The organism is Bacillus sp. AFS037270 (genome assembly GCF_002585305.1).
Map to the genome: position 1 here is coordinate 1 of NZ_NUNF01000065.1, position 57,671 is coordinate 57,671.

The 57,671-nt window shown below is 39.6% G+C and carries 53 protein-coding genes, 5 tRNA genes, 1 pseudogene, 1 riboswitch and 1 other annotated feature (1 of these 61 running past the window's edge); of the genes and pseudogenes, 40 read left to right on the forward strand and 19 right to left on the reverse strand.

The window, feature by feature from the left end:
* The first annotated feature begins 1 nt into the window (after nucleotide 1).
* The 10 genes from COD92_RS26025 to COD92_RS26070 all read left to right on the forward strand — a co-directional run bounded on the left by COD92_RS26025 (nucleotide 2) and on the right by COD92_RS26070 (nucleotide 8,899).
* A tRNA-Gly gene (locus tag COD92_RS26025) sits at nucleotides 2-75 on the forward strand.
* A gap of 6 nt (nucleotides 76-81) precedes the next feature.
* Nucleotides 82-158: transfer RNA gene (locus COD92_RS26030), tRNA-Ile, on the forward strand.
* Nucleotides 159-193: 35 nt separating this feature from the next.
* A tRNA-Asn gene (locus tag COD92_RS26035) sits at nucleotides 194-268 on the forward strand.
* Nucleotides 269-279: 11 nt separating this feature from the next.
* A tRNA-Ser gene (locus tag COD92_RS26040) sits at nucleotides 280-370 on the forward strand.
* 10 nt (nucleotides 371-380) lie between these two features.
* A tRNA-Glu gene (locus tag COD92_RS26045) sits at nucleotides 381-452 on the forward strand.
* A gap of 496 nt (nucleotides 453-948) precedes the next feature.
* Entirely contained in the window at nucleotides 949-2,898 is a 1,950-nt protein-coding gene (gene glgB, locus COD92_RS26050; protein ID WP_098532233.1) for a 1,4-alpha-glucan branching protein GlgB, read from the forward strand.
* A complete protein-coding gene (locus tag COD92_RS26055; RefSeq protein WP_098532232.1) occupies nucleotides 2,840-3,985 on the forward strand; it encodes a glucose-1-phosphate adenylyltransferase in 1,146 nt (381 codons plus the stop codon). Before glgB ends, COD92_RS26055 begins: the two co-directional genes overlap by 59 nt.
* A 48-nt stretch (nucleotides 3,986-4,033) precedes the next feature.
* Entirely contained in the window at nucleotides 4,034-5,065 is a 1,032-nt protein-coding gene (locus tag COD92_RS26060; protein WP_098532231.1) for a GlgC family sugar phosphate nucleotidyltransferase, read from the forward strand.
* Nucleotides 5,062-6,513 (forward strand): glycogen synthase GlgA, encoded by a 1,452-nt coding sequence (glgA, locus tag COD92_RS26065; RefSeq protein WP_098532230.1) that lies wholly within the window; start codon nucleotides 5,062-5,064, stop codon nucleotides 6,511-6,513. The genes COD92_RS26060 and glgA overlap by 4 nt, the downstream gene beginning before the upstream one ends.
* Complete coding sequence (locus COD92_RS26070) at nucleotides 6,503-8,899, forward strand: glycogen/starch/alpha-glucan phosphorylase (RefSeq protein ID WP_098532229.1); 2,397 nt, start codon at nucleotides 6,503-6,505, stop codon at nucleotides 8,897-8,899. Before glgA ends, COD92_RS26070 begins: the two co-directional genes overlap by 11 nt.
* A 121-nt stretch (nucleotides 8,900-9,020) precedes the next feature.
* Here the strand turns inward: COD92_RS26070 and COD92_RS26075 are convergent, their stop codons facing one another.
* Nucleotides 9,021-9,959, reverse strand: coding sequence for a 1,4-dihydroxy-2-naphthoate polyprenyltransferase (locus COD92_RS26075; protein ID WP_098532228.1), 939 nt, complete (start codon nucleotides 9,957-9,959; stop codon nucleotides 9,021-9,023).
* A 344-nt stretch (nucleotides 9,960-10,303) separates the two neighbouring features.
* Here COD92_RS26075 and COD92_RS26080 point away from each other — a divergent pair, with 344 nt between their 5' ends.
* The 6 genes from COD92_RS26080 (at nucleotide 10,304) to menC (ending at nucleotide 17,763) form a co-directional block, all read left to right on the forward strand.
* Nucleotides 10,304-11,704, forward strand: a complete 1,401-nt coding sequence (locus COD92_RS26080; RefSeq protein WP_098532227.1) for an isochorismate synthase — start codon at nucleotides 10,304-10,306, stop codon at nucleotides 11,702-11,704.
* A gap of 2 nt (nucleotides 11,705-11,706) precedes the next feature.
* Nucleotides 11,707-13,455, forward strand: a complete 1,749-nt coding sequence (gene menD, locus COD92_RS26085) for a 2-succinyl-5-enolpyruvyl-6-hydroxy-3-cyclohexene-1-carboxylic-acid synthase (RefSeq protein ID WP_098532226.1) — start codon at nucleotides 11,707-11,709, stop codon at nucleotides 13,453-13,455.
* A complete protein-coding gene (gene menH, locus COD92_RS26090; RefSeq protein ID WP_098532225.1) occupies nucleotides 13,452-14,261 on the forward strand; it encodes a 2-succinyl-6-hydroxy-2,4-cyclohexadiene-1-carboxylate synthase in 810 nt (269 codons plus the stop codon). Before menD ends, menH begins: the two co-directional genes overlap by 4 nt.
* A gap of 18 nt (nucleotides 14,262-14,279) precedes the next feature.
* Nucleotides 14,280-15,098, forward strand: coding sequence for a 1,4-dihydroxy-2-naphthoyl-CoA synthase (gene menB, locus COD92_RS26095; RefSeq protein ID WP_098532224.1), 819 nt, complete (start codon nucleotides 14,280-14,282; stop codon nucleotides 15,096-15,098).
* Nucleotides 15,099-15,173: 75 nt separating this feature from the next.
* On the forward strand, nucleotides 15,174-16,652 hold the full coding sequence (locus COD92_RS26100) for an o-succinylbenzoate--CoA ligase (protein WP_098532223.1): 1,479 nt from the start codon (nucleotides 15,174-15,176) through the stop codon (nucleotides 16,650-16,652).
* A gap of 4 nt (nucleotides 16,653-16,656) precedes the next feature.
* A complete protein-coding gene (gene menC, locus COD92_RS26105; RefSeq protein ID WP_098532222.1) occupies nucleotides 16,657-17,763 on the forward strand; it encodes an o-succinylbenzoate synthase in 1,107 nt (368 codons plus the stop codon).
* 295 nt (nucleotides 17,764-18,058) lie between these two features.
* On the opposite strand, the gene COD92_RS26110 is transcribed toward menC, so the two are convergent.
* The 4 genes from COD92_RS26110 to COD92_RS26125 form a co-directional block, all read right to left on the reverse strand.
* Entirely contained in the window at nucleotides 18,059-18,220 is a 162-nt protein-coding gene (locus COD92_RS26110) for a DUF1540 domain-containing protein (RefSeq protein WP_098531957.1), read from the reverse strand.
* Nucleotides 18,221-18,300: 80 nt separating this feature from the next.
* Nucleotides 18,301-19,344, reverse strand: a complete 1,044-nt coding sequence (locus COD92_RS26115) for a cytochrome d ubiquinol oxidase subunit II (RefSeq protein ID WP_098531958.1) — start codon at nucleotides 19,342-19,344, stop codon at nucleotides 18,301-18,303.
* 15 nt (nucleotides 19,345-19,359) lie between these two features.
* Nucleotides 19,360-20,721, reverse strand: a complete 1,362-nt coding sequence (locus COD92_RS26120; RefSeq protein ID WP_098531959.1) for a cytochrome ubiquinol oxidase subunit I — start codon at nucleotides 20,719-20,721, stop codon at nucleotides 19,360-19,362.
* Between the two features lie 134 nt (nucleotides 20,722-20,855).
* The gene (locus COD92_RS26125) at nucleotides 20,856-21,788 is read right to left on the reverse strand and encodes a metal ABC transporter solute-binding protein, Zn/Mn family (protein ID WP_098531960.1); all 933 of its coding nucleotides are present in this window, start codon (nucleotides 21,786-21,788) and stop codon (nucleotides 20,856-20,858) included.
* A gap of 206 nt (nucleotides 21,789-21,994) precedes the next feature.
* Between COD92_RS26125 and COD92_RS26130 the strand changes: the two genes are divergently transcribed.
* Nucleotides 21,995-22,567 carry a beta-class carbonic anhydrase gene (locus tag COD92_RS26130; protein WP_098531961.1) on the forward strand — a complete coding sequence of 191 codons (573 nt, stop codon included), beginning with the start codon at nucleotides 21,995-21,997 and terminating at the stop codon, nucleotides 22,565-22,567.
* A gap of 117 nt (nucleotides 22,568-22,684) precedes the next feature.
* Here COD92_RS26130 and yidD read toward each other — a convergent pair whose 3' ends face one another.
* Complete coding sequence (gene yidD / locus COD92_RS26135) at nucleotides 22,685-22,912, reverse strand: membrane protein insertion efficiency factor YidD (RefSeq protein ID WP_098531962.1); 228 nt, start codon at nucleotides 22,910-22,912, stop codon at nucleotides 22,685-22,687.
* A gap of 149 nt (nucleotides 22,913-23,061) precedes the next feature.
* Here yidD and COD92_RS26140 point away from each other — a divergent pair, with 149 nt between their 5' ends.
* The gene (locus COD92_RS26140) at nucleotides 23,062-23,535 is read left to right on the forward strand and encodes an S-ribosylhomocysteine lyase (RefSeq protein ID WP_098531963.1); all 474 of its coding nucleotides are present in this window, start codon (nucleotides 23,062-23,064) and stop codon (nucleotides 23,533-23,535) included.
* A 40-nt stretch (nucleotides 23,536-23,575) separates the two neighbouring features.
* Here the strand turns inward: COD92_RS26140 and ytzI are convergent, their stop codons facing one another.
* Both ytzI and COD92_RS26150 read right to left on the reverse strand, forming a co-directional pair.
* Nucleotides 23,576-23,746, reverse strand: a complete 171-nt coding sequence (gene ytzI / locus COD92_RS26145; protein ID WP_098531964.1) for a YtzI protein — start codon at nucleotides 23,744-23,746, stop codon at nucleotides 23,576-23,578.
* A 110-nt stretch (nucleotides 23,747-23,856) separates the two neighbouring features.
* Nucleotides 23,857-24,114, reverse strand: coding sequence for a DUF6154 family protein (locus COD92_RS26150; protein WP_098531965.1), 258 nt, complete (start codon nucleotides 24,112-24,114; stop codon nucleotides 23,857-23,859).
* A 230-nt stretch (nucleotides 24,115-24,344) separates the two neighbouring features.
* Between COD92_RS26150 and COD92_RS26155 the strand changes: the two genes are divergently transcribed.
* Nucleotides 24,345-24,668, forward strand: coding sequence for a hydrolase (locus COD92_RS26155; RefSeq protein ID WP_098531966.1), 324 nt, complete (start codon nucleotides 24,345-24,347; stop codon nucleotides 24,666-24,668).
* Nucleotides 24,669-24,752: 84 nt separating this feature from the next.
* The gene (gene ytkD, locus COD92_RS26160) at nucleotides 24,753-25,232 is read left to right on the forward strand and encodes an RNA deprotection pyrophosphohydrolase (protein ID WP_098531967.1); all 480 of its coding nucleotides are present in this window, start codon (nucleotides 24,753-24,755) and stop codon (nucleotides 25,230-25,232) included.
* 20 nt (nucleotides 25,233-25,252) lie between these two features.
* Here the strand turns inward: ytkD and COD92_RS26165 are convergent, their stop codons facing one another.
* From COD92_RS26165 to COD92_RS26175, 3 genes are read right to left on the reverse strand one after another with little or no spacing between them, the layout of a single operon-like run.
* Nucleotides 25,253-26,059 (reverse strand): ABC transporter permease, encoded by an 807-nt coding sequence (locus COD92_RS26165; protein ID WP_255286751.1) that lies wholly within the window; start codon nucleotides 26,057-26,059, stop codon nucleotides 25,253-25,255.
* Nucleotides 26,040-26,816 (reverse strand): ABC transporter ATP-binding protein, encoded by a 777-nt coding sequence (locus COD92_RS26170; RefSeq protein WP_098531969.1) that lies wholly within the window; start codon nucleotides 26,814-26,816, stop codon nucleotides 26,040-26,042. The genes COD92_RS26165 and COD92_RS26170 overlap by 20 nt, the downstream gene beginning before the upstream one ends.
* 22 nt (nucleotides 26,817-26,838) lie before the next feature.
* A complete protein-coding gene (locus tag COD92_RS26175; protein WP_098531970.1) occupies nucleotides 26,839-27,855 on the reverse strand; it encodes an ABC transporter substrate-binding protein in 1,017 nt (338 codons plus the stop codon).
* A gap of 131 nt (nucleotides 27,856-27,986) precedes the next feature.
* Here COD92_RS26175 and COD92_RS26180 point away from each other — a divergent pair, with 131 nt between their 5' ends.
* The gene (locus COD92_RS26180; RefSeq protein ID WP_098996633.1) at nucleotides 27,987-28,778 is read left to right on the forward strand and encodes an alpha/beta hydrolase family protein; all 792 of its coding nucleotides are present in this window, start codon (nucleotides 27,987-27,989) and stop codon (nucleotides 28,776-28,778) included.
* 37 nt (nucleotides 28,779-28,815) lie between these two features.
* Entirely contained in the window at nucleotides 28,816-29,058 is a 243-nt protein-coding gene (locus COD92_RS26185) for a DUF2584 domain-containing protein (protein ID WP_098531972.1), read from the forward strand.
* Between the two features lie 81 nt (nucleotides 29,059-29,139).
* Here the strand turns inward: COD92_RS26185 and pckA are convergent, their stop codons facing one another.
* Nucleotides 29,140-30,726, reverse strand: a complete 1,587-nt coding sequence (pckA, locus tag COD92_RS26190; protein ID WP_098531973.1) for a phosphoenolpyruvate carboxykinase (ATP) — start codon at nucleotides 30,724-30,726, stop codon at nucleotides 29,140-29,142.
* A gap of 264 nt (nucleotides 30,727-30,990) precedes the next feature.
* Nucleotides 30,991-31,128: riboswitch (SAM riboswitch) on the forward strand.
* A gap of 307 nt (nucleotides 31,129-31,435) precedes the next feature.
* On the opposite strand from pckA, the gene metK reads away from it, so the two are divergent.
* Complete coding sequence (metK, locus tag COD92_RS26195; protein WP_098531974.1) at nucleotides 31,436-32,635, forward strand: methionine adenosyltransferase; 1,200 nt, start codon at nucleotides 31,436-31,438, stop codon at nucleotides 32,633-32,635.
* Between the two features lie 327 nt (nucleotides 32,636-32,962).
* Complete coding sequence (gene asnB, locus COD92_RS26200; RefSeq protein WP_098996634.1) at nucleotides 32,963-34,867, forward strand: asparagine synthase (glutamine-hydrolyzing); 1,905 nt, start codon at nucleotides 32,963-32,965, stop codon at nucleotides 34,865-34,867.
* A 41-nt stretch (nucleotides 34,868-34,908) separates the two neighbouring features.
* Here asnB and COD92_RS26205 read toward each other — a convergent pair whose 3' ends face one another.
* On the reverse strand, nucleotides 34,909-35,421 hold the full coding sequence (locus COD92_RS26205) for a gamma carbonic anhydrase (protein ID WP_098996635.1): 513 nt from the start codon (nucleotides 35,419-35,421) through the stop codon (nucleotides 34,909-34,911).
* 142 nt (nucleotides 35,422-35,563) lie between these two features.
* Between COD92_RS26205 and COD92_RS26210 the strand changes: the two genes are divergently transcribed.
* Both COD92_RS26210 and COD92_RS26215 read left to right on the forward strand, forming a co-directional pair.
* Nucleotides 35,564-36,367, forward strand: coding sequence for an alpha/beta hydrolase (locus COD92_RS26210; RefSeq protein WP_098531977.1), 804 nt, complete (start codon nucleotides 35,564-35,566; stop codon nucleotides 36,365-36,367).
* A 17-nt stretch (nucleotides 36,368-36,384) separates the two neighbouring features.
* Nucleotides 36,385-37,467 (forward strand): tetraprenyl-beta-curcumene synthase family protein, encoded by a 1,083-nt coding sequence (locus COD92_RS26215; RefSeq protein WP_176541316.1) that lies wholly within the window; start codon nucleotides 36,385-36,387, stop codon nucleotides 37,465-37,467.
* A 21-nt stretch (nucleotides 37,468-37,488) separates the two neighbouring features.
* Here COD92_RS26215 and mnmM read toward each other — a convergent pair whose 3' ends face one another.
* Nucleotides 37,489-38,061 carry a tRNA 5-(aminomethyl)-2-thiouridylate-methyltransferase MnmM gene (mnmM, locus tag COD92_RS26220; RefSeq protein WP_098996636.1) on the reverse strand — a complete coding sequence of 191 codons (573 nt, stop codon included), beginning with the start codon at nucleotides 38,059-38,061 and terminating at the stop codon, nucleotides 37,489-37,491.
* On the reverse strand, nucleotides 38,058-39,023 hold the full coding sequence (gene mnmL / locus COD92_RS26225) for a tRNA modification radical SAM protein MnmL/YtqA (RefSeq protein ID WP_098996637.1): 966 nt from the start codon (nucleotides 39,021-39,023) through the stop codon (nucleotides 38,058-38,060). The genes mnmM and mnmL overlap by 4 nt, the downstream gene beginning before the upstream one ends.
* A 185-nt stretch (nucleotides 39,024-39,208) precedes the next feature.
* Between mnmL and COD92_RS26230 the strand changes: the two genes are divergently transcribed.
* From COD92_RS26230 to COD92_RS26265, 8 genes are all read left to right on the forward strand, one after another.
* On the forward strand, nucleotides 39,209-39,472 hold the full coding sequence (locus COD92_RS26230) for a YtzC family protein (RefSeq protein ID WP_098531981.1): 264 nt from the start codon (nucleotides 39,209-39,211) through the stop codon (nucleotides 39,470-39,472).
* A 15-nt stretch (nucleotides 39,473-39,487) separates the two neighbouring features.
* Entirely contained in the window at nucleotides 39,488-39,667 is a 180-nt protein-coding gene (locus tag COD92_RS26235; protein ID WP_098996638.1) for a glycogen biosynthesis protein GlgD, read from the forward strand.
* Nucleotides 39,668-39,891: 224 nt separating this feature from the next.
* The gene (locus COD92_RS26240) at nucleotides 39,892-41,076 is read left to right on the forward strand and encodes an MDR family MFS transporter (RefSeq protein ID WP_098996639.1); all 1,185 of its coding nucleotides are present in this window, start codon (nucleotides 39,892-39,894) and stop codon (nucleotides 41,074-41,076) included.
* A gap of 145 nt (nucleotides 41,077-41,221) precedes the next feature.
* A complete protein-coding gene (locus tag COD92_RS26245) occupies nucleotides 41,222-43,000 on the forward strand; it encodes a sensor histidine kinase (protein ID WP_098996640.1) in 1,779 nt (592 codons plus the stop codon).
* Entirely contained in the window at nucleotides 42,975-43,721 is a 747-nt protein-coding gene (locus COD92_RS26250) for a LytR/AlgR family response regulator transcription factor (RefSeq protein ID WP_098996641.1), read from the forward strand. The genes COD92_RS26245 and COD92_RS26250 overlap by 26 nt, the downstream gene beginning before the upstream one ends.
* Before the next feature lie 140 nt (nucleotides 43,722-43,861).
* The gene (gene cstA / locus COD92_RS26255; protein ID WP_098996642.1) at nucleotides 43,862-45,655 is read left to right on the forward strand and encodes a carbon starvation protein CstA; all 1,794 of its coding nucleotides are present in this window, start codon (nucleotides 43,862-43,864) and stop codon (nucleotides 45,653-45,655) included.
* Between the two features lie 138 nt (nucleotides 45,656-45,793).
* Nucleotides 45,794-46,016, forward strand: a binding site (T-box leader).
* A 231-nt stretch (nucleotides 46,017-46,247) separates the two neighbouring features.
* Nucleotides 46,248-48,665, forward strand: a complete 2,418-nt coding sequence (gene leuS, locus COD92_RS26260; protein WP_098531987.1) for a leucine--tRNA ligase — start codon at nucleotides 46,248-46,250, stop codon at nucleotides 48,663-48,665.
* 65 nt (nucleotides 48,666-48,730) lie between these two features.
* Nucleotides 48,731-49,045, forward strand: a complete 315-nt coding sequence (locus COD92_RS26265) for a rhodanese-like domain-containing protein (protein ID WP_098532040.1) — start codon at nucleotides 48,731-48,733, stop codon at nucleotides 49,043-49,045.
* 66 nt (nucleotides 49,046-49,111) lie between these two features.
* Here COD92_RS26265 and COD92_RS26270 read toward each other — a convergent pair whose 3' ends face one another.
* The 3 genes and pseudogenes from COD92_RS26270 to COD92_RS26280 all read right to left on the reverse strand — a co-directional run bounded on the left by COD92_RS26270 (nucleotide 49,112) and on the right by COD92_RS26280 (nucleotide 51,440).
* Nucleotides 49,112-49,528, reverse strand: a complete 417-nt coding sequence (locus COD92_RS26270; protein WP_141561144.1) for a hypothetical protein — start codon at nucleotides 49,526-49,528, stop codon at nucleotides 49,112-49,114.
* A gap of 166 nt (nucleotides 49,529-49,694) precedes the next feature.
* Nucleotides 49,695-50,840 (reverse strand): RNA-guided endonuclease InsQ/TnpB family protein, encoded by a 1,146-nt coding sequence (locus COD92_RS26275; protein WP_098996644.1) that lies wholly within the window; start codon nucleotides 50,838-50,840, stop codon nucleotides 49,695-49,697.
* Nucleotides 50,837-51,440: pseudogene (locus COD92_RS26280) on the reverse strand (IS607 family transposase). The gene COD92_RS26275 and the pseudogene COD92_RS26280 overlap by 4 nt, the downstream one beginning before the upstream one ends.
* 190 nt (nucleotides 51,441-51,630) lie before the next feature.
* Here COD92_RS26280 and COD92_RS26285 point away from each other — a divergent pair.
* Complete coding sequence (locus COD92_RS26285; protein ID WP_098531989.1) at nucleotides 51,631-51,816, forward strand: sporulation protein Cse60; 186 nt, start codon at nucleotides 51,631-51,633, stop codon at nucleotides 51,814-51,816.
* 9 nt (nucleotides 51,817-51,825) lie between these two features.
* On the opposite strand, the gene COD92_RS26290 is transcribed toward COD92_RS26285, so the two are convergent.
* Nucleotides 51,826-53,100, reverse strand: a complete 1,275-nt coding sequence (locus COD92_RS26290; RefSeq protein ID WP_098996645.1) for a BaiN/RdsA family NAD(P)/FAD-dependent oxidoreductase — start codon at nucleotides 53,098-53,100, stop codon at nucleotides 51,826-51,828.
* Between the two features lie 204 nt (nucleotides 53,101-53,304).
* On the opposite strand from COD92_RS26290, the gene COD92_RS26295 reads away from it, so the two are divergent.
* From COD92_RS26295 to COD92_RS26315, 5 genes are all read left to right on the forward strand, one after another.
* A complete protein-coding gene (locus COD92_RS26295) occupies nucleotides 53,305-54,936 on the forward strand; it encodes a putative polysaccharide biosynthesis protein (RefSeq protein ID WP_098531991.1) in 1,632 nt (543 codons plus the stop codon).
* A complete protein-coding gene (locus tag COD92_RS26300; RefSeq protein ID WP_098531992.1) occupies nucleotides 54,926-55,645 on the forward strand; it encodes a pseudouridine synthase in 720 nt (239 codons plus the stop codon). The genes COD92_RS26295 and COD92_RS26300 overlap by 11 nt, the downstream gene beginning before the upstream one ends.
* 151 nt (nucleotides 55,646-55,796) lie before the next feature.
* Complete coding sequence (speD, locus tag COD92_RS26305; RefSeq protein ID WP_098531993.1) at nucleotides 55,797-56,606, forward strand: adenosylmethionine decarboxylase; 810 nt, start codon at nucleotides 55,797-55,799, stop codon at nucleotides 56,604-56,606.
* Nucleotides 56,607-56,707: 101 nt separating this feature from the next.
* On the forward strand, nucleotides 56,708-57,142 hold the full coding sequence (locus tag COD92_RS26310) for a DUF2935 domain-containing protein (protein WP_098531994.1): 435 nt from the start codon (nucleotides 56,708-56,710) through the stop codon (nucleotides 57,140-57,142).
* 156 nt (nucleotides 57,143-57,298) lie between these two features.
* Nucleotides 57,299-57,671, forward strand: partial view of an SRPBCC family protein gene (locus COD92_RS26315; protein WP_098996646.1) — the 5' portion only. It continues 53 nt past the right edge of the window; only the first 373 of its 426 coding nucleotides appear in the window; its start codon is at nucleotides 57,299-57,301; the stop codon falls past the right edge of the window.

The window sequence follows — 57,671 nt, forward strand, 5'->3', positions numbered from 1 at the left end:
TGCGGGTGTAGTTTACTGGTAAAACCTCAGCCTTCCAAGCTGATGTAGTGGGTTCGATTCCCATCACCCGCTCCAACATATGGGCCTATAGCTCAGCTGGTTAGAGCGCACGCCTGATAAGCGTGAGGTCGATGGTTCGAGTCCATTTAGGCCCACCATTGTTTTTTACAAAAACAAAATAACTTATAATTATTCCGCAGTAGCTCAGTGGTAGAGCTATCGGCTGTTAACCGATCGGTCGTAGGTTCGAGTCCTACCTGCGGAGCCATACTATTTTATGGGGAAGTACTCAAGTGGCTGAAGAGGCGCCCCTGCTAAGGGTGTAGGTCGGGTAACCGGCGCGAGGGTTCAAATCCCTCCTTCTCCGCCATAAAATAAATGGCCCCTTGGTCAAGCGGTTAAGACACCGCCCTTTCACGGCGGTAACACGGGTTCGAATCCCGTAGGGGTCATAAAAAAACTGATAACTTTTGTTATCAGTTTTTTTTTGCACTTTTTTCTCCCTTATAAAATAGACCTCCAGTACCCTGAGGGGGAAAAAGGACTGTCTAAAACTCATCTTGCTTGTGTTCCAAGCTGTATTTAAAGTACATTATATCTTCGAATTCATTATATCGATATAATTTAATTTAGATTCAAATTTTATAAATAATATTGATACCGTTTACATTTACTTCTTTTTACTCAATTTTTTAAATCCAATTTTATTATTAAAAAAATAACTTTTTAACTATCAATCCATAAAAAATTTAAAAAAAGATACTAGATTATTGTCGAACAACGAAGGATAATCTGTTGTTTACTGTCGTATTATGTCGGGTATTGATATTATATGACAAGATTAATCGGTTATTGTCAGAAAAGATAAAAAAGTTTTACGAGGCATCTGGGCCATTTGCAATTATAATTGGTCAAGAAATACATATTTTCAATGAGATGAGGAGAGCCATGACGGTGAATACACTTTTTCCGACAGATTATCAGCTGCATTTGTTTCATGAAGGCAGCTACTTCCAGAGTCATCAGCTTTTTGGCGCTCATATCTTTAAAGATTCCGATAAAGTCTATACACGATTTTGCGTCTGGGCTCCTAATGCCTTAAGGGTAAGGCTCACGGGAAATTTTAATAACTGGAATGGTGAAGGATATGAACTGCAAAAGGTAAACAATGAAGGAGTCTGGATCATTATTATTAATCAAAATCTAGACGGCTGCATTTATAAGTACGAGATTATTACATCTTCAGGTGAAAAGCTCCTTAAAGCTGACCCGTTTGCATTTTATTCAGAATTAAGGCCCCACACCGCTTCTATTGTATATTCATTAAATGATTATGATTGGCAAGATAGTCACTGGCAGAATCGTAAAGAAAAGAAGAATGTTTTATCGGAGCCAGCGATTATTTACGAAATCCATACAGGATCGTGGAAGAAAAAAGAGGATGGGAGTTACTTAACCTATAAGGAACTTGCAGCAGAACTTATCCCTTATGTAATAGAGCATGGATTTACCCATATAGAACTATTGCCTATCATCGAGCACCCGCTTGACGCCTCATGGGGCTATCAGGGGACAGGGTATTACTCTGTAACATCCAGGTATGGCACACCTGATGATTTTAAGTACTTTGTGGATCAGTGCCATCAGCAAGGGATCGGTGTCATACTTGACTGGGTACCAGGCCATTTTTGCAAGGATGCTCACGGACTCTACCGATTTGACGGCACCCACATTTATTCATACAGCACTGAATATGACAGAGAAAATGTAGTATGGGGTACGGCCAACTTCGATTTAGGAAAAGGAGAGGTCCAAAGTTTCTTAATTTCAAATGCGTTATTTTGGATCGATTACTTCCACATAGACGGCTTCCGGATGGATGCGGTAGCAAATATCATTTATTGGCCGGATACCACTAACGGAAAGCGCGAAAATCCCTTTGGAATTAATTTCTTGAAAAAATTAAATAAAGAAGTACATGATTTCGATCCCCATTTTCTCATGATTGGGGAGGACTCTACGGAATATCCTCATGTAACAGCGCCAGTACACTACGGCGGTTTAGGATTTGACTACAAATGGAACATGGGCTGGATGAATGACATGCTTGAGTATATGGAAACACCGCCTTACTTCCGGTCAAAAGTCCATTCAAAGGTAACGTTTTCACTTTTCTATGCCTTTTTTGAAAACTTTATGCTCCCATTTTCACATGATGAAGTGGTTCATGGGAAAAAGTCACTATTAGATAAAATGCCTGGAGAGTATGAGGAAAAGTTTGCCCAATTAAGGCTGCTGCTAGGATATATGTTTGCCCACCCTGGAAAAAAATTATTATTTATGGGGTTTGAAATAGGCCAATTTGCGGAATGGAAAGATAAAGAACAACTTGATTGGAACTTGTTGGATTATGACATGCACCGCAATTTAAACACCTATGTAAAAGTATTAACTAAATTATATAAACGCTCAAAGGCACTTTATGAATTGGATCATTTGCAGGATGGTTTTGAGTGGATTGATGCAAACAACAGTACCCAATCAATTTTTTCCTTTATTAGAAAAGGAAAAAAGGAAGAAGATACCTTAATTATTGTCTGCAACTTTACAGGAGTAGAGTATCCAGTTTATAAGATTGGTGCACCAAAAGCAGGTGAATATCGGGAAATTTTTAATAGTGATTACCAAGAGTTCGGTGGGTCAGGATTAATGAATAAGAAGACCATTTTAGCATCTGAAGAGCCTTATCATGGTCAGCCAAGTTCATTTGAGATTGTAATTCCACCGTTCGGTTTCCAAATCATAAGGCCAGTTAAAAAGCGGAAGGAGAGAAAAGGTAATGGTAAAGAAAAAGTGCGTAGCCATGCTATTAGCAGGAGGGAAAGGAAGCAGACTTAATTCGCTTACGAAAGAATTAGCGAAGCCTGCAGTACCTTTTGGGGGGAAATACCGAATTATCGACTTTACATTAAGCAATTGTACCAACTCTGGTATTGATACTGTTGGGGTGTTAACCCAATACCAGCCGCTTTTATTAAATTCCTATATTGGTATAGGCAGTGCTTGGGACCTTGACCGCAAAGACGGTGGTGTAACAGTTCTGCCTCCATATGCCGAGTCTTCAGAGGTTAAATGGTATACCGGAACCGCCAGTGCCATTTTTCAAAATTTAAATTATTTAAAGCAATACCAGCCGGAATACGTTTTAATCCTTTCAGGTGACCATATATATAAAATGAACTATGAGAGCATGCTTGACTATCATATTGAGAAAAGAGCCGATGCTACGATTTCTTTAATAGAAGTTCCATGGGTTGAAGCAAGCCGTTTTGGCATTATGAATACAAACGAGGATTTGAGAATTACGGAATTTGAGGAAAAGCCAAGCAATCCAAAAAATAATCTTGCCTCTATGGGCATTTATATTTTCAACTGGAACATATTGAAGGAATATTTAGAGATGGATGAACGTGACCCTAATTCCAGTCATGACTTTGGGAAAGACATCATCCCATTGCTATTAGACGAAAATAAAAAATTGTATGCCTATCCCTTTAAAGGGTACTGGAAGGATGTTGGAACAGTCCAAAGTCTTTGGGAAGCCAATATGGATTTATTGGGAGAAGATTGTGATTTAGATTTATTTGATAATGATTGGAGAATCTATTCCGTTAACCCAAATCAACCTCCGCAATATATCTCTTCAGATGCCATTGTCAGAGAGTCTCTGATAAATGAGGGCTGTACGATTGAAGGGAAGATAGATAAATCCGTGTTATTTCAAGGTGTGACAATCGGTAAAAACTCGATTATTAAAGAGTCCGTTATCATGCCAGATGCTGAGATTGGTGAAAATTGTTTAATTGAAAAAGCAATCGTACCTGGTGAGGTTAAAATACCAGACGGGACTGTTATTCGCTCCTTTGATGATGAGATCATCCTCGTAACGGAAGAGATGTTAAGCGGTCTTTATCCAGCCATATAGTATAAAAAAGGTTGGTTATTTAATAGAAAATTCAGGAGGGAATTTGGAGTGAAAAGAAAGCTATTAGGCGTAATTGATGCAACAACCTACCACGAAGATTTGGAGGATTTAGTAATCCACCGCTCACTCGCAGCATTGCCATTTGGGGGGCGCTACCGTATTATCGACTTTATTCTTTCAAGTATGGTCAATTCAGGTATACGCAGTGTGGCAATCTTTCCAAAGATGCAATACCGTTCCCTCATGGATCATTTAGGGTCGGGAAAAAATTGGGATTTAAATCGTAAGCGTGATGGACTTTTCTTTTTCCCATCCCCGATTGTAGAAAGTGATAGTAATAAAATTGGTTCGTTTGAACATTTTGCGGCTAATATGGATTATTTTTACCGAAGCGGCCAAGAATATGCTATTATCTCTAACTGTAACACTATTGTTAATATGAACATTAGGCCAATCTTAGAGTGGCATAATGAGGCAAAATGCGATATCACTGAAATCCGTCACCAAGATGGACGTTCGATGGAAATGTATCTAATTAAAACTTCACTGCTGATCAAATTAATTGAAACAAGACATGAGACAGGTTACACCTGTATGAAGGATGTTGTAACAGATCTAAATGCAGCGTATACGATTTGTCACTATGAATATAACGGCTATGCCGTCACAATAGATTCGATTGACAACTATTTCTCTACCAGTATGAAATTGCTCGAACCAAAGGTATGGAAGCAATTATTTTTAAAAGACCAGCCTATTATTACAAAAGTTAAGGATGAACCGCCTACTAAGTATGTGCAAGAGTCCGTGGTGAAAAATGCGATGATTGCAAACGGATGCCACATTAGCGGGACGGTCGAAAACAGTATTATCGCCCGTGGGGTGAAGATTGGCAAAGGGGCAGTTATTAAGAACTGCATTATTATGCAAAAGTGCCAAATCGAGGAGAACTGTTATTTAGATTCCGTTATTTTAGACAAGGACGTTAAGGTGGAGGCAGGTACTTATTTGGCAGGCACTGCACATGCCCCTTACGTTATTCGTAAAGGAACGAAACAAGGAGCGCTGATGAACTCGTGAAAATCTTATTTGCTGTATCGGAATGTGGCCCATTCGCCAAGTCTGGGGGACTTGCTGATGTTGCAGGATCACTTCCAAAAGAACTTAAGAGCCTTGGTACTGATGTCAGAGTAATTCTTCCGAAATATGGAACTATCTCAGAAGAATATAAACAGAAAATGAAGAAGGTTAAGGAATTTACTGTATCTGTAGGCTGGAGAAATCAATATTGTGGTATTGAAGAGCTTACACACCAAGGGATTACCTATTATTTTGTTGATAATGAATACTATTTTAAACGAGAAGGTTTGTATGGCTATTTTGATGACGGGGAGAGATTTGCCTATTTAAATCGGGCTATTCTTGAGGCGATTGCCGAATTAGATTTTTATCCCGATGTCCTGCATTGTCATGATTGGCATACAGCGATGATTCCTTACCTTTTAAGAACGGAGTACTACAAGCGAAAAGGGTATGGTTTGATTAAGACTGTGTTTACAATTCACAATCTACAGTTTCAAGGAATTTTTCCAAAAGAAGTATTGGAGGATTTATTGGGATTGGATTATCAATCCTTCCAATCAGGCCATCTAGAGTTCTTTGGAAATATCAATTTTATGAAAGGCGGCCTTGTAGCTGCTGACAAAATCACGACCGTTAGCCCAACCTATAAAGAGGAAATTCAAACCCAGACTTTTGGTGAGAAACTAGATGGACTCTTACGAGCAAGAAAAGAGGACCTTATCGGGATCTTAAATGGAATTGATGAGGATTTTTACAATCCGGCAATTGACCCATTAATCTATCAAAATTATAAGGTGGATACCTATTCTAAAAAGTCAGTTAACAAAAAAGAGATTCAAAAGAAATTTGGCTTGCCGCAGAGTGCTGCAACACCATTACTTGTCATGATTACAAGGCTGACGAAACAAAAGGGGCTTGATCTGGTAAGGTGTGTTCTCAGGGAAATTTTGCAAGAGGATGTTCAGGTCGTTATACTGGGAACGGGAGATTTTGAATATGAAGAATATCTCCGCCAAGCAGCACGGGTTTATCCTGATAAATTAAAAGTTTATACCGGATTTAGCGAGGAACTTGCCCATAAGCTCTACTCAGCAGCCGACTTGTTTTTAATGCCGTCTCAATTTGAACCATGCGGCCTTGGACAGATGATTGCCATGAGGTATGGTGCTATACCTATCGTTCGCGAAACAGGGGGCTTAAATGATACTGTAAAGGCATATAATGAATTTACAGGCAGAGGAAATGGGTTCTCTTTCCAAAACTTTAATGCCCATGACATGCTATATACTGTTCAGCGAGCACTAAGCTTTTATCTTGATCAACCAGTTTGGAAATCAATTGTTAAGCAAGCTATGGAAAAGGACTACAGCTGGGCGCAATCAGCATTTAGTTATAGCCAGCTTTATGCAGAGCTCGTCTCAAGGAGTGAAACTCATGTTTTCTAATAAAGCTAGTTTTAAGAAGACCTTCCTGAAAAGACTTGAGATGCTATGTGGGAAGAGCTTTTCTGAAAGTTCAGCACGGGATCAGTATCAAACCCTTGGCAGCATGATTCGGGAATTTGTGAGCAATGACTGGATTGCGACAAATGAACAATATCTTGCAGCTCAAGGAAAGCAGGTTTACTATCTCTCAATTGAATATTTATTAGGTAAGTTGTTACGACAGAATTTAATAAATTTAGGCGTTGAGGAAACCGTACAGATAGGACTTAAGGAATTAGGGATTGACCTCGATGAGCTTGAGGAGTTAGAAAGTGATGCAGGGTTAGGAAACGGCGGCTTAGGAAGATTAGCCGCTTGTTTTCTGGATTCACTTGCATCGCTTAATTTGCCGGGACATGGTCATGGCATTCGCTATAAGCATGGATTGTTTGAGCAGAAAATAGTCGATGGTTATCAAGTGGAACTTCCTGAGCAATGGCTGAGAAGCGGAAATGTTTGGGAAATTCGTAAACTTGACAGTGCAGTAAAAGTTCCGTTTTGGGGAAAGGTTGAAGCGAGGATAGAGAAAGAACGTCTCGTCTTTCACCATTTGAATGCTGAAACGGTTACAGCGGTCCCGCATGACATGCCTGTTATCGGTTATAACACACAAACTGTCAATACATTAAGGTTGTGGAATGCCGAGCCATCACAATTTCCAATTGATGCGGATATATTAAAATATAAGCGCGAGACAGAATCCATTTCCGAATTTCTATACCCTGATGATACCCATGATGAGGGGAAAATCTTAAGGCTAAAACAGCAGTACTTTTTAGTGTCAGCCAGTATACAATCTATCTTAAGAACTTACCGAAAACAACATTCCAGCTTAAATGAACTACATAAACATGTTTGTATTCACATCAATGATACACACCCAGTTTTGGCTATCCCAGAGCTTATGAGGATCCTAATTGATGAAGAAGGATATGAGTGGGACCAAGCATGGCACATTACGAAAAATACCATCTCCTATACCAACCATACCACTTTATCTGAGGCGCTTGAGAAATGGCCGATTCATATTTTTCAGCCATTACTGCCAAGAATTTATATGATTGTCGAAGAGATCAATGAGCGCTTTTGCCGTGAACTATGGGAACAAACCCCTGGTAATTGGAAGAGGATTAGTGATCTTGCCATCATAGCCGATAATTTTGTGAAGATGGCACATCTAGCTATTGTAGGAAGTTTTAGTGTAAATGGTGTCGCCAAGCTACATACTGAGATACTTAAGAAGCGGGAAATGAATCAATTTTATCAACTATACCCGGAAAAATTTAATAACAAAACGAACGGTATTGCTTACCGACGTTGGCTGTTAAAGGCAAATCCGAAATTATCCTCGCTTATCACTGACGCAATTGGGCCCTCTTGGATGAATTCAGCTGAGGAACTTAATCATTTACAAAACTATCAGAATGATTCGTCGTTCTTAGACCGGCTTTTAAAGATAAAAAATGAAAATAAACAACGGCTTGCGGATATCATTTTAGATAAAACAGGAGTGGCAGTAGATACTGAAGCTATTTTTGATGTACAGGTAAAACGACTTCATGCCTACAAGCGCCAGCTTTTAAATGTTTTACACATCATGCACCTATATAACAGGATAAAGGAAGATGCTACTTATCCGATTGTCCCAAGGGTGTTTATTTTTGGTGCAAAAGCTTCTCCTGGTTATTATTATGCAAAAAAGATTATCAAATTAATTAACACTGTGGCTGAACAAGTCAATAATGACCCAAGGGTCGGAAATAAACTAAAGGTGATTTTCCTTGAAAATTATCGGGTTTCCCTAGCTGAAAAAATCTTTCCGGCCTCAGATGTTAGTGAACAGATTTCAACTGCTAGTAAAGAAGCCTCTGGTACAGGGAATATGAAGTTTATGATTAACGGTGCCTTAACCGTGGGGACTTTGGATGGAGCCAATATAGAAATTAAAGAATTAGTTGGCCCATCAAATATCTTTACATTTGGATTAACTTCAGACGAAGTCCTACATTATTATCAGCATGGCGGCTATAATTCCCGCGAGTATTATCATCATGATTATCGAATCAGGCAGGCGGTTGATCAACTCGTCAATGGATTCTTTCCTGGTGTTAATAATGAATTCGAACCGATATTTGATTCACTGCTAGAAGAAAATGATCAATATTTTGTCTTAAAGGATTTCGCTTCTTATGCAAACGTGCAGGAACAAATAGGTCAACAATTTGCCGACAAGAGCGGGTGGCAGAAAATGAGTTTAGCTAATATTGCTCATGCGGGCCATTTTTCGAGTGATCGCACCATTCGGGAATATGCGGATGAAATTTGGGGGATTAAGTCTCTTAAGTAAGAGAAAAGCTTCTGCCATTGGGCAGAAGCTTTTTTTCTTATGAGTATGATAATGATTCGTACTCCAGCCCCTAGGAAAAAATGAACTACTTTTTTCCCTGAACAAGGCGCTTCCGCTTTTCTTATGAAAAGAAATGACCGATAAAAATGCCTATTGCAAGTAAGAATCCAAAAATGGTATTGGTTTGAGCAGTTGCAATCATGGCAGGTGCCATTTTAAGTGGCACATTATTCTCAATAAACCCTTTTATTGCTTTAACTGGTTTTGGAACACTCAATATGACTATTGCTGTCCAGAATGGAGCAATACCACTGATGATAAGTCCCAAAATCCAAAGATAAGAAAAGGTAAACATACCAGCTAATAGATAAATCGCCTTCTTCTTACCTAATAAAATCGCTACTGTTTTACGGCCATTCTCTTTATCACCATCAAGGTCGCGGATGTTATTAGAAAGCATAATCATACCTACTAAAACCATACTAGGTACGGAGAGAAGAATACTTGAATGATCAACAGTTCCAGTTTGTATAAAGAAAGAAATTAAAATAATCAGCATGCCCATAAAGAACCCTGAAAGAAGCTCACCAAATGGTGTGTAGGCAATTGGAACAGGGCCACCTGTGTAGAAATAGCCGACGGCCATACAAACGAGCCCCACAATGGCTAACCACCAGCTGCTATTGGCACAAATATATACTCCAAGCAATAAAGAAATGAGATAAAATCCAAAAGCAAGATTAATGACGGTTTTTGGTTTGATTCCATCCCGAACAATGGTTCCGCCAATTCCTACGGATTCTGCTGTATCCAAGCCTCTCTTAAAATCGAAGTATTCATTAAACATGTTTGTAGCCGCTTGTATTAACATACTAGCTACCAGCATGGCAAGAAAAAGTCCGATATGAATTTTACCGTTCTTAAGAGCTAATGCCGTTCCAAGCAGAACTGGAACAAACGATGCTGTAAGTGTATGAGGACGGGTCATTTTCCACCAAACTTGAAAACCGCGGTTAGCATCAATGTCCTGCTTTGAGTTTTGTTGTAAATTTGACTGCATACATTCTCCCCCTTGTAAATTTTCTCTCTATATTATGAAGTTTTACTAGCGTTTAGGGTTGTTTCCCACACCTAAGTGTATTGGAATCCCCTATTTAGTGTCAATTAATTTTTGTTTTCAAAACTAGAAGATAATCCCTGTTCGATTATTATCTGCTTTTCGTGGAAAACTGTAGGTATAAAAACCGATTTTCACTCTCTTTTATAATTTTGATATATAATAAGGTATAAAGCTGTCCAGGTAGTGATTAGAATTATTGACTTATTTACAATGGGAGTAGTATCTTAGAATAGGCTTTAAGATGAATGGATAACAGTCATTTCGGCTGTTTTGGAGGGATTTGTTTGATTACCATTCAAGAAACAGAAATAAAAGAAAGGGGTCTTTTAGGGGTAAATCGGGCGCGAGAATTAGGCAGGCCCATTTTAATGAGTGTAGTTCATAAAATGGACACGACTAATCCTTTATCCTTTTTTAATGCTGGAAAAGACCGTTATTGCGGGGAACGTTTTTTTTGGAAAGACCCGACAAACGATATGGTTCTAGTTGGACTAGGAATTTCAAAGCAAATTCAATCGGATCAGGCTGCTGACCGCTTTTTTCATGTTGAAAAAGAGTGGAAAAGCTTTTTAAAAGACGGTTTTATTTTTAATCAATATAAAGTCGACGGTGTTGGCCCTCTTATGTTTGGAGGCTTCTCATTTGATCCTTTTAAAGAAAAAACAGAACTTTGGTCCAAATTTGCAGATTCTTTATTTCACATACCCAAATTCTTATTGAGTATCGTCCGTGGTGAAACCTTTTTAACCACAAATATTATTTTTACACCAAATGATGATTTATCACTTTATAGCAAGAGTTTGGAAGAAAGAAATCAACTGCTTGATTCATTAAGAACAAGGATTAGCACAAAATCTCCCTCATTAATGAGGAAAAATGAAATCTTTCCTGAAAGCTGGAAGCAAACGGTTGATGGTGTTGTGAAAGAATTAACAAATGGACCTTTGAAGAAAGTAGTCCTTGCTCGTGAGCTAAGATTAGAATTTAGTTCGGAGGTTGAAGCAGAAACAGTCCTTGAAAGTTTATATAAACAGCAGCCGGCAAGCTATATCTTTGCTTTTGAATCGAATGGAGATTGCTTTATAGGAGCATCACCAGAACGGCTTATAAAAAAACAAGGCGATGAAGTCTATTCGACCTGTTTGGCAGGTTCGATTTCTCGTGGTAATACAGAACAAGAAGATCAAATATTAGGACAGACTCTTTTAGCTGATCAAAAAAATCTGATTGAACACGGGTATGTAGTCGAAATGATTAAAGAAGCACTCGAGCAATCGTGTAAAGAGGTTATTTTACCTGATAAACCGCAATTAATGAAAATGAGGGATATTCAGCACCTTTATACTCCGGTAATTGGAAAGTGCGGTCCAAACACATCCCTTTTGTTACTTGTAGAGAAGCTTCATCCAACACCTGCTCTTGGCGGGCTTCCCAAAACTTTAGCGGTAGAAAAGATAAGAGAAGTAGAAGAGCTAGACCGAGGATTATTTGGCGGTCCCCTCGGATGGGTCGATTATCAGCAAAATGGTGAATTTGCTGTAGCTATCCGCTCTGGGCTTATCCAGGAGCAAGAAGTCTCCTTGTTTGCCGGATGTGGTGTGGTATCCGATTCAAAATCTGAAGATGAGTATCTGGAAACTGCTTTAAAGTTTAGACCAATGCTTCGCGCTCTTGGAGGAAAATAATTATGAATCATCAAGAATCATTAACTGCTTATATTGCAGCCTTTGTTTCAGAACTTGTCTTAACTGGTATCACTGATGTAGTCGTTAGCCCTGGTTCGAGGTCAACTCCGATGGCAATGGTCATGGCTGAACACCCTGATTTAAAAGTTCATATCCATGTTGATGAACGTTCAGCTGCTTTTTTCGGACTAGGGATGGCTAAAGCAAAAAACATGCCTGTCGCCATTTTGTGCACATCTGGTACGGCAGCAGCTAATTATTTTCCCGCGATAGTGGAGGCAAAATATTCCCGTGTTCCTTTGCTTGTCCTAACAGCTGACAGACCACATGAATTAAGAGAAGTGGGAGCTCCTCAGGCCATTGATCAACTGCATTTATATGGCCAGCATGTAAAATGGTTTGCTGATATGGCACTGCCGGAGAACAGCAATGAGATGCTCCGCTATGCGAGAACCATTTGTGCAAGGGCCGCAGCTATTGCTACCCAAGCACCTGCAGGACCCGTACATTTGAATTTTCCGTTCCGTGAACCACTGATCCCGAAGATAGACGAAAGTCTCTTTGCGCTTTCAGAGCGGCCAAAGGGGTATGTCAAGGTTCATAATGGCGATATTACGATAAGCGACGAAGAGGTTAAGGATATTGCGAAAGATTTGACAGGCAAAGAAAAGGGAATGATTGTTTGTGGTAATATAACGGATGAAAAATTTGCAAAAGCAGTCACAGACCTAGGAGCAAAGTTAAACTTTCCTATATTAGCCGACCCCTTATCACAATTACGAAGTGGACGACATAAGCTTGAGAATATTATCGATGCTTATGATACCTTTTTAAGGAATGAAGATGCGAAGTCCCTTCTTAAGCCGGACGTTGTGTTACGATTTGGAGCAATGCCAGTTTCGAAAGCGTTAACGATATTCCTAAAAGAACAAGGTGCAGATCACTTTGTAATTGACGGCGGGGGCGGCTGGCGTGACCCTTCCACATTATCATCGAGTATGATTTTTTGTAATGAAACGATGTTTTGTGAAAAATTAGTTACGTATTTGGACGCGAACTCTTCTTCCTCGTTTTTAGATGATTGGAAAAAGGTGAACCAGCTGACAAAAGAACATATGGCGGTTATCCGTGATGTACGAGAATTGAGTGAAGGAAAGCTGTTCTATCAATTAGTCGACCAGCTTCCAGAAGAAGCTACCCTTTTTGTGGGTAACAGTATGCCTATCCGTGATTTAGATAGCTTTTTCTTATGTAATCATAAATCGATTAAAGTAATGGCCAATCGAGGGGCCAATGGGATTGACGGGACCGTTTCAACTGCAATTGGTGCTGCTGTTTATACAAAATCCTTATACTTAGTTTTGGGGGATTTAACCTTTTTCCATGATTTAAATGGTTTGATTGCGGCCAAGCTTTACGATATTGATATTCATATTATTCTCATTAACAATAATGGCGGGGGAATCTTTTCTTTTCTTCCACAATCCGAGCATCCTCAGCATTTTGAACTATTGTTTGGTACCCCATTGAATATAAACTTTGAGCATGCTGTTAAAATGTTTAATGGGAATTACAACAAAATAGCAACTTGGGATCAACTTGGGACCTTATTAAAACAAAGCCATCACCAAAAAGGGATCCATGTTTATGAGATTGAAACAAATAGAAACAGAAATCGTGATGAACATCGTGAACTTTGGCGTTCTGTTTCCCAGGAAATATCAAATCTTGTCGATGGAGCGCAGGAATGATTGTGGTTATTGAGGGGATTCGCTATCATCTAGAGGTTCGTGGTGAAGGATTTCCGCTTATCTTACTGCATGGCTTTACGGGCGATTGGTCTACCTGGGCATCCTTTTTTGACAAATGGGGCAGCCACTCGAGGCTGATCGTTCCTGATATCATTGGACATGGCGAAACAGAATCCCCTGAAGGGCTAGGACCTTATCAAATCGAATCCATGGCAAATAGCTTAAATACCATTTTGGAGAAAACAGGTGTTGATCAAGTAGACTTGCTCGGGTACTCCATGGGCGGCCGGCTTGCCTTAACTTTTGCGCTTCTTTTCCCGAACCGAGTCCGAAAGCTGATTTTGGAAAGTGCATCCCCTGGTCTTAAAACCGAGAGCGAGAGAGAAGTTCGCCGTATGAATGATGCAAAACTTGCAAACTTTATAGTAGACAAGGGATTGAAGTCTTTTGTTGATTATTGGGAAGATATCTCCTTATTTCAAACGATGAAGAGACTTCCTGTTTCAGTAAAAAACATAATAAGAGAACAGCGCTTAATGAATTCTCCCTTGGGGCTTAAAAATAGTTTGCTTGGAATGGGGACCGGCTCACAGCCATCTTGGTGGAAGCAGCTAGACCAATTAAGCTGTGATGTTTTGCTGCTTACAGGCAGTGAGGACCAGAAGTTTTGTCGAATTGCAGAAGAGATGGAAGTTAGGATAAAAAAAGCCACCTGGATTGTCGTTGAAAATAGCGGACATGCAATTCATGTGGAAGAACCTGAAAAGTTTGGTACAATAGTAAGTGACTTTTTGTCAAATCAATAATAAAAGGAGGACATCATTTTGGCAGTAGAATGGGTTCCAGGAAAAAAGTATGAAGAAATTCTATATGAAACTTACAATGGGATTGCAAAAATCACCATTAACCGTCCACATGTACATAATGCTTTTACACCGAAGACTGTTATGGAATTAATCGATGCTTTCGCATATGCACGTGATGATTCAAGGATTGGCGTTATTGTATTAACTGGTGCTGGAGATAAAGCATTTTGTTCCGGTGGAGACCAGAAGGTAAGAGGTCATGGAGGATACGTTGGAGAAGACCAAATTCCTCGCTTAAATGTTTTAGACCTGCAGCGCTTAATTCGTGTAATTCCAAAACCGGTAGTAGCAATGGTTAAAGGCTATGCGATTGGCGGCGGTCATGTTTTACATATCGTATGTGACTTAACGATTGCAGCGGATAATGCTATTTTTGGTCAAACAGGTCCTAAAGTAGGTAGCTTTGATGCTGGGTATGGTTCTGGTTATTTAGCAAGAATTGTTGGCCACAAAAAGGCTCGTGAAATTTGGTATCTCTGCCGTCAATACAATGCACAGGAAGCATTGGATATGGGCTTAGTCAATACGGTTGTTCCGCTTGAGCAAGTGGAAGAAGAAACAATTAAGTGGTGTGAAGAAATGCTTGAGAAAAGTCCAACTGCTCTTCGTTTCTTAAAAGCTGCATTTAATGCTGATACAGATGGTTTAGCTGGTATCCAACAATTTGCCGGTGATGCTACATTGCTTTATTATACAACTGATGAAGCAAAAGAAGGCCGCGATGCCTTTAAAGAAAAACGGAAGCCTGACTTTGGTCAATTCCCGCGTTTCCCTTGATTTGAAGATTCCCTTCTGCAGCTTGATGGTATCCATCAGGCTGTTGTTTTTATATAGAGAAAAGAGGGTGCAAAAATGCAAAATGAATCGATGCCTAATTTATTAATCAAACGTGCTCTTTTAACTCCAAATCGGATTGCTATTTATTTTCAAGACCAAACGTTAACATTTCATGACTTATATGAGTGTTCCTTAAAAGTGAGCGGGAGACTTCAAGCGTTGGGCATTCGGAAAGGGCAGTTCGTGGGCGTATTATTGAAAAATCATTTGGATACGGTTACGATTTTATTTGCTCTTCAGTTACTTGGAGCTCGAGCAGTTATTTTAAATAATCGATTGACGGCAGCTGAGCTTGTTTTTCAATTAAAGGATTCAAGATCTGCCTTTCTGATTTTAGAGGAGTCCTTTACTCAAACCGAAGCGGTGATTACTGAACAAATCGACCAATTGACAACCATTACTAAGACTAAATTAACTCAAATAAAGTCAGAAGAACCTTATATACAAGAAGAAATCAGTCTCACTGATATCTGTACCATTATGTATACATCAGGTACAACGGGGAATCCAAAAGGAGTAATTCAGACATACGGAAATCATTGGTGGAGTTCAACAGGCTCAGCCCTTAATCTCGGAACAATAGATAGTGATTGCTGGCTCTGTGCGGTTCCTCTTTTCCATATTAGTGGTTATTCAATCTTAATGCGCAGTGTTATTTATGGGATGCCGATCGTTCTCCATGAACATTTTGATGTGGAGCAAACGATAAAAGATATTCAACTAAAAAAGGTAACGATTATGTCAGTAGTGGGTACCATGTTAACCCAAATCGTTGAAGCGCTGGAGGACAGACGATTACCCGCCTCTTTCCGTTGTATGTTGTTAGGGGGCGGGCCAGCACCATTACCATTATTAGAAGCATGTGTGAAAAAGGATATTCCTGTTTTTCAATCGTACGGAATGACGGAAACCTCTTCACAAATCGTCACACTATCCCCAGAAGACAGTTTGCAAAAACTTGGTTCTGCAGGAAAACCCTTATTCCCTTCCCAGCTACGAATTGAGCATGAAAATGGTGAGACAGCCAAAGCGGGTATGCCTGGTGAAATTGTGGTTAAAGGTCCAAATGTTACTCCTGGGTATTTAAACCGTTCGGAAGCTACCGAAGAAAAGATTCGTGACGGCTGGTTATATACAGGCGATATTGGTTATCTTGATGAGCAAGGATTTTTGTATGTAAAAGATCGGCGAAGTGACTTGATTATCTCCGGTGGAGAAAATATCTATCCTGCTGAACTTGAAGCAATCCTACTGGCACACCCGGATGTAATGGATGCTGGCGTTACCGGCGTTGAGGATAAAAAATGGGGACAGGTTCCTGTCGCCTTCATTGTAAAAAAGAAAGACACAAATCTATCAGGTGAGGAGCTGCAGCGATTCTGTATGGAACGTCTCGCGAAGTACAAATTGCCTACGGCTTTTTATTTTACGGAACTGCTGCCCAGAAATGCAGCTAAGAAATTATTGCGAAGAAAACTGAGAGAGTGGGTGTAAGGGGATGAAAATTGCTCAGGTTGAGCTTTATATTATTCAAATGCCCCTAAAATCCCCATTTTTAACGCACTTAGGTGCAGTAACCCACCGTGAGGGGATCATTGTAAAGATAATGGATCAGGATGGCTGCTTTGGACTGGGAGAGGGAGTGGCCTTCTCAACACCATGGTATACAGAAGAGACAGTTGCGACAAGTTTACATATGATTACGGATATATTAATTCCCTTGTTAAAAAAGAATCCCATTCAGCAGCCAGAGGAAGCTGCCCTGCTTTTTAAATCGATTAGAAGAAATCATATGGCGAAGGCAGCCCTTGAAACGGCTTTATGGGATTTATACGCAAAACAAAACTCATCCCCCTTATCCGCCCTTCTTAACGGGACCCGTCAGGTAATTGCTTCGGGTGTAGTCGTTGCCACGGATTCTGCTGCAAATGCCCTTAAACAAATTGAGCAGTATCTCGAGGAGGGGTACCAAAGGATAAAGGTGAAAATTAACCCCCAACAGGATTATTCTTTTCTAGCCGAAATACGAAAAGTATATCCTGAGCTGCCGATTATGGCAGATGCTAATTCCGCCTATACCTTAAAGGATATCGAACGGCTAAAGGCGTTAGATGAATTTAATCTGCTCATGATTGAGCAGCCGCTCGCCCATGACGATATCATTGAACATGCTGTACTTCAAAAAGAAATAAGGACGCCTATTTGTTTAGATGAAAGTATTGTAAGTTTTGATGATACAAGAAAGGCCATCGAACTAGGAAGTTGTCAAGTCATTAATATTAAAGTCGGCCGTGTGGGCGGTCTTTATGAAGCAAAACAAATTCATGATTACTGCTTTGCCAGGCAAATTCCTGTTTGGTGTGGAGGGATGATCGAGTTTGGAATCTCACGTGCCCATAATATTGCTCTAGCCTCATTGCCAGGGTTCACGATTCCAGGAGATATATCTGCATCCAACAGATTTTGGGAGGAAGATATTATCCTGCCGGAGGTGCAAGTGAAAGGTGGCTTTATTAAAGTACCTGATGAGCCGGGTATTGGATTTAGCCTTAATGAAAAGAGACTGAAAGAAACTTTATTATCAACAAGAACATTTCGATTATAAATTGAAAAAAGGTGGATCAGCAGATGCTGATTCACCTTTTTTGCCGAAAGTATAAAGTTTTTAACTTTGAGAACTGTCTAGCTCCAGCGCCTNNCCTAGCCCCTCGATGGTCTACAGACGAGCCGTCCAAAAGGTTAAAGAGCAACCTTTCGGCCGGCCCGTCTTATGCTTGGCTATAGAAAGCTATCGCTTTCTGTACGCATTAAGGGCGACTAGTCTTTGACCCTGCTTTCACTGGCCAGTCGACAAGTCGCCCTATATCGGGGCTGACCAAGGCGCTTGCCTTTTCTTACAATTAGGAAAGCTCAACAGGTTCAAATGTTTTACAATCAGTTTCTCTGCTATTATCAGCTGTTTCGCCTGTATGGCTAACAACATAAATTTGATCCGCACTGCATCTATTTCCACTTGCCCAAAACGTACAGTTATTTACCTCACACAAAACATCTTTTGCCATTTAGTATCACTCCTTTAATTAGGATACACAGATAGCATTTGAGGAATGATCGGATAATATCCCTTCCATAAAAGGGGAGATTACTTTCTGCCCAGCTTGATTTGTTTTAAGTATCGTTTATCATTCATAAACAGGCTCCAAAAGTAAATAAACCCTGGAAAAAGGATCGCGAAACCGACAATATAGGTGATAAAAATAGCACGAAAAGAATTAGGGTCAGTAAACGCCGAATGAATCGTTACTTTGGGATAGACAATATAGGGCAAATGGGCCTTACCATAGACATAACTGGCTAGTAAATACTGGATCGTTATTGCAATGACTGATAAACGTGGCCATCCCTTAATTTTTGATTTAGTGGAAGGAAGTAATAAACCCAGTCCTCCAATTAAGAAGAAGGCAAGTGATAAATAGAGAAATGGCAGGTCATTCATCATTTTATTATAAATCCAAGCAGCTTCTGATTTTAATGTAATCATAATCAAAAAAGCCATTAATAATGAGACTGGACCGATAAACAAAGCATCTCGACGGTAGGCATTGTAGGCGTCAAATTCCTCGGAAGCTTTAGAGTAATCCGCTAACAAAAGGGAGGAGAGAAACAAAGTACTCGAAATGGCAAAGCCAAAAAAGGCGTATTCGTTAGGGCTCGAGAATAGTCCAGCTAGATCTAATGTTTGGCGGTTGTTAGAAAAATGAACATATTCGCCATGTGTTATAGGCAGGACACTGATTAATAAGCCGGGAATTAAAATCCCGCAAATTCCGGAAATATAGGTGAGCGGCTTTTTATATTCATCTGCAATATTAGAAAAAACAAGAAATGCACTTCGAATGGAGAGCAATAACAAAATGAGACTACCTGGTATTAATAAAATGGTACCAAGCGTATAAGCTCCCCTAGGGAACAAACTATAAACAGCTACGACCAGGGCCACAATAAAAGTATTGGTCACCTCCCATGTAGGAGAGAGGTAACGATTGGCAATGTTTGTTGCCTTAGTTTTTTCCCGATTAATATAAAACATTGACCAAAATCCTGCCCCAAAATCCATTGTTGCCATAACAGCGTAGATAAACACAAATCCCCATAGGACTGTTACCGCAAGATAAACATCCAACATGTTTGTTCCACCTCTTTAAGAATTTGAGCTATATAACGGCACGCCCTTTTGATTAGCCCGGTTTAAATCATCCACAACGGAATTCTTTTTAAAATAATATCTAAGTACAAAGAGTACTGAGAAAGCCAAAATAGCATATACCAAAGCAAACAAGGCAAAAAGGATGCCAAGATTGGTCGAAGTCGTGACGGAATCGGCTGTAGACAAAATTCGATAAATCGTCCAAGGCTGCCGGCCTGTGCAAGCAAAAATCCAGCCGAACTCAATCCCTAAAACAGCAAGAGGACCCGAGGCCACATACAGCCACATCAGCCATTTTGGGAAAGTATCCTTTTTAAAAACCTTTCTTAATGCTAGTCCAAGGAAGGAAATAAGGATCAGCAGAGACCCGACCCCAACCATAGCATTAAATAAAGTATGCACGAATAACGGCGGCCAATATAGTTCAGGGAAATCGTTCAGCCCTTTCACAACCGTATCAAAGCTGTTTCCTGCTAAAAAGCTCAGGGCCCAGGGAATCTCTAGTCCATACTTAACTTCCTGTGTTTCTCTATCTGTAAGACCGCCAATCGTTAGGGGGGCATGGGATTGCGTTTCAAATAGCCCCTCAGCCGCAGCAAGCTTTTCCGGCTGGTATTTATGTAAGTATTGGGCGGACTCATGGCCATTCAAGGCGGTTAATAAAGAAAATATTCCTCCAACAACCAAACTTAACAGCAAGGCTTTTTGATGGAATTTATAAATCCTTGAAAAGGCCTCTGCTTTTAACATTTTATAGGCTGATACTGTTGCCACGATAAAGGCACCAGTAGTGTAAGCTGACAATGCCACATGTCCGGCTGTCACAAAAAAGCTGGGGTTAAAAAAGGCGGCCCAAGGATCAATATCAACAATCTTTCCATTGACAATGTTAAAACCTGCAGGTGTTCCTTCAAAGGCATGGACATTTGTAATTAATACGGCAGAGCCCATAGCGCCAATCGCGACAAGAACAAGGCTTGTAATCCTCATCCATGGCGCAATTCTTTCAGCAGCGTAAACATAAATGGACATGAAGAGTGCCTCGATAAAAAAGGCATAGATCTCAATTTGAAAGGGCAGCGGCATGACTCTTCCAATTACCTCCATGAATCCCGGCCAGAGCAATGATAATTGAACCCCTGCGATGGTTCCGGTTGGAATTCCTACTCCAAGCAGGACGGCAAAAGCTTTTGTCCATCTTTTGGCCATGACAACATACTCGATATCTTTTGTTTTTTGATAGATAAGCTCTGCTGTCAATATCATAAAAGGCAGTCCAACACCGATTGTTGCAAAAATAATATGAAACCCCATAGTTGTTCCAAATAAACTCCTTGCAATCACTAAATCACTCATGTAATTCTTCCTTTCTCTGCAGACACATATGAATTTATTGTTTGCAGGGAAAGGATTCCTATGTAATAATTTCCAAAATAACGTTAAATTTTTTTATAACGAAAAAACCTCCCGAATGCCCGAGAGGTTTTTGATTACTGATTTAACGCCGTTTCAATGGTTTTAAGGTTAGCGTCCATTAAAGTAAAGTAGGTTTCTTTATTTTTTAGATTATCTTTGGATAGTACGGCTAAATTATGAATATGAAGGGCTTTGACACCCATTTCTTTTTGGACAACCTTGCCTAGTTTGGATTGAACATTTTGTTCAAAAAGAATATAGTGGATGCCCTCATGCTCCGCGATAGAAATGATCTTTTCAAGTTCTTTTTGCGTGGGCTCATTGGTTGTGGATAGACCTGAAATACTAATTTGCTCAAGTCCGTAACGATTTTCCCAATAACCAAAGGCAGCATGAGTAACCATAATTTTTTTGTGACTCGCTTTTGAAATGGTCTGTTCATATCGATTATTTAAATCATCTAATTCAGCAGCAAGTTTATCATAATTTTGATTAAAAAGTTCTTTGTTTTGCGGCATTTTACTTACCAAGCGGTCACGAATGACTTCGGCCATTTCTTTACAGTAAACTGGATCGAGCCAAACATGGGGGTTTACATTATTTGTACCGAGCTCTTCTCCTTCTCTTGAGTGAGGGTCTTTTGGCAGCTTAAGGTGAGCAGCTGTTGGAACAAGCTCAACATTTTCATTTTTAAGAGTGTCCTTTGCCTTTTCCACAAAACCTTCCAAGCCAAGACCAATATAGAAAAATAAATCTGAATCTGCTAAATTCATCATATCTTTTTGAGATGGCTCAAAGGTATGCTCATCAGCCCCTGGGGGATAGATGGTTTTTACGTTGACATATTTTCCACCAATTTGTTCTGCAAAATATTGCAAGGGGAAGACCGTTGTATAAACGGTTAATTGATCTTTCTTTTCTTTAGATTGATTCTTTTCTTTTGCACAGCCAGACAGAATGAGGCTTAATGGCAGAAAGAAAGTAAGAATCAGGATGATTTTTTTCATAAATACTCCTTCAAATAAATATTAAATCGGATTTATTACGATTTATTAATAAAAAATTTTTTGAATTCTGAAAGATAAACAATACATAATACGTAACCATTACGATTTTCATTAGTATCTTACAAAAAAAATTGCCTAATTGCAAGTATAATATTTGTTACATACAAGGCATATTATGTATGCTTAATAGGAAAGGTGGGATTTATATGAGCAGTACAATTTTAAACGACATTTTAGATTACAATCAAAAATTTGTAGAGGACCATGAATACGAGAAGTATGAAACAACCAAATTCCCTAACAAAAAGATGGTCATACTTACTTGTATGGATACTAGGCTATTAGAGCTTTTACCTAAAGCTCTAAATTTGGGGAATGGCGATGCCAAGATTATTAAAGATGCAGGAGCACTGGTAACACATCCATTTGGCAGTGTCATGCGCAGTATTTTAGTCGCGTTATATCAATTAAAAGCGCAAGAAGTTTTGGTTATTGCCCATTACGATTGTGGAATGAGCGGGATGAAGGCAGAACCGGTGATTGAGAGTATGAAAGAAAGAGGGATCTCTGAAGAAACGCTAAAAACTCTTACATATTCCGGAATCGATATCGAACAGTGGCTGCGTGGATTTGAAAATGTGACTGAGAGCGTCGAGCACAGTGTGGATATGATTAAAAATCATCCATTAATGCCAAAGGATATCCCGGTTCACGGTTTAGTTATTGATCCTAAGACAGGCAAGCTTGATTTAATTGTAGACGGTTATCAGATTGGCTAGCTGCGGCTCCTAACTTCTCGGCCGTTTCGATCCGTCCCTACAAATCCAAAATCAGGATTTGCAGTGCCGGCTCTCCAACGTCTGTCGAAGTTGAACAGTCGCCTCCGCTTTTCTAAATTAGTTCTTTTTCTTTTCCGGAACAGGGTCAACTCCCCCTGGATGGAAGGGATGGCATTTTGATATTCTCTTAATAGTCAGCCAGCCGCCTTTTATGGCACCAAAACGTTGAACCGCCTCTAGTCCATATTGGGAACATGTAGGATAGAATCGGCATGTAGGCGGTTTGATGGGTGAAATGACTGTTTGATAAAAGCGAATAAGCAAAATAAAGATTTTTTTTAGCATACTATTTACTCCTTTTGAATACAGGATTCATACTTACAACATACCATAAATAGTAATAAGCGTCTAAATTGCTAATTGTAACTAAGAAGATGTAATAAGTCGGATTTTATTGTATGATAAAGAGAGATTATAAAAAAGGAGTGAATAACGTGCCTTCAGTTGAAAGCTTTGATCTAGATCATAATGCTGTTAAAGCCCCATATGTTAGACATTGTGGTGTTCATAAAGTGGGCAGTGACGGTGTTGTTAATAAATATGATATCCGTTTTTGTCAGCCGAATAAACAGGCAATGAAACCAGATGCCATTCATACATTAGAGCATTTACTGGCCTTTAATATCCGCAAGCATTCCGAAAAGTATGACCATTTTGATATCATTGATATTTCGCCTATGGGATGCCAAACTGGCTATTACTTGGTTGTGAGCGGGGAACCAACCGTTGAGGAAATCATTGATCTTTTAGAAGATACAATGAAAGATGCGGTTGAAATCATTGAGGTTCCTGCTGCAAATGAAAGACAATGCGGCCAGGCTAAACTACATGATTTAGAGGGTGCTAAACGGTTAATGCGCTTTTGGCTTGAGCATAGTAAAGAAGATTTAAAACAAGTATTTGCCTAAAGCTTTAAAAATTCCTATTCAGCTGAGAATAGGAATTTTTTTATGCTTTATGATCATCTTCTTGTTTCTTGCTTTCTTCCTGATCAACATAGGGATTGTTTTCCAATGAATCAACGGTATGTTTATAAGTATATGCTTTAGAAGTAGTAGTAACTGCTAGTACCAAGACGACAATGACAATAATAATACCAACCACCAAGACCGTAAACATATTTCAACCTCCTTTCCTTAATATTGTACCATGAAAAAAGGGGCAAATTTGAAAAATTACAATAAAAAAGGAAGCGCTTCCGCTTCCGGGTGTCAGGTGTTATGTAAAATTCAATGTATATTCCTAGGATAATAAGTATGTGTTCGGTGCTGCCCGTACTCTTCTTGAGCAAACTTTCCTTTTAAGCTTTCAATCAAATAGAGTCCCATTAAATCATATAATTCTTGTTTATCCATTTCTTGAATTAAAGCCAGCAAATCTTCATGTGACATCTCTTCTAAAAAGGCAAATGTCAGCATATCAATGTCCTCTTCATCACCCGTTAACTTGTTTCGATACATTGCATATAATTCATCGACTAATTTCATTTTTCCACCTCCTGCTAAAATTGTTTGATTTGAAATTCTTTATACTTATTGAATACCCATAAACAAATAATATCATCCCTCCCTTTGAATTAACAAATTGACTGAAAAATCTGTTTTCTTGGTTGTATGTTTATTATATAGTATCATCCGCTAAAAAATGAGTCGAAATGTGAAAAAGAATAAAAAATTCTCTATTGGCACATTACTAAACAGTAAAAGGGGTTGAAGTAATGGACGAACAGAAGAAAACCTACTATATTGATGTAGGGACCGGTCAAATACTCAGTACTGCTTCAAGTTCTACGTGGAGCTATAAAATTGAAGCAACAGATGATGAAATAACCCAGTTAAGAGAGCTATTTAATCAAAACTATTCCACAGAGTGGAAGAACTTTTTTAGAGCCCATGTCCCTTTTGTTCAATACCATTATGACAGGGAGAATGACAGCTACGATAGTACCATTCAACAGGTTTACGGTATGCTATACAAATTAGGGGACCAAGAGGCAAAAAACCATATTGAAAGCATGAACATTTTACCGGAAAATCAGTAATACTGTGAGGAGAATCCAAAGGTTTAAGGATTCTCCTTTTTTATATATAATTATACCATTAAAGAAAATTTGGGGCGGATAAACATGAAAGAGTTTCTCGACTGCAACGGAAATACGATTGAACTTGCCTTTGGTCATCATGCCTTTACTATGAAGGCTAAACATGTTTTAGTTATTTGTCAATTTGAAAATCGCTGGTTTTTAACCAATCATAAACTTCGAGGTTTAGAATTTCCAGGTGGGAAAGTAGAAGAGGGTGAAACCCTTGAAGAAGCGGCGAGAAGAGAAACTTTTGAGGAGACAGGGGGCATCCTTGGTGACCTCCAATACATTGCTGAATACAAAGTGAATGACACTAACGGGGCTTTTGTTAAAGCTGTTTTTTTGGGGAAAGTGGATCGAGTGGAGCATACCAAAACTTATTTTGAAACAAATGGGCCGGTTGTTGTCGAGGGTGACATTTTGCAGCTCCGCTTTGCTGAAGAATACAGTTTTATCATGAAAGACCAAGTCATTGAGGAATGTCTAAAATTTATTAATCAGCTGCAAAATGAAAGGAAATAGCAGAAGGTTTTTAGCCCCTGCTATTCTTTAATTAATTTCTTTTCTAATACATCTACGAGCTGATACATAAACGTGGCAAATACGGCGATCACCAAGAGAGATAAGAAAACTAGCGTAAAATTAAATACTTGGAATCCATAGATGATCAGGTATCCAAGTCCTTTAGTGGATACAAGGAATTCGCCAACAATCACCCCTACCCATGATAGCCCAACATTCACCTTCAATGTGGAAATAATCGCAGGGAAGCTGGCCGGCATTATTGCTTCCTTAAAGCATTGTACGCGTGTTGCTCCGAAGGTTTGAAGGACCTTTAGATAGTTGGAGTCCACTTCTTTGAAGGATGTATACACGACAAGCGCCGTTATAATAACTGATATTATCACGCCATTAGCGATAATTGAGGTATATCCTGGACTAAGGGCGACAATGATTACTGGCCCTAAAGCAACTTTGGGCATTGCATTAAAAATGACTAGATAAGGGTCAAGTATTTTAGAAATCATCGGAGACCACCAGAGAACGGCGGCGATGATGACACCGAGGATGGTGCTCACAATAAAGCCAATGATCGTTTCTATTAAAGTAGCCCCTAAATTCGTTAGTAATGAGCCATCTTGCATTTTCTCAATAAACAATGCCCAAATTTTTGAAGGGGAACTGAATAGGAGCGGGTCAATCCACTGCATCCTGCTTAAAAATTCCCAACTCAAAAATAAGAACAGGAAAATAATCAGTTGATAAAAACGCACCCATCTTTTTTCGATTTTTAAAGATCTCAGATATTTTTTATGGAGGAGTTCAACACTAGTCTTTTCTTGGCTCAAGGGACTCCAACTCCTTCCATATCGCTTGAAAAATACCTTGGAATGCTTCATGGTTTCTCGCTTCGAAAGGAGAAAGCCTCTTAAGCTCTTCCGGCATTTCAAAAATTTTGTGGATTTTTCCAGGCTTTGATGAAAATAAAAAGATGCGATCGCTCATAGCAATGGCTTCTCCAATATCATGGGTAACAAGGATAGCTGTTTTTCCAAACTCATTCAATGTCTGTGAAACTAAATCCTCAAGTTTTAGTTTTGTTTGATAATCAAGTGCGGAAAATGGTTCATCAAGCATCAGCAGCTTTGGCTCTGTTGCCAGTGTTCGCACGAGGGCTGCCCTCTGTCTCATTCCGCCTGATAATTGCTTAGGCAGTCGTTTTTCTACACCCTTTAAGCCAATCTGGCTTAATAAGCTTAGAGCTGCGAACTTTGTTTTTTCATTTAGCCGTTTCGATAACTTAAGGCCTAATAATATATTTTCTTCAATCGTTTTCCAAGGAAACAAATAATCTTGCTGCAGCATATAGCCGATTTCATTTTTTGAGGTTGAAACGGGCTTGTTTTCTAACAGTACAGTCCCTTGGGTTGGTTTGAGTAAGCTCGATATGATCGAGAGCAGAGTGGTCTTTCCACAGCCACTTGGGCCGAGGAAGGAGACAAACTCTCCCTCCTCAACAGTTAGTGAAATATCGGAGAGGGCCGTGGTGACAGAGGCTTTAGTGAAATAAGTGTGATGAATATCTTGAACCTGCAAGAAGCTCATGATACCGGCCTCCCTTTCCAATTTATTTTTTCATAATATCCTGAGCGATTTTTGTATTAACAAGTGTCTTATAGTCTACTTCTTTCGGAAGCTCACCGGCTTCTTTCATGATGTTTTGGAGATTGTTCCATTCTTCTTCGTCCAATATAGGGTCTGTTGCAAAGGAGCCTTGGCTTTTATAACGATCCACAACTGTTGTCATAATATCTATATCGGTATCTGGGAAATAAGTCATAACAGCTTTGGCCACTTCTTCAGAACTGTGCGTTTGCACCCATTGCTGTGCTTTATAGATCGCTCTAGTAAATTTTTCAACAGTATCACTATTTTCTTTTATATAGCTTTGTTTCGCCATAAAAGTGGTATAAGGTACATGACCGGATTCCTTACCAAAGGATGCAACAATGTAGCCTTTCCCTTGTTTTTCAAAAATGCTGGCCGTTGGCTCAAACAGCTGTACAAATTCGCCTGTACCGGATGCAAAGGCGTTGGCTATATTTGCATAATCAACATTCTGAATTAAAGTGAGGTCCTTATGCGGGTCAATTCCATGTTTTTTTAACACAAATTCACCAACCATTTGCGGCATGCCGCCCTTGCGCTGGCCAAGGAATGTTTTCCCTTTTAATAAATCCCATGAAAAATTATCAATTTTATTTCTGGCCACTAGGAACGTTCCATCGGTCTGGGTGAGCTGCGCAAAATTAATGACCGGATCATTGGACCCTTGTGCGTAAACATAAATCGATGTTTCTGAACCAACAAGTGCAATATCTGCTCCGCCTGAAATTAAGGTTGTCATCGTCTTATCGCCGCCAGGAGTAGTGGTTAAGGTAACGTCTAACCCCTCATCCTTGAAAAATCCTTTTGCAAGGGCTACATATTGCGGGGCATAGAATATCGACCGAGTCACTTCCGCAATTCGTACCTTTTCTAATTTTTTTGTTTTTGTTTGCGAATCGCTATTACAAGCAGCCAATGAAATCATAAGAACACTTATGAGAAGTAAAGAGAAACTCATTTTTACCCACTTTTTCATAATAGTTACCCCCTTTAATACACGTTAATAAATCTGGGCTAATTGCCTAAGATATCGTATGTAGGGAAGAAAGATGTGTGAGTGCCCAGTTACATTTAATTTATAAAAATGCTATAAAGGAGGGACGACAGATGGACATTAATAATGGAAAAATCCTAGAAATTAATCGATTTCCGTCTCCTAATCCAAATGTGGAATTAAAAGTCATTACCTATCTCTCAAACGGGCTAAAAGTAAAGGGGATGCTTGCAGAACCCATTCATGAAGGCAATCTGGACGGGTTCCTTTATTTAAGAGGCGGAATTAAGAACGTCGGGAAAGTAAGGCCGGCAAGAATTGCCCAGTTTGCCTCAGAAGGTTTTATTGTTTTTGCCCCTTATTATCGGGGAAACCAAGGGGGAGAAGGGAATGAAGATTTTGCTGGGGAAGACAAAGAAGATGCATATGCTGCCTATCAACTTTTGAAATCACTTCCAAGGGTACGGGATATTCATATCTTTGGCTTTTCACGCGGGGGTGTTATGGCATTATGGACGGGAATCCAATTTCCGGAAGCCGCCTCTATCGTTACCTGGGGGGGTGTGAGTGATATGGCCCTTACCTATAGGGAACGAAAAGATCTACGGAGAATGATGAAAAGGGTGATTGGAGGGACACCTGATAAGTATCCGGAACGATATAAAGAAAGAACCGCCCTTTATGAGCTTGATAAAATGGAAGCCTCTACACTCATTATTCATGGAGTAAAGGATCAAAATGTGTCAGTGGAGCACGCTCATCGGCTGGAGAAAAGGCTGAGATCACTAGATAAATCAGTAGAATGCTGGTACTTTGAAGAGTTTACCCACTATTTTCCCCCTGCCGTAAACAGAAAAGTCGTACATGATTTATCAAAGTGGATGAAAAATCAGTCTAAAAGATGATAAAATAAAGGTAATATAAGCGGAGGAGCGGATATGTATGGGTATGCCTCTTGAAATGAATACGATGATTGTGACTAAAGGAAGGGAGCAAAGGATAGAGGAGAATCTTTTTGAGTTAGTTAAAGAAGGATATAGACTTTACCCTATTGAAATTCCGATTGATGTCAAAAAAACAATCGATTGTGATTCAAGTGGAACCGCGCTGATAAAAAAAGTGGAATGGCAAAAAAACACCACATCCATAACCTATCAATTAGTATCCTTAAATACTACAAATTAAACTTGGAGATATACTTCTTTTTTTAGTTAGTGAAGGAAAGAAAAGCCCATATCGTAAATGATATGGGCTTTCTTACTTAAACTATTTTAGTGGTCCGCCTTGTTCTTCGATTTCTGCCGGGACATTAGCGAACTTTTTAAAGTTTTCATGGAATTTCGCCGCTAATTCCTTTGCTTTTTTCTCATAGGCCTGTTGGTCTGCCCATGTTTTGTTAGGTTGAAGTACCTCATCTGGAACTCCTGCAACATGAACCGGTATATTTAGTCCGAATATTTGATCTCTCACCGTTTCTACATGGTTGAGTTCTCCCTCTAGGGCTGCTTGCACCATTGCTCGTGTATAGGATAACTTCATTCTGTTTCCAATTCCATATTCTCCGCCCGTCCAGCCGGTATTAACTAAAAAGACATTCACGTTATGCTCTAGAATTTTTTCGCCAAGCATTTCCGCATAGCGTGTCGCTGGAAGTGGAAGGAATGGTGCACCAAAGCATGTTGAGAAAGTGGCTTCGGGAGAGGTAACTCCGCGTTCCGTTCCGGCAAGCTTAGAAGTATAGCCGCTCAAAAAGTGATACATAGCCTGTTCCTTTGTTAACTTTGCTATCGGAGGCAACACTCCAAAGGCATCTGCTGTTAAAAAGACAATCGTATTAGGGTGACCAGCAATACTTGGCTGGATGATATTATCAATTGCCTCCATCGGATAGGCAGCCCTCGTATTTTCCGTTAGGGTGCCGTCATCATAATCAGGAATCCTTGACTCCAAATTGAGGACTACGTTTTCTAGAACGGTACCAAACCGAATTGCATCAAAAATTTGCGGCTCTTTTTCATGAGAAAGATTAATGCACTTGGCATAACAGCCGCCTTCAATATTAAAGACCCCATTAGATGACCAGCCGTGTTCATCATCCCCAATTAAGCGGCGATTTGGATCTGCTGAAAGAGTGGTCTTTCCTGTTCCAGACAATCCAAAGAATAAAGCCACATCGCCCTCAATTCCAACGTTAGCTGAACAATGCATGGAGAAAATATTATTTTCCGGAAGCAAATAATTCATGACAGAAAAGATGGACTTTTTCATTTCCCCGGCGTATTCTGTGCCGCCAATTAATACAGTTCTTTGTTCAAAAGAGATGATTATAAAGGTTTCAGAATTTGTTCCATCAATCACTGGGTCCGCTTTAAAATTGGGTGCGGAAATGACCGTAAACCCGGCATCATGTGTCAGCAATTCTTCTTCTGTTGGGCGGATAAATAACTGATGTGCAAATAGATTTTGCCAAGCAAGTTCATTGATTACTTGAATAGGCAGTTGGGACTTTTTATCTGCTCCGGCAAAGCCCTTGAACACAAAAATCTCATTTTGTTGTCTTAAGTAATCAAGCATTTTATGATAAAGTTTCGTAAAAGCTTTCTCCGAGATTGGCTGGTTTGTTGAGCCCCACGCAACTTTTGACTTAGTAGACTCTTCCATAACAATAAATTTATCCTGTGGCGAGCGTCCGGTATATTTACCTGTGGAAACACTGACAGCGCCGGTAGAAGTTAGAGTTCCTTCATTTCTTCTTAAAACCTTTTCGACTAATTGGGGAACGGATAGTTGAACCTGGACATGACTTTCTTGTAACAAGTGCTTTAATTCGGTTGGAATATGAACAGAATTCATTGACTGAAACCTTCCTTTTCATTGATTATTTGTTAAATAGTATAACACATTAATTTTAATAGTCTATACTAATAAATAAAATTATGTGAATATTTGAGGATTTATTCTTTTGATAAGAAAATAGTCCTGGATTAATGATTACTAAATAAGAGGAAGTAATAAAATGATCTAAAGTAACAATTTACTCTTTTAAGGAAAAATTTGATAAAAATTCATTGACATTGTTTGAAATAGTAGGTTATGATTTACCCTTGAACGGATACTCTCTTATCCCGAGCTGGTGGAGGGACAGGCCCTATGAAACCCAGCAACCTGCAAACGAAAAAACGGATTTTAGTTGAATCCCCTATTTCGGGCAAAGGTGCTAAACCTGAAGCAAGGCTTGACCTTGAACGATAAGAGTGAAAGGCACGCAGAACTTTTGCTATCAACCTTTCCTCATTGGATGGAAAGGTTTTTTGTTGTTTTTACGTGCTTGCTACATAAATGTACTTTTTATTCCATCGTATAAACTGCCAGAGGATTATCCGAAATGAGAAAATAGTCTGGTTCAAGCACCAAGGCACTTTTACATTTCTATAATAATAATCCCATGTTTATTTCATACTACTAAGGGAATGAGTTCCGTATCAATTCGAGGTTAAAAGGCAGGTATACATAAAACCCATACAGCTAACCTCACTTTATTCCATAATAAGGAGGAATTCAGATGTCAACAAAACGTCGTTTGTTTACTTCTGAATCAGTAACCGAAGGTCATCCTGACAAGATTTGTGACCAAATTTCTGATTCCATTTTAGATGCAATTTTAGCTAAAGATGCTAATGCTCGAGTTGCCGCTGAAACTTCAGTAACAACAGGATTAGTTCTAGTAGCGGGAGAAATCACGACATCCACTTATGTAGATATTCCTAAAATCGTTCGTGAAACAATCAAAGGGATCGGTTATAATCGTGCAAAATATGGTTTTGACTCCGAAACTTGTGCGGTTTTAACTTCTATTGATGAACAATCTCCTGATATTGCGATGGGCGTTAACCAAGCCCTTGAAGCTCGTGAAGGTCAAATGTCAGAGGAGCAAATTGAAGCAATCGGTGCAGGGGACCAAGGTTTAATGTTTGGTTTTGCTTGTAATGAAACAAAAGAGCTTATGCCTCTTCCGATTTCACTTGCGCATAAACTTGCACGCCGATTGACGGAAGTACGGAAAGAGGACTTACTGCCTTATTTGCGTCCGGATGGAAAAACACAAGTAACCGTTGAATACGATGAGAACGATAAACCTGTTCGAATTGATACGATTGTCATTTCAACGCAGCATCACCCAGAAATTTCATTGGAGCAAATTCAGCGTAACGTGAAGGAATATGTTATCAATCCTGTTGTTCCAAAAGAACTGATTGATGAAAACACTAAATATTTTATTAACCCAACTGGCCGTTTCGTTATCGGCGGGCCGCAGGGTGATGCAGGTTTAACAGGCCGTAAAATCATTGTGGATACTTACGGCGGTTATGCTCGCCATGGCGGCGGTGCATTCTCTGGTAAAGATCCAACAAAGGTTGACCGTTCAGCGGCATATGCTGCTCGTTATGTAGCCAAAAATATTGTAGCTGCAGGCTTGGCCGATAAGGTAGAAGTTCAGCTAGCATATGCAATTGGTGTAGCAAGACCTGTTTCCATTTCAGTTGATACGTTTGGAACAGGCCAAGTTAATGAAGAGCAATTAGTTACTTTAGTAGAACAAAACTTTGATCTTCGTCCGGCTGGTATCATTAAAATGCTTGACCTTCGCCGCCCAATCTACAAGAAAACAGCTGCTTACGGCCACTTTGGTCGGACAGATATTGATCTTCCTTGGGAGCGCACTGACAAAGCAGATGCGTTAAGAGAGCAAGCAAATCTATAAGTAAGCAGGGAGTTGCATCTAGGATGTAACTCCCTTTTTCGTTTCTTCGTCATATAAATTGATTTTGTAACTATGTTTAGGTAGGTACAAAGAAGTGAAAAATGAAGGATAACTTGGCGATAAAGGATAAACATGATAAACTTTGGTGATTGCGGATTTGTCCGCAGTCAATAGACGCTATTGACGAACGAGAAAGAAGAAAAGAGTCCCGAGGGTGTTTTAAATTTTCCTAATGTTCACAGTGCCATTTTTTTTATAATAGTGGTAGTATTAGAGAGATGTTTTTTAGAAGACGTTTAATATGAATTGGAGTAGGTGAGGTACATAATGTGTGGTTTTATCGGTTGTGTACACGACAAAACACAAAACTATAGTGATGAACAAAAACAACAATTTAAAAATATGAACGATTTAATTACCCATCGCGGGCCGGATGATGATGGTTTTTATTACGATGACCATATTCAATTTGGCTTCCGTCGTTTGAGTATTATCGATATTGAAAGTGGTCATCAGCCGCTAACGTATGAGAACGAGCGTTATTGGATTATTTTTAATGGTGAAATTTACAATTATGTTGAACTTCGTGAAGAGTTATTAAAAGAAGGACTGTCATTCGCTACAAGTTCGGATACAGAAGTAATCATTGCACTCTATAGCCACTTAAAAGAAAAAGCGGTTGAAAAGCTGCGCGGAATGTTCGCCTTCGTGATCTGGGATAAGCAGGAACAAACCCTTTACGGTGCACGTGATCCGTTTGGAATAAAACCGTTCTTTTATTTAGAAGATGGCGAAAGAACCTTTTTGGCATCTGAGAAAAAGAGTATTTTATTGGCATTAGAAAATGATGTCCTCAATTATGATGCTTTACAGCATTACTTGACCTATCAGTTCGTTCCAGAACCAGATACGCTTTCAGAGGGAATTAAAAAGTTAGAGCCTGGCCATTATTTTACAAAAAAAATCGGCGCTCCAATGGAAATGAAAAAGTATTGGAAGGCCCACTTTAAGCCTGTTCAGAAAACGGAAGCTGATTTTATTAAGGAAATTCGTGATGTATTATTTGATTCAGTCGAAAAGCATATGCGCAGTGATGTTCCGGTAGGGTCATTCCTATCAGGGGGAATTGATTCTTCAATTATTGCATCGATTGCAAAAGAATTTCATCCTGCTATTAAAACTTTCTCTGTTGGTTTTGACCATAACGGGTTCAGTGAAATTGATGTAGCTAAGGAAACAGCTGAAAAGCTTGGTGTTGAAAATATCAGTTACATCATTACACCTGAAGAATATATGAATGAAATTCCTAAAATCATGTGGCATATGGATGATCCTTTGGCTGACCCAGCCTGTGTTCCTCTTTATTTTGTAGCACGGGAAGCACGTAAACATGTTACCGTAGTCCTATCAGGTGAAGGGGCCGATGAATTATTCGGCGGTTATAATATCTACCGGGAACCGCAGTCATTAGAGGTATTTAATAAAATACCGAGGGTTGGTAAAGTTTTATTAAGAGGAATTGCGGGGATGATGCCTGAAGGAATGAAGGGTAAAAGCTTTATTGAGCGCGGCGTTACTCCAATGGAAGAGCGTTATATTGGCAATGCCAAGATGTTCACTGAAGCAGAAAAGCGAGATTTATTAAATGTTTACCGTGAAGGTTTAAACTATATGGATGTAACAAAGCCGCTTTATCAAGAGTCAAGAGGTTATGACCCAGTAGACCGGATGCAGTATATTGATATCCATACTTGGATGCGCGGAGATATTTTACTGAAGGCCGATAGGGTGACAATGGCTCATTCACTAGAGCTAAGGGTGCCATTCTTAGATAAAGAAGTGTTTGAAGTGGCTTCGAAAATTCCGACCAGCTTAAAAACAGCTAATGGTACAACCAAATACATTTTACGTAAAGCAGCTGAAGGTGTAGTCCCTGAGCATGTTCTAAACCGTAAGAAGCTAGGATTCCCTGTCCCAATTCGTCATTGGCTAAAAAATGAAATGAATGAATGGGCGAAAAAGATTATCCGTGAAAGCAACACGGACCATCTAATCAATAAATCATATGTCTTGGGCTTACTAGAAGACCACTGTCAGGGCAAAGCTGACAACAGCCGGAAGATCTGGACAGTGCTTATGTTTATGGTTTGGCATCAGGTATATGTGGAAAATGTCTATTCGTTTCAACGTGATTATGCCCTGCAAAAAGAATTACAATCAGTAAAGCATTAAGAGAAAAGCACCCGCAAAAATGTGGGTGCTTTTGTTAATCTTTAAGATTGCAAAGACTTATAATATTGGCCTTTCTCGGCATATTCTGTATAGATACGTTCCATATCTTTTTTGTCTTCTGGGGTTAATTCCCTAATAACTTTTGCTGGTCTGCCAAATGCTAAGGTATTAGGCGGGATTTTCTTTCCTTGAGGCACAAGGCTTCCGGCTCCAATAAAGGCACCTTCTCCAATCTCTGCTTGATCGAGAATGATCGATCCCATGCCAACTAAGGCTCTTTTTCTCACAATGCAGCTATGAAGTATGACCTGATGTCCAATCGTAACCTCATCTTCTAAAATTAGCGGGTTATTAGGGCTTTGGTGTAAGATAGAATTATCCTGAATATTAACCTTATTACCTATTCTAGTTGGGGCAACATCGCCTCGAATGACGGAATTAAACCAGACACTGGACTGTTCGCCAATTTCCACATCACCAGTTATTGTGACATAATCGGCAATAAATGCGGTTTCGGCAATTAACGGGTATTTGTCTTTAAAGGGGTATATCAATTGGAATCGCTCCTTTTTAAATGATAAGTATATTTTAGCGAATAGTATAAGTGGTTTTCAAAAAATAAATCTGTTATAACCAATAAGTCTAAACTTACTGGGGTTTAACAAAAAAGCATATCTTTTTCTAGGGGGACGAATTATGTGGAAATGGGAAGCTGAAGGGGAGGCAAAAGCGGTAATTGTAATGGTGCATGGTGCTATGGAACATCATGGCCGTTACGGATGGCTGATTGAAATGTGGCGTTTAGCCGGTTTTCATGTCATCATGGGCGACCTTCCGGGGCAAGGGATGACGACAAGGTCCCGCCGCGGCCATATCGATTCCTTTGATGAGTACATTATGGAGGTAAAGGACTGGGTGCAGGCCGCCTATCAGTATAACCTCCCCGTGTTTCTATTAGGCCACAGCATGGGCGGATTGATATCCATTCGTTTATTGCAGGAAGAACAGTTGAATGTTGCCGGGGTAATCCTTTCTTCGCCATGTTTGGGACTGGTTCAAGCTCCATCTAAGTTTTTGAACGCCTTATCACATATATTAAATGTAGTGTATCCATCCCTTCGAATGAATTCTGGCTTGTCGGTGCAAATGGCCACCAGAAACGATGATGTCCGCGAAGCGGATGCTAATGATACACTTTACGTGACAAAGATCTCGATTCGCTGGTATCGTGAACTTGTAGGTGCTATAAAAGAAGCATTCGAAAATTTGGAAGATACACAGGATCTCCCAATGCTCGTCATGCAGGGCGGAGACGATAAAATTGTCAATAAAGCCACGGTAAAGCAATGGTTTAATCATGTTCCGTTATCAGAGAAAAGGTTTAAGGAGTGGCCCAAGTGCTACCATGAAATTTTTAATGAACCGGAGCGGGATGAAGTATTTGAATATGCGAAGGATTTTGTTAATAGTCAATTAAAAGCAATTGGGTATATTGTATAGAAAGGTAGATGTTTTCCATGATGCCAATCACCCTTATGTCTAGGGTCTATCGCAAAATCATTCCTGCAGTCCATCAAGAATTGGCTTATTGGAAAAGCCGGGCTGAGAAAATTCCCAATCAGGAATTAAGAAATCAGGCGCTTGCTAGTATCGAACATAAAACCTTCCATTGTGAAGGAGGGGGAGTTCTTGCTCTAACAGCCAAAGAAGACTATCAAAAAGCTGTAAAATTTATCGTAGCTTATCAAACAATCAGTGATTATTTGGATAATCTTTGTGATCGGAGCACCTCACTAGATCCTGCCGATTTTACAGCTCTCCATGAGTCTATGTCTGATGCGCTTAAGCTGCAGGTAGAAGAGAAAAATTATTATCGTCTTAGGGACGACCAGGATGACGATGGATATTTACATGATTTATCCGAGACTTGCCGCTCCGTCTTGAGAGAGTTAGATCACTATGATTTAATCAAGGATTATCTTCAAGAGCTTTGCCGATATTATTGTGATTTGCAAGTAAATAAGCATGTGGTAAAAGAGGAACGGGTACCGCGTTTAAAAAATTGGTTTAACTATTATCAAGACAAGCTGCCTGAGATGGAATGGTATGAATTCTCCGCTTGTTCCGGTTCAACATTGGGGATCTTTTGTTTAGTATCGTATGCGATGCGGGAAGATTTTCAATTAGAGGATGCAAGAAATATTCGTAAGGGTTACTTTCCCTATATACAGGGGTTACATATACTTTTGGATTATTTTATTGATCAAGAGGAAGACATTATTGGCGGGGACTTGAATTTCTGCACTTATTATAATAGTGAAGAGACTCTTTTTAAACGATTAAAACATTTCGTTAATGAAGCCGACCGCCATACAGAATTCCTGCCCCATAAGAAGTTCCACCAACTGATTAATCGCGGTTTGTTAGGGATTTATTTATCAGATGCAAAGGTTCGTAAACAGAAAAATGTCCGTAAACTGGCAAGAGGAATTATAAAATCCGGCGGGTGGATTAGTTATTTCTTTTATTTTAATGGACTTGCTTATCGCTCCCTGCAAAAATCAATACCAGCAATTGTAACAAGATCTTTTACCAAATAAAACCAGGCGAGAAAGCCTGGTTTATCTTTTTTCGATTGCGATAATAAATGGCGGGTTATTTTGTTGATTAATATATTGATACTGAAGAACATGGGCTGTTTTTTGATCGAGCTTTTGACAATAGTGCAATAAATCATCACGTTCAACTGCGCCTTGTTCATGCCCATGATAAATCACAAGGACGATGATTCCTTCTGGTGCCATGATCTCCAATAACTGCTCTATCGCAGTTATGGTTGTCTCAGAATGGGTGACAATATTCTTGTCACCGCCAGGCAAATAGCCTAGATTAAATATTGCTCCTGTTATTTTTCCGTGCTCTTCAACGGGGATTTTTACAGAAACTTGTTCGTGGCCTGCATGAAAAATTGAGACTCTGTCTGTTAAATGATGTTCGGTTAGGCGTTTTTTGGTAGCGTTAATCGCTTCTTGCTGGACATCAAACCCATAAACTTTACCAAGTTCTCCAACCAGCTCTGCTAAAAATAGGGTGTCATGTCCATTCCCTAAGGTGGCATCCACTACTATGTCACCCGGTTTGACGGCTTTTTTAAGTAAACTTTTGGCAAAAGGAAGAATGCGATCCATTTTCATGATAGATTCCCCGGATTCTTTTGATATAACTTACCCTGGAAACTGTTCCTTCGTTTTAATTCAGCATCAATGGAATTTAGTACTTCCCATTTATTAACACTCCACATAGGACCTACCATTAAATCAATCGGACCGTCCCCTGTTATCCGATGAACAATCATTTCCGGCGGTAAAATCTCCAACTGGTCGCATACTAAATTTACATAATCCTTTTGGGATAGAAATTCAAGCATTCCCTTTTCATATTGTTTAACCATTGGAGTGCCTTTTAATAAATGCAGCAAGTGAATTTTAATTCCTTGTACATCTAATTTTGCCACTTCACGAGCTGTTTCCATCATCATGTCATTGGATTCCAGCGGCAGCCCATTAATAATATGAGAACAAATCCGGATATCATGTTTTCGTAACTTGTTAACTCCCTCGATGTAACATTGAAAATCATGGGCACGGTTTATGAGTAAGGCAGTTCGCTCATGAACCGTCTGCAGCCCAAGTTCGACCCATAAGTACGTCCGTTGGTTCAATTCAGCTAAATATTCGACTACATCATCAGGAAGACAATCCGGACGAGTAGCGATGGATAAACCAACGACACCATCTTGTTTCAGGACAGTCTCGTATTTTTCCCGAAGTACCTCAACAGGTGCATGGGTATTGGTAAACGCCTGAAAATACGCCATATATTTGCCGTCTTTCCACTTAGTATGCATTTTTTGTTTAATTTCATTAAATTGTGTTTCCAATGTTTCGACCCTGTTACCAGCAAAATCCCCGGAACCTGCAGCACTGCAAAATGTACAGCCGCCATGTGCGACCGTACCATCACGGTTCGGGCAGTCAAATCCACCGTCTAAGGCTACTTTAAACACCTTATGACCAAAATGGTTCCTTAGGTGGTAATTCCAAGTGTGGTATCGTTTATCGTCTGTTGCATAGTGAAAAGGTTTTGTCTGGATCACTTAGAAAACCTCCTTTTTTAAGATTGCATAACCTCAATTTTATCATGAAGTAACCCTTTATCCAATTGCAATTGTCACAAGCATTCTTGGTAATAATTATCCACCAATCCTGAGTTATAGGAATAGAAATGGAGAACAAAATAAGAAATGAAGCGTGCGCTTCATAACATGAGGGGGGTTCTTAGATGGCTACTCGCGACTCAATGGATAATTTAATGCAGCAAGTTGAGGACACAATCCGCTATGCTGAAGAGCAATATAAGCAAAGCAGCCTTCAAGAGCAGTATAATGACGATGGTTATACGAATGCGCTGCAACAGCTTGAGCAAACCTATCAGGATATTTGTAAGTTGGCCCATAGTGCGAACCCGCAGCAGCGGGAACAACTCCATCGAATGAGACTTCAGATACAGCAGCTTCAAAATTCCATGATTATTGAAGTACATTAAGAGGAGGAGAATTTTTTGAAGAAACGTTCGAAGAAGAATAATCCCGAACAAAAAACCCGTAATAGTGTCAATAATCAAGACCTTGAACTCGGTCAGGACCGTGACTTAATAAAAGAAGCAAAAAAGAAATACGAGAAAACTGGCGGACAGCCCGTTAAATCCAAAATGCATCAAGAACCAGAACAATCTTCATAAGATATGAAAAGGATCTCTCACTTTGTGGAGAGGTCTTTTTTGTATTTATCTGTCGCGGCAATAGATTTTGTTAGTGTTCGGGGGTTATGAATCGCTCTTATCTTTCGAAAAAGCAGAATTTTTAATAAAAAAAAGAGTAAAACGAAAAAGATTGCACCCATCCTGTTAATGGAATACAATGTATCTTTGGAAAATGAAATGTTTATCGTAAAGGAGCGTTTTTCATGCCACGTGCCTTATGGCTATTAATTATTGGGATGGCAGTGAATGTAATTGGCTCTTCTTTTTTATGGCCTTTAAATACAATCTATATTCACGATCATTTGGGAAAATCTTTATCTGTTGCGGGTATTGTTCTGATGCTTAATTCTGGAGCAAATGTAATCGGTAACCTGTATGGCGGTCATTTGTTTGATAAAATGGGCGGCTATAAATCTATCATTCTGGGAATTGGAATCTCCTTATTAGCCCTTATCGGGTTATCCATCTGGCATAACTGGCCTCAATACGTCGTTTTCTTAACCATCGTGGGTTTTGGAACAGGAATTATTTTTCCTGCAATGTATGCGATGGCTGGTTCCGTATGGAAAGAGGGAGGCCGTAAATCTTTCAATGCTCTTTATGTGGCTCAAAATGTGGGGGTTGCTGTTGGGGCTTCATTAGGTGGAATTGTAGCAGATTATTCCTTTCAACTCATTTTTCTAGCAAACACGATTATGTATGTTATCTTTTTATTGATTGCTGTCTTTGGATATAAAGGGATTTCTGTAAAACCAGCACATGAAGAACACAAGGAAGTAAATGTAAAAGCAGTTAGCAGAATGAATCTCCAGGCATTAATGATTCTGTGTTTAGGTTATTTGCTTTGCTGGGTTTCCTACAGTCAATGGATCACAACGATTGCTTCTTATACACAGGAAATCAATATCACACTCACCCAATATAGTTTATTATGGACCATTAACGGTGCGATTATCGTTCTGGGGCAACCGCTTTTAAACGGGATCCTCAAAGCACTTAACTCATCATTAAAACTACAAGTTCTGATCGGTATTGGGATCTTTATTATTTCGTTTATCGTCGCAGGGAAGGCCAGTACTTTATCAGGCTTTTTAGCCGCTATGGTTATTTTAACGATCGGTGAGATGTTCATTTGGCCGGCAGTTCCAACGGTTGCTTTTGCGTTAGCGCCAAAAGGCCGAGAAGGTTATTATCAAGGAATCGTGAACAGTACGGCCACTGGCGGAAGGATGATTGGTCCAGTGCTTGGCGGATTACTGGTCGACCACTATAATATGTCCACTTTATTTACTGTATTAATCTTGTTATTTATAATCGCGATCGGCACAACCTTAGTTTATGACCGAGGTTTGCAGCCTAAAGAGAAAATTACCGCAAAAACAATATAAGTTTAGTAAACCACAGTCAAAGATAACTGTGGTTTTTCTTTTAAACATAACTTTCTAGTATGTTTAAATGATCTCCTGTCTCATTTTTTGTTATAGTAATTCTATAGAATTGTAGTTCCTGAGAAGGATGAAAGTGGGGGATGATATGCTTACCTTAATTCCTCTCATGCTAGAGCGGGTTGGTATTTTAATTATTGTTGCTTTTATATTATCAAGAATGAAATCGTTTCGGCAGGTAATCCATAATGAGCGGGGGATAGCAGCAAAAGTAACCATAATTGCTATATTTGGTGCCTTCGGGATCATCAGCAATTATACCGGTGTAGAAATAGGTCATGGGATGGTTATGTCACAAGACTGGCTGACAGACGTTGATACTGCCGGTGCTATTGCGAACACAAGGATTATGGGTGTGGTGATTGGCGGTTTGCTTGGCGGGCCGATGATTGGTATCGGAGTAGGCTTAATTGCTGGATTGCACCGATTATCGCTTGGAGGATTTACCGCGGTTGCCTGTGCTGTATCGACCATTTTTGCAGGAGTCGTAACTGGATTTTTAAGTAAGCGTTTTAAAATAGAGGAAAGAGGCTCTACCCCGAAAGCCGTTATCATGGGGATTTTGATGGAATGTCTCCAGATGGGAATTATTCTTTTATTAGCAAAACCCTTTGATGAAGCACTTAACCTGGTAAAGCTAATTGCCTTTCCAATGATTGCAATTAATGGTTTTGGGACACTTTTATTTTTACTTATTATTCAGGATATTTTTCATGAACAGGAACGAACACGGGCACTACAGACACATAAAGCTTTATATATTGCCAATCAAACGCTGCCATTTTTTCGCCAGGGCTTGAATAAGGATTCTTGTACAAAAGCGGCGGAGATTATTTTGAAATGGACGGGGGCAGATGCCATCGCCATCACAAATCAACAGCAAGTATTAGCCCATGTTGGAGCTGCTTCCGATCACCATCTTCCGTCCGGAATGATGGCCACCGAATTAACCAAAAAGGTGTTGGATCAAGGCAGAATTATTATTGCAAAATCAGCCAAAGAAATTCAATGCTTTAACCCGAATTGCCCATTAGAAGCGGCCATTGTGTTACCTCTTAAGGTAGATGATAAAACGGTCGGAACCTTGAAGCTTTATTTTACTAATTCTAGCAAACTAGATAGGGTAGAGCAGGAACTTGCAGAAGGTTTAGGGAAATTATTCTCTGGTCAGCTTGAAATGGCTGAATTAGAACGGCAGAGGCGCTTATTAAAAGATGCTGAAATAAAAGCACTGCAAGCCCAAGTGCACCCTCATTTTTTGTTTAATGCGATTAATACCATTTCAAGCCTTGTCCGAAAAGATGCAGACCAAGCAAGAAAGCTATTAATACAGTTAAGTGTTTTCTTTCGCAGTAATCTCCAAGGTGCACGTCAAATGTTGATTCCGCTTGAAAAAGAGCTTGAGCATGTCGAGGCCTATTTGTCGATTGAACAAGCAAGATTCCCTGACCGTTATAGTGTGCAAGTAGAAATTGATCCATCATTAGAAGAGGTCTTAATACCACCATTTACTTTGCAGCCGCTGGTGGAAAATGCGATTCGTTATGCCTTTTCAAAAAACAAAACGGGAACTGTTCGAGTACGGGCCTTTCAAGCTGAGGGGAGAATGGTTCTTGTTACAGAAGATGATGGAAAAGGGATCACAGAGGAGAAACTTGCAGTACTAGGAAATGAAACAGTTGATTCAGCCGATGGAACAGGTACCGCCTTATGGAATATTAAGAAAAGGATTGAAGAACTTTATGGGCCGGATGCATCGTTACAGATTGATAGTATACTAGATAAGGGAACGAAAGTTGTGATTAAATTGCCATTAACAGGGCAAAGGTGGGGGGAAGAAAGTGTTAAAAGCCTTTATCGTGGATGATGAACCGCTTGCGAGAGACGAGCTTTCCTATTTGCTCAAACGCAGTAAGCAGGTTGAAGTAGCAGGAGAAGCTGATTGTGTCGAAGCAGCACTCGAGAAATTGAAAAACTTAGATATTGATGTCATCTTTTTAGATATCCAGCTTGCAGATGAAAGTGGAATTGAAATAGCCAGTATATTAAATCAGTTAGACTATCCGCCTTTGATCGTGTTTGCTACGGCATTTGATGAATATGCGCTTAAAGCTTTTGAACTCAATGCTGTTGATTATCTATTAAAACCAATGGATGAAAAAAGAATCCAGAAAACGATTGATAAGCTTTATAAGCTGGTGGGCAGTAGTGAACAGAATATACCTCTTTCATCTAAACCGCATTCGTTTCAAAATGAGCGTTTTGAAAAACTAGCAGTTTCAATTGATGGAAAAATCGTTTTACTTCATATAAATGACATTGTCTATATTGGCACTCAGGACGGAAAAACCGTTGTAGCTACAGAAAAGCAAAAATTGTGGGTTAATGAACCATTGGTAACATTTGAACGAAAATTACATAATACGTCTATTATTCGCGTTCATCGTGCTTTTTTAGTAAATATTGATACCATCATCGAGATTGAACCATGGTTTAATTCTACCTACAATTTAATTATGAAATCCGGCGATAAGGTTCCAGTCAGCAGAACCTATACAAAAGAACTGAAACAGCTGCTTGGAATTTGACAGCTGTTTTTTTGTATTTCAATTCGGAATTTATGTCTTTCATCCCTAGATTGCCGCAACTTATCTTGAAAAACACATGTTATCGTTTTCATTTAATATGATTAAGATAAGCTATTAATTTAGGGGGAGGATGAAATAAAATGAATGCGGTTTCAGTTGTGATTGGCTCCATCTGTATCTTAATGATTGCGTACCGTCTATACGGGACTTTCATGGCTGCAAAAGTCTTAAAGTTAGATGATTCCAAGCCGACACCGGCTCACGAGTTAAATGATGGAAAGGACTACGTTCCAACAAATAAATGGGTGACATTCGGCCACCACTTTGCAGCGATTGCGGCTGCAGGTCCACTTGTTGGGCCAATCCTGGCGGCACAATTTGGTTATTTGCCAAGTTTACTTTGGCTATTAATTGGAGCTGTAATTGGTGGTGCGGTCCATGATGCTGTGGTACTTTATGCTTCCATGCGTAAAAAGGGGAAATCTTTATCGGAAGTAGCAAAAGATGAATTAGGCCCTGTTGCAGGATTTTGTACTGGACTTGCTATGTTATTCATCATTACGATTACAATGGCCGGTCTTTCAATGGTCGTGCTTCATGCCCTTGAGAATAATCCTTGGGGAACCTTTTCAGTAGGAATTACTATTCCAATTGCGATGGGAGTAGGAATTTTTTATAAGAAAACAGGTAATTTAAAGATAACTACGACAGTAGGATTTATCCTAGTCATGGTCGGTGTCTTTGTTGGACCAATGATTCAAGATACGATTATTGGGGATTGGCTCACCCTAGATACCAAAACATTAGCAATTATCCTGCCAATCTATGCTTTCTTTGCAGCGGCACTGCCTGTATGGCTGTTGCTTGCACCTCGTGATTACTTAAGCAGTTTTATGAAAATTGGTGTATTTATTGCCCTTATCATCGGAGTTTTCATTATTAATCCGACGATTCACATGCCAGCATTTACGAAGTTTACCCAAGGCGGCGGTCCTGTCATAGCTGGTCCAGTTTGGCCATTTATTTCGATAACGATCGCCTGTGGTGCGATTTCTGGTTTCCATGCCTTTGTTGGTTCAGGTACCACACCAAAAATGCTAGATCGCTGGTCAGATATTAAGGTGGTTGGCTTTGGCGCGATGTTAGTAGAGTGTGTTGTCGGGATTATGGCATTAATTGCAGCAACCGCGCTTCAGCCGGCAGATTATTTTGCGATTAATTCAACTCCAGAAGTGTTCAAAACATTGGGAATGCATGTTGATCAATTACCAAAGCTTGCCCAGGAAATTGGAATTGACTTAGAAGGGCGAACAGGCGGTGCGGTAACATTAGCTGTAGGTATGACCTATATCTTTACTGCCATCCCTTGGTTTGCGAAATTATCATCCTACTTCTTCCAATTTGTCATTATGTTTGAGGCGGTTTTTATTTTAACGGCAATTGACTCTGGTACACGTGTAGCCCGTTATTTGATTCAAGATTTCTTTGGAGAATTCTATAAACCTTTGAAAAAAACAGACTGGCTGCCAGGCTCCATTTTTGCAAGTGCTTTAGCATGCTTTATATGGGGATATCTGCTCTACTCAGGAGACATCGGTTCAGTTTGGGCCTTGTTTGGAGTATCGAATCAGTTAATGGCCTCCATTGGTCTAATCATTGGTGCAACCGTTATTCTAAAGGTTGCCGACAAACGGTGGTACGTGTTTACTTGTTTAGTACCTCTGGCATATTTATTTGTTACCGTTAATTATGCAGGCTATTGGATGGTCAAAAACGTCTACTTAAATCCAGCAGCAGCAGGGTACAGTGTCTTGAATGGTGTTCTATCGATTACGATGCTAGTCCTTGGCATTATTATTATGGTGACAGCGATTAAGAAATGGACAACGATGTGGAATTCCCCGCGTTTTCAATTTGGTTCAAAGGTTGCATAGAATAATGGGGCAGTTGACTTCAATAGTCAGCTGCTTTTCATGTTTAAAAAAGGCCTTACTCGTCCATCCTGAAATTAGGCAAATGTTTGCTTGCATAGTAGCAGAAAATTTAATACAATAACCGTAATACTTTATATTAAAAAAACAGTGATCAGGAGTAGTAATGATTCATACTCGACAGATTAGAGAGTTGACGGCTGGTGAAAGTCAACCGAGTACATCATGAACTCGCCTTTGAGTTGCAGGCATGAACAAACAGTAATGGCTGCCGTTTACCGCGTTAAGGTTGAATGAAGCGAGTGTTTAGGCACTAATGTGGGTGGTACCGCGGGAAGATACATATAATCCTCTCGTCCCTTTTTGGGATGAGGGGTTTTTTTATTTTGAGTGGAAAAGGGGCGGAGCGGCGCAAAAACGAGTCAGTATAACCAAGTGTTGCGAAGTGTATACATTTTTAGACACATAAATGAAGTTAACTACAGCTCTGCTCACACCGCCTTTATTAGGTGAATATGGTAGAGCTCTGAATCTATATCATGTTTGAAGGTGGCGTGGAACGCCATATTAGTTTTGTATAGGAGGAAAATCAAAAATGAGCTTTAATCACGAACAAATCGAGAAAAAGTGGCAAAAAAAGTGGGAAGAAGAAAAAACGTTCAAAACGAGCGAGGAATATGATAAACGGAAATTCTATGCCTTAGATATGTTTCCATATCCATCCGGTGCAGGGCTTCATGTAGGTCACCCAGAAGGATATACGGCAACAGATATTCTTTCCCGTTTAAAAAGGATGCAGGGATATAATGTTCTTCATCCAATGGGCTGGGATGCCTTTGGATTGCCTGCTGAACAGTATGCATTAGATACAGGTAACGACCCTGCTGAATTCACAGAAAAGAACATAAATACGTTCCGCAGACAAATTAAATCACTAGGTTTTTCGTATGATTGGGACCGTGAAGTAAACACGACTGATCCTGACTATTATAAATGGACACAATGGATTTTCTTAAAGTTATGGGAAAAAGGGCTAGCCTATATTGATGAAGTAGCCGTCAACTGGTGCCCTGCACTAGGAACTGTTTTGGCAAATGAAGAAGTTATTGACGGAAAAAGTGAACGCGGCGGCCATCCGGTTGAGCGCCGTCCGATGAAGCAATGGATGTTAAAAATTACTGCTTATGGTGACCGTTTACTTGAGGATTTAGAAGAGTTAGATTGGCCGGAAAGCTTGAAAGAAATGCAGCGAAACTGGATTGGCCGCTCTGAGGGAGCCGAAGTCATTTTTAAAATCGATGGGCATGATGAAACATTTACCGTGTTCACAACACGTCCAGATACTTTATTCGGTGCAACTTATGCAGTGCTAGCACCTGAGCATGCCTTTGTTGAAAAAATTACAACAGTGGAGCAGCGTGCCGCTGTTGATGCCTACTTAGATAAAGTTAAAATGAAGAGCGACTTAGAGCGTACAGACTTAGCAAAAGAAAAAACAGGTGTATTTACCGGTGCGTATGCCATTAATCCTGCAAATGGCGAAAAAATGCCAATCTGGATCGCTGACTATGTATTAGTAAGCTATGGAACAGGTGCGATTATGGCTGTCCCTGCCCATGATGAACGCGACTATGAATTTGCTAAAGTTTTCAACTTACCAATTAAGCCAGTCGTGGCAGGCGGAGATGTAGAGAAAGAAGCCTACACTGGTGACGGTGAGCATATCAACTCTGAGTTCTTAAATGGGTTAGATAAAGAAGAGGCCATTTCAAAAATGATCACTTGGCTAGAGGAAAAAGGAATTGGAACGAAGAAGGTTACTTACCGTTTACGTGACTGGTTATTTAGCCGTCAGCGATATTGGGGCGAGCCAATCCCAATAATCCATTGGGAAGATGGCACGATGACAGCCGTTCCGGAAGAAGAGCTGCCATTAACCTTACCAAAAACAACTGACATCAAACCGTCTGGAACTGGAGAATCACCACTTGCTAACATTGAGGACTGGGTAAATGTTGTCGATCCAAAAACGGGTAAAAAAGGCCGCCGTGAAACGAATACCATGCCGCAATGGGCAGGAAGCTGCTGGTACTATTTACGATATATTGATCCAGAAAATGATCAAGAATTAGCATCACAAGAAAAATTAAATCATTGGCTTCCAGTTGATATTTACATTGGCGGTGCCGAACATGCCGTGCTTCACTTGCTATACGCACGTTTCTGGCATAAGTTCTTGTATGACATCGGTGTGGTGCCAACTAAAGAACCATTCCAAAAGCTATTCAACCAAGGAATGATTTTAGGCGAAGGCAATGAAAAGATGAGTAAATCAAAAGGAAATGTTGTCAACCCTGATGACATCATTGAAAGCCATGGTGCCGATACCCTTCGTTTATACGAAATGTTTATGGGGCCGCTTGATGCGTCGATTGCGTGGTCAACCAATGGCTTAGATGGATCCCGCCGCTTCTTAGATCGAATTTGGCGCCTGCTAGTGGAAGAAAACAGCGAGTTAAGTCCGAAAATCCAGCCAGATGAAGAAGCATCAAACCTTGAAAAAGTGTACCATCAGACCGTGAAAAAAGTTACCGAGGATTATGAAGGATTAAGATTTAATACAGCCATTTCACAAATGATGGTATTTATCAATGAAGCGTATAAAGCAACCGTTCTTCCAAAGGATTACATCGAAGGCTTTGTTAAGTTACTAGCTCCAGTTTGTCCGCATATCGCCGAGGAGCTATGGGAAAAGCTAGGACATAGCGGCACCATCTCTTATGAAGCATGGCCTGCATATGATGAAGCGAAATTAGTCGATGATGAAATTGAGATTGTCATTCAAGTAAATGGCAAAGTCAAAACGAAATTAAAGGTTCCAACAGATGCAACGAAAGAGGCATTGGAAGGAATTGCAATGGATGATGATCGTGTCAAGGAACAAATCGAGGGTAAGACGATTCGCAAAGTGATTACTGTACCTGGTAAATTAGTAAATATTGTAGCAAATTAATCAGGATGCAAAATTGAACATCCTCCTGTGAAATGGAGGATGTTTTTCTGAAAGGGATGAATGGGATGGAAGAAATTAAAGTGATTACACCAGAAGAATTACAAAAAAAGCTCGAGGCAGGGGAAAAACTAGAGCTTGTCGATGTACGGGAAGATGAGGAAGTAGTTTTTGGAATGATCCCGGGAGCAAAGCATATTCGGATGGGGGATATTCCTGCTAACCTAGACTATTTTGATAAAGATAAGGAATATATTTTTATCTGCCGTTCCAGTCACCGCAGTGGTAACGTCTGTCATTATCTTCAAGAACAAGGTTACAAAGTCCGCAATATGATTGGCGGAATGCTGGCTTGGCCATTTGAAACTGAATACACAGAATAACCGATTCCGTTTTGGAATCGGTTTTTTCGTTTCATTAGCAGCAAGAAGGTGTTCTCTAACTGCCAATCAGGTTCCACCTGTAGTGGTATCAAATCCATGATGATGACCAGAAAATGTTTCTCCGCCGTTACCGAATTGATCCTGTGGTTGATTGCTATTATCAAAGCCTTGTCCACTGTTATCAGTGTTTGTATCCGTTGTCTGTTGATTTTGGTCAAATTGCGAAGTACTGTCCCCACCCCAGGAATTATTGAAATCCTGTTCGGATTGCTGATCTTGTCCTGATTGTTGATCTTGTTGTGAATTAAATCCCCCTTGTGAGGGCTGCTGATTTGTATTGTTATTTGAGAGTTGTCCTTGATTAGTAGCTACTTGATTGTTGTTATTACCGCCGTTTGATAACCCAAGATAGGAGACCATTCCTGCCACAAGTGCTAAGCTGCCGAAGCTGACACCCCAAGAAATCTTTTGTTTTTTATCCACCTGAGATACTGCTACTAAAAACATAAACAAATATAATCATTCATTTATGCTAGATTATTTCCTGCTTCTTTGAACCCGATCTCGCCACTTGCTCGCTACTATCGTCTGTTTGGCTCTCCACAGGCGTTAATTCGGATGTAGCCCACCCTACATCTATACTTTATCGTTAGGTGACAATTGTATAGTTCATTGCGTATTTCAGATTTAAACTAGCATTGAAATCTCGGTCCATCTCGATTCCACATGAATCACATTTGTAGATTCTTTCAGATAAAGATAGACGAACCTTCTTAAGTCCACAGCAGGAACAAAGTTTAGAAGATGGGTAGAATCGACTTACGATTCGCAATTCAATCCCATTCTGCTTGCATTTTTGTTCCAAGCATACTCGGAAATAATAGAAACTTTGTTTTCTAACACTATCAGCAAGATGTTTGTTTTTTAACATGCCTTTGATGTTTAAATCTTCAATCGTAATAAAAGAGGGTTTGGCTTTCACCACTCGAGTTACGACATCCCGTACATATTCTTTTCGAATATGAGTTAATCTAGCATTTAGTTTTTGAATCATCTTTACTTGTTTTTGGATATTTTTGCAGCAGGTTTCACCACCTTTCTTTTTGTATTCATATTTTCGACTAAGCTTTCGCTGCTGACGTTTTAAGCTTTTTTCTAGCTTCCTAATTCTGGGTGAATGGTTTATATTCCCATAAACATCCGTATTACTGCAAACTGCAAAATTCATTATTACAACATCGATTCCTAATCCATCATGGTTGTTGACTGTTTTTTCTTTAGGTGGCACTTCACATAAAACCGAAACATAATATCGACCTGCTTTTTGCGAAACTGTTCCGCTTCTAACTTGGGCGTTTGTTGGAACATATCCGAATTCCTTCAACTTGATCCATCCTAAGGTAGGAATCTTAACCCGATGGCGTTCGACTGTCCAATCTGTTTTATTGTTCTTTGGAAAATAAGCTTTCACATCTTGATCTTTCTTCTTTTTGAATCGAGGAAATTTAGCTTTCCCTTCAAAAAAATTTCTAAATGCTTTATCGCCATTCATAATCGCTTGCTTTACTGCTTTACTAGACACTTTCTTGATCCAAGGGTCGTTTTCTTTGGTATAGACATTATTAAGCCATTTAGAAAAATCAAATCCACTTATAAATTTCTTTTCTTTTTCGTAAAGATCTTGATTTCTTTTTAGATATAAGTTGTAAACATAGCGGCAAACCCCTATCGTTTGGTTCACTTTCTCTGCTTGATTGGAAGTCAATTCTATTTCGGTTTTGTAGGCCCTTTTCATAACTCATTATCTTCTTTCAATTTCTTTTTGTATTTTCTTAAACCATCAATACGACAAGAAAAAACGTGAATAATTGAAATTAAATCCTGAACGAGTTCTTCTTGTGGAGAAAGGGTTTCATTGTTCACAACGACCATTTCTACTCCACACTTTTGCAAAAAGCCTTCAAACCATTCAAATCCGAAACGTACAAACCGATCTTTATGAGAGATAATAATGGTTTTTATTTCTAGTTTTTTTAACCAAGTCTAGTAATTCATTCCAGTTCTTTCGTTTGTAATTTAGTCCACTCCCAATATCTTTCAGGATATCATCCACAATCCATCCTTTGGCATTGGCAAAATTCCTCAAAAACTCAATCTGGTTTAATAAATCTTTTTTTTGATTTTGGTTGGATACTCTCGCATAAATGACCGTCTTACCTACTTTATTTTCCTTTGGAATCCCCCTGTATTCACGATACTTTGTTTCAGTATAGTACCTTCTTCCTTTAGGGTTTCGATAGGCTATCAATTTACCTTCATTATCCCATCGTTGGAGGGTTATGACGCTTAAGTCCAACATGGACGCAAATTCCTTTGGTTTGTATATTTTTTCCATAGTATAATTTTATTACTTTTGAACACATTTGGATGTGTTTTTTGTCACTGTTAAATATCTCCTTTCTACATGACCTCAAAAGGGAGTTTACATGTTCAAACTTAAAATAACCTTAACTTTTATAGTTATTTATTTTTAAAATTCTGAAAAAGTGAGAATACTAGTAGAAAAAAGAGAGGGAGAGAGTTTTGTGATCCAAGTAAAGTTATTTGACCGGGAGCATGAAAAAGATTTAGAAAAAGAGATGAATCGATTTTTAAAAGGAATAGATGATCAAAGCCTTGTCGATATCAAGTACAATGTGGCTGCATTGACAGAGGAAGAAGAGGAAGAGCAGATTTACTGCTTTTCCGCAATGATTATCTATCGGGCGTGATAGTGAACTTCACGCCCGATTAGCTTTTGCAGATAGAGCTGCATTGGTTCCAGCAAGCCTTCCTGTTACCAAGGCCGATGTAATGTTATATCCGCCTGTGTAACCGTGAATATCTAGGATTTCCCCACAAAAATAAAGACCCTCCATCAATTTTGAGGCCATCGTTTGCGGCTCGATCTCTTTTACGGTAACTCCGCCGCCCGTCACAAATGCTTTTTCGAGCGGAAGGGTGCCATTCACTTTGAATTGAAATTGTTTGCAGCCCTTTGCAAACGCACGGATTTTTTCATTAGAAATGGTGCCTCCTTGCTCAGAAGGATCAATATCATTCAATTCTAGCAGAAATAGAAGATAACGCTCAGGTACCATTCCCTTTAAGGTATTTTTGATACTTTTTTTAGGTTCGCTTTTTACGAGTTTGACAATCTCTTGAAAAATTTCTTCCTCTTTTCTGTCTGGAAGGGTGTCAAGGCTCATCGTTACCTCTTTTAAATTCCATTTTTTCATTGCCTTGACAACAAATTGGCTGCAGCGCAAAACAGCCGGGCCGCTCACGCCAAAATGGGTAAACAGCATATCCATCCGATGCGAAATCAAGGGTTTGCCCTTCGGATTTAACACACTAAGATTAATATCCCTTAACGATAATCCCTGCAGCGTTTTCTTTTTAATAAAGGGCTCACTTGATGTCACAGGTACCTCGGTAGGGAACAATTCAGTGATTGTATGTCCCGCTTTTTTAGCCCAGGCATAACCATCACCTGTAGACCCTGTATGGGGGACCGATTTTCCTCCCACGGCAATCACTACTGACTTAGTGGATAGTTGTTGTCCATCTTTTAGCAGAACGGAAGAAACATGTCCATTTTCATAAAGGACGTCCGCGACAGGGCTATTTTTGAAGACTCTTACACGGAGTTTTTCTAGCTGTTCTAAAAGGGCATCAACCACAGATTGGGCTTTATTGCTAACTGGAAACATCCGCCCGTGATCTTCTTCTTTTAATTCAATTCCGAGCTTTTCAAAAAAGCGAATAATATCTTCATTACTGAAAATAGAAAAGGCACTATATAAGAATTTTCCGTTGCCTGGCAAGTGCTTAATAATCTCTTCAACCGGCAGCCTGTTCGTCACATTACAGCGTCCCCCTCCGGAAATGGCTAGTTTTCGGCCGAGCTTATCTCCTTTATCGATTAAGAGGACTCTTGAGCCCTTTTCACCAGCTGCAATGGCAGCCATTAATCCAGAAGGACCGCCGCCGATGACTATACAATCGTAATCCATTTTATCCACCAACTTTAATTTATTCATTTCATTATAAACATAACTTGTGAAATTAAAACGAAAAAAGTTATTTTTTTAAGTGAATTAACTCGGTTGTGAGTGGCATCGGAGGGAAAGAAGTTGTAAACTACTAATAGTGCGCAAAAAACGTCGATTATTCTTTGTGAACTAACGAACGTATCTTTTCGGGTAGGAAGGGATTTTATGCAGTCTAAGCTTTTAAGAGGAACGTTTATATTAACGCTCGGAACCATACTTTCTAAAGTAATTGGACTTATTTATGTTATACCGTTTTATCAGATTGTTGGAAAACATGGGACACAGCTTTATTCCTACGGATATGTCCCTTACACCATATTCATAAGTATCGCAACGGCTGGTGTACCACTGGCTGTTTCAAAATTTATTGCAAAGTATAATGCGCTTGAAGAATATGCTGTGGGCAGAAAATTGTTCAAATCCGGATTAATGGTGATGTCTTTAACTGGTTTTGCTGCGTTTTTAATTATGTATCTAGCAGCCCCAATATTAGCTGAAATGAGTAATCCAGGAAAGGGTCAATTGGATGATGTGGTAACCGTCATGAGGGCAGTCAGTTTTGCCTTAATCCTTGTTCCTTTTATGAGCTTGATCAGAGGGTATTTTCAGGGGCATCAATCGATGGGACCAAGTGCTGCATCACAAGTGGTTGAACAAATCGTGAGGATTTTATTCACACTGGTGGGGGCCTATGTGGTCTTGAAATTTTTAAGCGGGTCAATGGTAACGGCTGTAAGTGTTGCTACGTTTGCGGCCTTTGTTGGAGCGATTGGAGGCCTTGCTGTCTTATTTTGGTATTGGTATAAACGGAGGCCATATTTAGATGAGCTTTTGGAGAAAGATAAAGGAACGGTCAATATTTCGCTGAAAGAGATTTATAAAGAAATCTTTATCTATGCGGCCCCCTTTGTATTTGTTGGGATTGCTAATCCATTATTCCAACTTATCGATCAATTTACCCTTACTAAGGCCTTAGTAGAAATGGGAACTTCAAAGAAATTGGCCGATACTGCTTTTGGAATTTTGAACTTTGAGTCGCATAAAATTGTGATAATTCCTGTTTCCCTAGCCACTGCCTTTTCATTAACACTTGTCCCGAGTATTACAAAGGCGTATGTGGAGAATGACCGTAAAAACTTAACTGACCAATTAAATCAAACCTTTCAGGTGTTATTATTCTTAACACTGCCTGCGGCGATTGGATTATCCTTATTAGCAGAGCCAGTCTATACAGTTTTTTATGAGCATGATGCACTTGGGACACAGGTTTTAGGTGCCTATGCGCCAGTAGCGATTCTTTTTTCTCTTTATTCAGTTACAGCGGCGATTATGCAAGGGATTAATGAACAGCGGTATACGATTTTAAGCTTACTAGTGGGACTATTGGTTAAACTATCTCTTAATATTCCTTTAGTTAAGATGTTTGAAACAAGAGGGGCAGTTTTGGCAACAGCGATTGGCTACTCGGCCTCGATTATTATTAATTTAATTGTCATCAAATATTTTTCCCGCTATCAATATCGATTTATTTGGCGGAGAAGCCTATTGATTGTTATTTTTGCAGGCTGTATGTGGGTTGGCACGGAGGTTATGTATAGATTTTTATCGGTGTTTTTATCTCCTGCATCCAAAATGCAATCAATCTTAATTATTTTAATAAGTGCCTTTGCAGGGGCAGCCATCTATTTTTATCTAGGATTAAAATCCGGACTTGCAACTCGATTATTCGGGAACAGAATTGAGCGTGTCCTCACTAAATTTAAGCTGCCAAGAAGGAGGCAAAGCGTTGAGAATTGATAAGATGTTAGCAAACCTTGGCTACGGCAGCCGGAAAGAAGTAAAGCAGCTTTTAAAAAGCGGTGCCGTTAGAATAGATGATGTAATCGTTAAGGACCCAAAACAGCATGTTGATGAAAAAATTCAAACTGTGACCTTAAATGGTGAAGTGATTGAATACAAAGAGTTTATTTATTTAATGATGAACAAGCCTCCTGGGGTGTTGTCGGCGACGGAGGATAGTGCTGCGGAAACTGTAATCGATCTGTTGGAGATTGGGGATCAAGTTTATGAGCCTTTTCCAGTTGGGAGATTGGACAAGGATACAGAAGGCTTATTACTGATAACCAATGATGGTCAATTAGCGCATCGCTTACTTTCACCGAAGAAGCATGTGCCGAAAACCTACTTTGCTGTCATTGATAGAGAAGTGACGGAAGAGGATATAAAAGCCTTTGCCAAAGGGGTAACTCTTGATGACGGGTATGAAACAAAGCCAGGTGAATTGAAAATTTTAAAATCTGGACTCCGCTCTGATATTGAGCTGACCATTACCGAAGGAAAGTTTCATCAGGTAAAAAGAATGTTTGAGGCTGTTGGGAAAAGGGTAGTCTATTTGAAGCGTATTTCTATGGGGCCTCTTCCATTAGATGAAACTTTAGAGCTCGGAGAATATCGGGAATTAACGGATGAAGAAGTTGAGTTATTACGGGAGTATCAAGTCAAATAATCACCAAGGCAGCTAATATTAGCTGCTTTTTGTGTTTTACCTGGGTGGTTGATAAATTTGGAATTCGGTCGAAATAATAGTAACGAAGCTTAAAAATGGGTACCATACAGGTAAATACGCATTAAAGAAGTGTTGCTAAGGGGGAACTGTTATGAAACTGACACACGACCAGGCCATTGAGTTACACGGTTTCAATAACCTAACCAAGTCTTTAAGTTTTAATATGTATGATATTTGTTTTACAAGAACGAGAGAAGAACGGGAAGCCTATTTAAAATATATTGACGAACAATACAGTGCGGAAAGATTGCAAAAGATTTTAAAGCATGTTGCTGAAATTATAGGTGCCCATGTATTAAATGTGGCCTATCAGGATTTTGAACCGGCCGGGGCAAGCGTGACTCTATTAGTATCTGAGGGACCTGTGACACATGATGTCCCTTCAGAATCCTTTGAAGAATCACCAGGGCCGCTTCCAGAATCATTGGTCATGCAGCTTGATAAAAGTCATATCACGGTTCATACATACCCAGAATTTCATCCGGATGAAGGTATCAGTACCTTTAGAGCCGATATTGATGTTTCAACGTGCGGAGAGATTTCCCCGCTAAAAGCCCTTCACTATTTAATTAGGTCATTTGAAACCGATGTAATGACGATAGATTACCGAGTTCGTGGTTTTACAAGGGACAAGAACGGACATAAGCTTTTTATCGATCATGAAATCAACTCAATCCAGAACTATATCCCTGAAGATGTTGGCGAATTATTTGATATGATTGACGTCAATGTTTATCAGGAAAACATCTTTCATACCAAATGTAAACTCCGTAATTTTGATTTGAATAACTATTTATTCGGCTATACAAAAGATAAGTTAACGCCGGATGAACATATTGAAATAACTGAGAGATTAACGATTGAGATGGATGAAATTTTTTATGGGAAAAATATTGTTTAAGAGCTCATAGGTCCTGATCTCTTTTTATTTTAAAATAAGTGAGTGAATATTTTACAAGCCCCTCCCATACATTGAAAGGAATGATGATGGGGGGGATGTCTATGCAATTCTATTACGGACCGCAAATGCCGCTTCGGATATTAGATGAGGCAGAATTCTGGAAACATCAAGAAGAGGAACATACAGTGGTCATCAGGGAACTGGTATCAGGACTTGAACGAGAATTTTTTGATGCATTAATAAAATGGGAGCAAGCACTTGGAGAAACGCATCAGCAGGTCGTCAGGTTTATCGAGTCGGTAGTTCGGTCAGGTGCGCAAGTATCCAATCAATTGTATCAACAAGTCCTACAGCTAGTTGCCTATTGTTTGCAGCAGAGCGAATCGTTTATCCAGCTTTGTGAACAAATCAAAGTACAAAGTGCAGCAGTCAGCGGTAATCAAACAGCAAAAGTGGTCTTAAATCATATTATCCGGGAATCTGAATACTTTATTGGCATCGCTCAGGCGCTATTATCAAGTGGTCAAGGAGCATAACAGTTGAATGAAAAGAACAGTTTACGGTGACCTTACTAGCTATAAGGCACCTTTTTATTTTTTTAGATAGCTTGACATGAAACCAAAAGGTGTTATATAGTTTTAATGTGAAACCAAATGGTTTCGTAATTTGAGCTTAATTGAGGAGGACTTTTAGTGGAAAATCAATCACAAGCTACATTAGAAGATATTAAATATACAGTTGTTTATAATGCACCAATTGAAAAAGTATGGGATGCGGTTGCAACAGCAGAGGGGCTAAGTGCGTGGTTTATGCCAAATGATCTTAAGCCAGTAGAAGGTCATGAGTTTCATATAAATGCAGGTCAATTTGGCATGTCACCGTGTAAGGTTACACAGGTAGATCCGCCAAACCGTCTTTCTTTTAATTGGGGAAAAGACTGGACCTTAACCTTTGAATTAAAGGATTTGGATGAGAAAACAGAATTAACGTTGATCCATGGCGGCTGGGATGTAAATAAAGTTACCGAATTTGGCGCACCACATACACCAATTCGTGATAACATGA

Excerpts from the sequence above, each read along its gene's own strand:
- glgB (WP_098532233.1), top strand. The coding sequence starts at position 949 with ATGACGGTGAATACACTTTTTCCGACAGATTATCAGCTGCATTTGTTT.
- COD92_RS26055 (WP_098532232.1), top strand. The coding sequence starts at position 2,840 with ATGGTAAAGAAAAAGTGCGTAGCCATGCTATTAGCAGGAGGGAAAGGA.
- COD92_RS26070 (WP_098532229.1), top strand. The coding sequence starts at position 6,503 with ATGTTTTCTAATAAAGCTAGTTTTAAGAAGACCTTCCTGAAAAGACTT.
- COD92_RS26075 (WP_098532228.1), bottom strand. The coding sequence starts at position 9,959 with ATGCAGTCAAATTTACAACAAAACTCAAAGCAGGACATTGATGCTAAC.
- menD (WP_098532226.1), top strand. The coding sequence starts at position 11,707 with ATGAATCATCAAGAATCATTAACTGCTTATATTGCAGCCTTTGTTTCA.
- menH (WP_098532225.1), top strand. The coding sequence starts at position 13,452 with ATGATTGTGGTTATTGAGGGGATTCGCTATCATCTAGAGGTTCGTGGT.
- COD92_RS26100 (WP_098532223.1), top strand. The coding sequence starts at position 15,174 with ATGCAAAATGAATCGATGCCTAATTTATTAATCAAACGTGCTCTTTTA.
- menC (WP_098532222.1), top strand. The coding sequence starts at position 16,657 with ATGAAAATTGCTCAGGTTGAGCTTTATATTATTCAAATGCCCCTAAAA.
- COD92_RS26110 (WP_098531957.1), bottom strand. The coding sequence starts at position 18,220 with ATGGCAAAAGATGTTTTGTGTGAGGTAAATAACTGTACGTTTTGGGCA.
- COD92_RS26115 (WP_098531958.1), bottom strand. The coding sequence starts at position 19,344 with ATGTTGGATGTTTATCTTGCGGTAACAGTCCTATGGGGATTTGTGTTT.
- COD92_RS26120 (WP_098531959.1), bottom strand. The coding sequence starts at position 20,721 with ATGAGTGATTTAGTGATTGCAAGGAGTTTATTTGGAACAACTATGGGG.
- COD92_RS26125 (WP_098531960.1), bottom strand. The coding sequence starts at position 21,788 with ATGAAAAAAATCATCCTGATTCTTACTTTCTTTCTGCCATTAAGCCTC.
- COD92_RS26130 (WP_098531961.1), top strand. The coding sequence starts at position 21,995 with ATGAGCAGTACAATTTTAAACGACATTTTAGATTACAATCAAAAATTT.
- yidD (WP_098531962.1), bottom strand. The coding sequence starts at position 22,912 with ATGCTAAAAAAAATCTTTATTTTGCTTATTCGCTTTTATCAAACAGTC.
- ytzI (WP_098531964.1), bottom strand. The coding sequence starts at position 23,746 with ATGTTTACGGTCTTGGTGGTTGGTATTATTATTGTCATTGTCGTCTTG.
- COD92_RS26150 (WP_098531965.1), bottom strand. The coding sequence starts at position 24,114 with ATGAAATTAGTCGATGAATTATATGCAATGTATCGAAACAAGTTAACG.
- COD92_RS26155 (WP_098531966.1), top strand. The coding sequence starts at position 24,345 with ATGGACGAACAGAAGAAAACCTACTATATTGATGTAGGGACCGGTCAA.
- ytkD (WP_098531967.1), top strand. The coding sequence starts at position 24,753 with ATGAAAGAGTTTCTCGACTGCAACGGAAATACGATTGAACTTGCCTTT.
- COD92_RS26170 (WP_098531969.1), bottom strand. The coding sequence starts at position 26,816 with ATGAGCTTCTTGCAGGTTCAAGATATTCATCACACTTATTTCACTAAA.
- COD92_RS26175 (WP_098531970.1), bottom strand. The coding sequence starts at position 27,855 with ATGAAAAAGTGGGTAAAAATGAGTTTCTCTTTACTTCTCATAAGTGTT.
- COD92_RS26180 (WP_098996633.1), top strand. The coding sequence starts at position 27,987 with ATGGACATTAATAATGGAAAAATCCTAGAAATTAATCGATTTCCGTCT.
- COD92_RS26185 (WP_098531972.1), top strand. The coding sequence starts at position 28,816 with ATGGGTATGCCTCTTGAAATGAATACGATGATTGTGACTAAAGGAAGG.
- pckA (WP_098531973.1), bottom strand. The coding sequence starts at position 30,726 with ATGAATTCTGTTCATATTCCAACCGAATTAAAGCACTTGTTACAAGAA.
- metK (WP_098531974.1), top strand. The coding sequence starts at position 31,436 with ATGTCAACAAAACGTCGTTTGTTTACTTCTGAATCAGTAACCGAAGGT.
- asnB (WP_098996634.1), top strand. The coding sequence starts at position 32,963 with ATGTGTGGTTTTATCGGTTGTGTACACGACAAAACACAAAACTATAGT.
- COD92_RS26210 (WP_098531977.1), top strand. The coding sequence starts at position 35,564 with ATGTGGAAATGGGAAGCTGAAGGGGAGGCAAAAGCGGTAATTGTAATG.
- COD92_RS26215 (WP_176541316.1), top strand. The coding sequence starts at position 36,385 with ATGATGCCAATCACCCTTATGTCTAGGGTCTATCGCAAAATCATTCCT.
- mnmM (WP_098996636.1), bottom strand. The coding sequence starts at position 38,061 with ATGAAAATGGATCGCATTCTTCCTTTTGCCAAAAGTTTACTTAAAAAA.
- COD92_RS26230 (WP_098531981.1), top strand. The coding sequence starts at position 39,209 with ATGGCTACTCGCGACTCAATGGATAATTTAATGCAGCAAGTTGAGGAC.
- COD92_RS26240 (WP_098996639.1), top strand. The coding sequence starts at position 39,892 with ATGCCACGTGCCTTATGGCTATTAATTATTGGGATGGCAGTGAATGTA.
- COD92_RS26245 (WP_098996640.1), top strand. The coding sequence starts at position 41,222 with ATGCTTACCTTAATTCCTCTCATGCTAGAGCGGGTTGGTATTTTAATT.
- cstA (WP_098996642.1), top strand. The coding sequence starts at position 43,862 with ATGAATGCGGTTTCAGTTGTGATTGGCTCCATCTGTATCTTAATGATT.
- leuS (WP_098531987.1), top strand. The coding sequence starts at position 46,248 with ATGAGCTTTAATCACGAACAAATCGAGAAAAAGTGGCAAAAAAAGTGG.
- COD92_RS26265 (WP_098532040.1), top strand. The coding sequence starts at position 48,731 with ATGGAAGAAATTAAAGTGATTACACCAGAAGAATTACAAAAAAAGCTC.
- COD92_RS26275 (WP_098996644.1), bottom strand. The coding sequence starts at position 50,840 with ATGAAAAGGGCCTACAAAACCGAAATAGAATTGACTTCCAATCAAGCA.
- COD92_RS26290 (WP_098996645.1), bottom strand. The coding sequence starts at position 53,100 with ATGGATTACGATTGTATAGTCATCGGCGGCGGTCCTTCTGGATTAATG.
- COD92_RS26295 (WP_098531991.1), top strand. The coding sequence starts at position 53,305 with ATGCAGTCTAAGCTTTTAAGAGGAACGTTTATATTAACGCTCGGAACC.
- speD (WP_098531993.1), top strand. The coding sequence starts at position 55,797 with ATGAAACTGACACACGACCAGGCCATTGAGTTACACGGTTTCAATAAC.
- COD92_RS26310 (WP_098531994.1), top strand. The coding sequence starts at position 56,708 with ATGCAATTCTATTACGGACCGCAAATGCCGCTTCGGATATTAGATGAG.